A 56,987-nucleotide genomic window follows, 5' to 3' on the forward strand; every position below is an offset into this window, starting at 1 on the left:
GTGGTGCCGGGTCAATGTCGCGCAGAAGGCCAGGCAGTGGGCCCGCAGGTCCCTCGGCCGTACGCCGGGGTCACCCACCCCCTCGCGCAGGCGGGCCAGCTCCTCGCGGAGCCACAGGTGGATCTCGACCAGTTGGTTGCCGAAGGCCCGCAGGCGCTCGAGCGGCGTGAACGGGGGCATGTGTGTCCCATGCTGTCCCGCGCCTCCATGCCCTCGGCGGTCTCCTTGCCGGGTGCACCGCGACGCTGCGCCCAGCCTACGACAGCGAGCCCGGCGACACGTGCCCGGCCGAGGAGTCGATGTTCGCCACGGCCGGTGGGCGTCAGGTCGGCGGCTCGTCCGGGTCGGGCTCGCGCCAGCGGGCGCGCCAGGCGGCCTCGTGCGCCTCGTGGCTGGTCCTCTCCTCGAAGACCAGCTCACGCAGTGCGCGCCGGGAGTCCGCCATGACCACCGCCTCCAGAGCCACCAGCCCGACGCAGATCGCGGTGAGCAGGGTGAGGGCGAGCAACCCCGGCAGCCGTTGGCCGACCGGAATGGTGGCGGCCAGCAGGAGCACGGCGCCGACCCTGGTCCACGAGACGGTGCGCAGGGTACGCAGCTGGAACAGCATGTTCGCGCACAGGTAGCAGATCACCCCGCCGAACAGCAGCAGGACGCCGGGGCCGTGCGCCGGGTCCGCGACGGGCACGTCGGGATCGGCGACCTGGCGCACGATCTCCTCGGCGCCGAGGGCGAACAGGATGATCCCGGCGATCATCGGCAGGTGGAGGTAGGCGTACGCGTCCCGGGCCATCGCGACCCGGGACCGGCCCTCCGCCGCGTGCAGGGCGATCCGGGCGGCCGGCGCGATCACGTCGTAGTGTGCCCACCAGAGCGCGGCCGTGAAGAAGATGCCGAGCACCGCCGCGGCGACCGCCGGCCACGTCGGGGGCTGGCCGAGCAGGTTGCTGCCGACGCCCACGGAGATGACCGACTCGCCCAGGGCGATGATCAGGATGAGGTCGTACCGCTCGGTCCAGTGCTCGGCGGAGGTCACCGTCCAGCCCCAGGCACCGGCGAGCAGGCCCATGCCGTACTGGAGCAGGACGACGCTGACCCAGAGCCCGTCGCGCAGCATCGCCGCCCGATCCGGGTCGTCGATCTGCGGCGGGACCAGCGCGGCGGCCACGAGCAGCAGGGTGCTGACCGCCATCTCCGGGGAGTACTTCAGCAGCAGCCGGCGCTCCCCGGGTCTCTCCCGCGCGACGTGCCAGTACAGCGACAGGTGCACACCCCGGATCACCAGGTAGCTGAGCGCGACCACCATGGGCCCGGCGGCCACGTCGGTCGCGTCGCTGAACGCCTGGGGCAGCGACAGCGCGAAGCAGAACAGCGCGGCCATGCCGATGACCATCAGCACCGGGACGAATCCCTCGCCGAGCCGGACCCGGGTGGCGACCACGCAGTGCACCACCCAGCACCACCAGAGCACGGCGAGCACGAGCAAGGCGTGCGCGAGCTGCCAGCCGGAGATGTGGGCGGCGGTGGCCCGGGTGATGATGAAGAACGAGAAGACGAAGACCAGGTCGAAGAAGATCTCGAACCGGTCGACCCGGGCGCCGGGGGCGATCGAGACGGCCGGTCCCAGCCCGCCGCGCCACCGGTTGCCGCCCACCTCGTCCACTCTTGCAGCGCCCGGTTCCCGCCGGGCCGGAATCAGCAGCGGCAGGCGGGAGCCGGAGAGCAGGGTGATGATTCAGCCCGGTGGCGCGTGGGTCAGGCGGTGGGCCGGTCCCGCGTGAACGAACCGGGCGGCGGGCGGCGGGGCCGGTCGGGCCGCCTGGCGATCGGCCGGCCGCCGGACGACGAGGGGCGTCCCGGTCACCGACCGGGACGCCCCTCGTGCCGTCAAGCGGAAACTACAGGCCGAGTTCGGCCTCGAAGCTGCCGGCCTCCAGCCGCTCCTTGATCGCGACCAGGAAGCGGGCGGCGTCCGCGCCGTCGATGATCCGGTGGTCGTACGACAGGGCCAGGTAGACCATCGACCGCACGGCGACGACCTCGCCCAGCTCCGCGTCGTTGACCACGACCGGACGCTTGACCACGGCACCCGTGCCGAGCATCGCCGACTGCGGCGACGGCACGATCGGGGTGTCGAAGAGGGCGCCCCGGCTGCCGGTGTTGGTCAGCGTGAAGGTCGCCCCGGCCAGCTCGTCCGGGCTGATCTTGTTGGTCCGGGTGCGCTCGGCCAGGTCGGCGATCCGCTTGGCGATGCCGCCCAGGTTGAGGTCACCGGCGCCGTGGATCACCGGCACCATCAGGCCCCGCTCGGTGTCCACGGCGATGCCGAGGTGCTCCGAGTCCGGGTAGGTGATCGTGCCGGCGTCGAGGTCCATGCTGGCGTTGACGATCGGGTACGCCTGGAGCGCCTCGATCGCGGCCAGGGCGAAGAACGGCAGGAACGACAGCTTCACGCCGTGCCGCTGCTGGAACGACTCCTTCGCCTTCGCCCGCAGCTTGGCGACCTTGGTGACGTCCACCTCGACCACGGTGGTCAGCTGCGCCATCTCGTGCAGCGACTCGTGCATCCGCTTGGCGATGACCGCGCGGATCCGGGGGAGCTTCTCGGTGCTGCCGCGCTTCGGGCTCGGCTGCGGCTTGGCGGCCGGCTTGGCCGGTGCCGCCGCCGCGGCGGGCTGCTGCGCCGGGGCCGGGGCGGCCTTGGCGGCCTTGGCCTTCTCCGCCGCCTCCAGCACGTCCTGCTTGCGGATCCGGCCGCCGACGCCGGTGCCATTGACCGAGGAGAGGTCGACGCCGTGCTCGCCGGCCAGCTTGCGTACCAGCGGGGTCACGTAGCCGGCGGCCTCGTCGCCGCCCTGGGCGGGCGCCGACGGGCGCTGCGGGGTCGGGGTCGGCGCCGAGGGCATGGCCTGCTGCTCGGCCTGCGCGGGCTGCGCCGAGGTCTCGGCCTCCGCCGACGGCTCGTTGTACGACAGGCCCGGGGTCGGCTCCTCGACCTTGGGCTCCGGCTTGGCCTCCGGCTTCGGCTCGGGCTTGGGCTCCGGCTTCGGCTCGGGCTTCGGTTCCGGCTTGGCCTCCGCCTTCTCGGCCTTCGGCTCCGGCTTCGCCTCGGTCGGGGCGGCGCCGGCGGCACCGATCACGGCCAGGTCGGCACCGACCGCGGCGGTCTCGTCCTCGGGGACCTTGATCTCCAGGACCGTGCCGGCCACCGGCGACGGGATCTCGGTGTCGACCTTGTCGGTGGAGACCTCCAGCAGCGGCTCGTCCACCTCGACGGTGTCGCCGACCTGCTTGAGCCAGCGGGTGACCGTACCCTCGGTGACGCTCTCGCCGAGGGCCGGCATCTTGACCGGGGTGCCCTCGCCCGACGGCGCCTGCTTCGCCTGCGCCTGCTCCGCCTGCGCCGACGGTTCCTCGACGGCCGGCTGCTCCGCCTCGGCCTGCGGCTCCTCGGCGGCCTCCGCGGCCTCCTCGGCCGGCTCCTCCTGCTGCCCGGCGGCCTCGCCGCCGCCGGTGGACTCGCCCTCGCCCGCGATCACGGCCAGCTCGCTGCCGACCTCGGCGGTCTCGTCCTCGCCGACCACGATCCGGCTCAGCACGCCCGCCGCCGGGGACGGGATCTCGGTGTCGACCTTGTCGGTCGACACCTCGAGCAGGGGCTCGTCGACCTCGACGGTGTCGCCCTCCTGCTTGAGCCAGCGCGTGACGGTGCCCTCGGTGACGCTCTCACCGAGCCGGGGCATGGTGACCGATACCGGCATCTTCAAAGACTCCTTCGTTCCCCTGGTGGGATCATCGCCCGTCGCCGGACGCCGCGGTTGTCGTGATCAGGCGTGTGCGTGCAGCGGCTTGCCGGCGAGCGCCAGGTGCGCCTCGCCCAGGGCCTCGTTCTGCGTCGGGTGGGCGTGCACGAGCTGCGCCACCTCGGCCGGGTACGCCTCCCAGTTGTAGATGAGCTGCGCCTCGCCGACCATCTCGCCGACCCGGGCGCCGACCATGTGCACGCCGACCACGGGGCCGTCCTCCACCCGGACGAGCTTGACGAAGCCGGCCGTCTTGAGGATCTGGCTCTTGCCGTTGCCGCCCAGGTTGTAGTTGTAGGTCTTGACCTTGTCGGCGCCGTACTGCTCCTTGGCCTTCGCCTCGGTCAGGCCGACCGACGCCAGCTCCGGGTCGGAGTAGGTGACCCGCGGGATGCCGACCTCGTCGATGACGGCCGGGTTCTGGCCGGCGATCTCCTCGGCGACGAAGATGCCCTGCTGGAAGCCACGGTGGGCGAGCTGGAGGCCGGGCACGATGTCGCCGACGGCGTAGACGTTCGGCACGCTGGTGCGCAGCCGCTCGTCGGTCAGCACGTAGCCGCGGTCCATCTTGACGCCCTGCTCCTCGTAGCCGAGGTCGGCGGTGTTCGGGCCGCGGCCGACGGCGACCAGCAGCAGCTCCGCCTCGACGGTGTCCCCGCCGGCGATGGTGACCTTGACGCCCTTGTCGGTCTTCTCGACCTTCTCGAACGGCTTGCCGACCTTGAAGTTGATCTTCCGCTTGCGGAACGCCCGCTCCAGCGCCTTCGAGGACTCCTCGTCCTCGGCCGCGACCAGCCGGGGAAGCGCCTCCACGATCGTGACGTCGACGCCGAAGGACTTCCACACGCTGGCGAACTCGACGCCGATCACGCCACCACCGAGCACGATCGCCGAGGCGGGGACCCGGTCGAGGGTGAGCGCGTGGTCGCTGGTGATGACCCGCTCGCCGTCGACCTCCAGGCCGGGCAGGCTCTTCGCGTACGAACCGGAGGCCAGCACGACGTTGCGGCCGGTGTAGCGCTTGCCGTCGACCTCGACGACGTTCTTGCCCACCAGCTTGCCGTGGCCCTCGACGATGGTGATCGCCTTGTTGCCCTTGAGCATGCCCTGCAGGCCCTTGTAGAGCCGGGAGATCACGCCGTCCTTGTACGCGTTGACCCCCGCCATGTCGATGCCGACCAGCTCGGCCTTCACGCCGAACTGCTCCGACTCGCGGGTCTGGTCGGCGATCTCGGCCGCGTGCAGCAGCGCCTTGGTCGGGATGCACCCGTTGTGCAGGCAGGTGCCGCCGAGCTTGCCCTTCTCGACCAGCGCGACCCTCAGGCCCAGTTGGACGGCGCGCAGGGCGGTCGCGTAACCGCCGCTGCCACCTCCGAGGATGACGATGTCGAAGGTTGCGTCGTTCGGCTCGCTCACGCTCAACTCCCAGGTCGCGTCGCTGCTTCGGGGGGTCACGGCGGGGTAACACGGGCACACCCCACCTCGGTCATCTTGTCACCACCGCCCACCGCCCGCGTACTGAGGTGCCCAACGACACGTCCGTGACACGTACCCTTGGCACTGGCTTCGATGACGGACCGAAGGGGGAGACGTCCGGTGGGACTGTTCCGGCGACGTAAGAAGACGCGGGCGGTCAGCCTCGACCGGGCCGCCGACCGCGCCGACCTGGAACACCTCGAGGGCTTCGTGCGCAGCCGGCGCGGCGTCGAGGCCTACATCGAGCCGCGGACCACGGTCACCGAGACCACGGTCATGCTGATCGCCGACGACGGGGAGTGGACCCGCCGCCGCATCGACGGCCCCGACGGCGCCCGCCGCTTCGCGTACCGGATGGGCATTCCGGTCTACGACGTGCGGCTGATGGGCTACCCGCAGCGGATGCGCGACTACAACGAGCGCCGCAAGCGCCGCCCCGAGTTGTTCTGACCCGGACCGCGCCCACCGCCACGTGTAAGGAAGGGCCCCTTGTTAACGCTATGCGTTAACAAGGGGCCCTTCCTTACACGTCAGCCGTTGGCGGCGACGTCCTCCACGAGCTGGACCAGCGTGCGCACCGGCACGCCCGTGCCGCCCTTGGTCCAGTAGCCGGTCGGCTCGCCCGAGTGGTAGCTGGGGCCGGCGATGTCGATGTGCGCCCAGGGGACGTCGGCGGTGACGAACTCCCGCAGGAAGACCCCGCCCTGGAGCATGTGCCCGGCCCGGTCCATGCCGGCGTTGACCTGGGAGATGTCGGCCACGTCGGAGTCCATGCCCTTGCGCACGTCGTCCGGCAGCGGCATCGGCCAGGCCGGCTCGCCGACCGCGTCGCCGGCGGCGCGGACCCGCTCGCACAGCTCGGGGGTGCCCATCACGCCGGCGATCCGCTTGCCCAGCGCGACGACCTGCCCGCCGGTGAGGGTGGACGTCTCGAAGAGGTAGTCGCAGCCGTCCTCGCAGGCCAGCGCCATCGCGTCGGCCAGGATCATCCGGCCCTCTGCGTCGGTGTTGAGCACCTCCACCTTCTTGCCGTTGTACATGCTGATCACGTCACCCGGCCGGTACGAGCGCCCGGACGGCATGTTCTCCGCCATCGGCAGGTACGCCGTCACGGCCACCGACGGCTTGAGCGCGGCGATCGCCAGCATGGTCGCGGCCACCGCGGCGGCGCCACCCATGTCGGACTTCATCTCCCACATGCCCTGCGCGGGCTTGATCGAGATGCCGCCGGTGTCGAAGGTGATGCCCTTGCCGACCAGCGCCACCCGCTTGCCGTTGCCGCCGCCGGCCGGGGCGTAGCTCAGCTTCACCAGCCGCGGCGGGGCCTCCGAGCCCTGCCCGACGGCGATGATGCCGCCGAAGCCGCCGGCGGCCAGGGCCGCCTCGTCGAGCACCTCGACCGTCAGGCCGGCCTCCCGGGCGTCGTCCGCCACCGAGTCGGCGAACGACGGCGGGCGCAGCTCGTTCGGGGCGGTGTTGACCCAGTCCCGGCTGCGCCGGACCGCGCCGCCGACGGCCTGGGCGCGGGCGATCTCGGCCTGGGCACCGGCGTCACCGGCGTCCGGCACCGCGACGAGCACCTCGGCCACCGGCTCACGCCGGGCCGGCTGCGGCCGGGTCTTGTAGCCGGCGAAGCGGTAGCCGCCGAGCAGCGCCCCCTCCGCCACCGCGCGCAGCGCCGCCGGCGCGTCGGCGTCGTCGGGCAGCGGCAGCGCGAGGGCGACCCGCGGCGCGCCCGCGAGCGCCCGTACGGCCGCTCCGGCGGCCCGGCGCAGGGCCTCCGGGGCCGGGGCGGCGCCGGTCGGCTCCGGGCCGAGCCCGACGGCGGCGACCACCGGGGCGGTCACGGTGCCCAGCGTGGCCAGCTTGATCACCTCGCCGGGGCCACCGGTCGCGCCGAGCAGGGCCAGCGTCTCGGTCAGCTTGCCGTCGAAAGCGGCGGCGATGCTCTCCGCGCCGCTGGCCAGCAGCAGGGTCCCGGCCAGGCCGGTGGTGGTGGCCTGCTCTCCGGTCTGGCTGTGCACGCCGATCACGATCGCGTCGACGGCGAGTTCGGCGGGGTCGGTGTCGACCAGGCTCAGGGTGGTGCTGGGCGATGTCACTGAAGCTACTCCGGGCGGGCCGGGCCGGTCGCGTCGTCGCGTACCGGCGATGGAGGTCTCCGGCGGAACGTACCCGTCGGAGGTCGGGGCTGTCCCGCCGAACTGCTCCGACGGGTCCCGCCGATGCTAACCAGCCTGCCAACTCCCGGTAAGTTCCCACCCATGACCGACGTGACCTCCGACGCCGCCGCGACCCGGCTGCGCCGTTCTCCGCTGCACGAGCGGCACACCGCTCGCGGCGCCAAGTTCGCCCCGTTCGGTGGCTGGGAGATGCCGCTGGAGTACGCCGGGGGCGGGGTGCTCAAGGAACACGCCTCGGTGCGCAGCGGGGTGGGCGTCTTCGACGTCTCCCACCTGGGCAAGGCGCGGGTGACCGGGCCGGGCGCCGCGGAGTTCGTCAACGCCTGCCTCAGCAACGACCTGGGCCGGATCGGGCCGGGCCGGGCGCAGTACACCCTCTGCTGCGACGACGCCACCGGCGGCGTGGTGGACGACATCATCGCCTACCTGCACGCCGACGACCACGTCTTCCTCATCCCGAACGCCGCCAACACCGCCGAGGTGGTGCGCCGGCTGCGCGCCGCCGCCCCGACGTCGGTCACGGTCACCGACGAACACGAGGCGTACGCTGTCCTCGCCGTGCAGGGCCCGCGCTCCGCCGAGCTGCTCGGCGCGCTGGGCCTGCCGACCGGACACGACTACATGAGCTTTTCCACCGCGACGCTCGACGGGGTGGAGCTGACGGTGTGCCGCACCGGCTACACCGGGGAGCTGGGCTACGAGCTGGTGGTGCCGGCAGCCGACGCGATCGCGGTCTGGGACGCGCTCTTCGCGGCCGACCCCGAGCTGCGCGCCTGCGGGCTGGCCGCCCGGGACACCCTGCGCACCGAGATGGGGTACCCGCTGCACGGCCAGGACCTGTCGCCGGAGATCACCCCGGTGCAGGCCCGCTCCGGCTGGGCGGTCGGCTGGGACAAGCCGGCCTTCTGGGGCCGCGACGCGCTGCTCGCGGAGAAGGCCGCCGGGCCGGGGCGTACGCTGCGCGGCCTGGAGGCGGTCGACCGGGCCATCCCGCGCCCCGGCATGACGGTGCACGTCGGCGACGCGCTGGTCGGCACGATCACCAGCGGCACGTTCTCGCCCACCCGGAAGCAGGGCGTCGCCCTGGCGCTGCTGGACACCGCCGCGAAGCTCGCCGACGGCGACCTGGTCGAGGTCGACATCCGTGGTCGCCGCGCCCGGATGCGCCTCACCCGCCCCCCGTTCGTGACCCCCTCGGTCAGGTGACGCGCGCGGTCAGACCGGTGGGTGTGGGCGTTCGCCGGCGTCGAGGACGGCCTGCGTCCAGCCACCCTCGATGACGCCGGTGCCGTCGAGCACGGCCCAGTCGACGACGTCGGCGGCCGCCACGACGACCGGTGAGCCGATGCGCACGGTCGGGTCGGTGTTGGCGTCGCTGGCGCTGGCGGCCACGATCCGTTCCGGCGTGTCCCAGGACGTCACCCCGGCCCAGACCAGCTCCGGGCCGTCGTCGCCGGGCAGGCCGTACTTCACCACGAGCTGCGTCTCCGGCGGGAGCTCACCGGCGAGGAACCGGGCCCGGATGTCGCCCAGCCCGGCCCGGGCGGTGGCGACCGCCTTGCTCATCGCGTCGCCGGCCCGGGCGTAGCGCACGTCCGGCTGGATGCCGGCGAAGAGGGTGGCGCAGGCGGCGGCGTAGTAGCGGCCGTCCGGCCCCGGATGGCCGGCGGGCGGGCGCAGGCTGAGGAACGAGTCGGCGTCGGGGTCGGTGGCCGGGTCCAGCTCCAGCCGCAGCAGCACCGGCGCCGTCGCGCCGTGCTGCTCGGGATTGCCGTACGCCACCGCGATGTCGTGCCCGGTCACCGTGGCCAGCACCGGCAGCTGCACGAACGCCGGCACCTCCTCCCCGGAGAGCCCGTCGGTCCAGTCCCGCAGCAGCCGCCGGGCGGCGCCGGTCATCACCGCGCCCCAGGCCCGGGTCAGGTGGTCCGGCACGCCCTGGGTCTGCAACTCCAGCAGCCCGAAGCGGCGCAGCCCCTTCGTGGTGAACCAGAGCCCCTCGGCGTCGGAGGAGTAGGGCACCAGCACCCAGTCGACCAGCCGGATCCGCCCCTGGGCGTCCGGCAGCGAGCGCAGCGCCGTCGCCGGGTCGAGGAACTGCAGGCCGAAGACGTCCACCACGTCGCCGTCGACGGACTCGGCGACGGCGGCGGCCACCGCCCGGGCCGCCCACTCGTGGGCCGGCGGCCAGCCGGGCCGGTATTCGGCCTGCACCACGACCAGGTGACTCGCGGCGGCCAGCCGGGCCAGCTGCTCCTCGGTGGCGCCGAACGCGGTGAGCAGGTCCGGCGGCAGCTCGGGGAACTCGGCGATCGGCCGGGTGTCCACGCTCATCAGCGGGCTGTCGAGCATCTGCCGCGCCAGCCCGTGCACCGGCTCGGCCAGCCGGCCGCTCAGCCGCGCCACGGCGGTCTTCGCGCTCACCTTCGGCAGACCCGTCATCGGCACCAGGTAGGTCGCGCTCAGCGACTCCGGAACCGGTACGGGCAGGAAGTCGTCCGTGATGAGCATGTCGTCCCCCGGTTGGCCGCGCCGGTGCTGTCGTGGGAGAACGCTACCCGGCGCGGTGAGCCCCGTTCAGCCGGACAGCACCACTCCCAGGTAGGCCAGCGTGGTGACCACCTCCACGGTCGCACCGAGCACGTCGCCGGTGACGCCACCGAGCCGGCGTACCACGTGCCGCAGCAGCCCCACCGCGACGGCGAGGGCGACGGCGACGGCGAGCGGCCCCTGCCAGGGGCGGCCCGGCACGGCGGCGAGCGCCGGCAGCGCGACGGCGACCGCCCCGGCGGCCAACGCGACCGGGCCGACGGTGCCGGCCACCAGCGCGCCGAGTCCCTCCGGGCGGGCGGCCGGAATCCCGCGCCGGCAGGCCGCCGCCACCCCGAGCCGGCCGGCGGCGCCCGCCGCGACGACCGCCGCGAGCACCGCCGGCCACGAACGCCCCGCCAGTTCCGCGAGGGCCGCCGTCTGCACCAGGAGTACGACCACCAGCGCGACCACCCCGAACGGGCCCACGTCCGGCTTCTTCATGATCTCCAGCGCGGCCGCTCCGCGCCGGTACGACCCCAGCGCGTCCACGGTGTCGGCCAGCCCGTCCAGGTGCAGCCCCCGGGTGAGCAGCGCCCCGGCGCCGACGGTCACCGCCGCCGCGACCAGCGGGGGCGCGAACTCGCCGAGCAGCAGCAGGATCCCGGCGAGGACGACGCCGAGCAGCGCGCCGACCGCCGGGGCGAGCGCCATCGCCGTCCCCGCCACCGCCCGGTCGATGCGACCGGCGCGTACCGGCAGGGTGGTGAAGGTGGTCAGCGCCAGCCGCGTTCCGTCGGCGAGCCGCGACTCAGCCGGCACGCCGGCCGAACGGGTCCACCGGTCGCGTCTGCGGCCCGGTGCTGGTCGGCCCGGGGCCGGCCGGCTCCGGCTCGCGGAAGTCGGGCTCGCCGGCCTCCGGCCCGCCGTCCTCCCCGCCGCCGAGCGACGGGTGGGCCGGCAGCGCGGCGGCCAGCGCCAGCACCGAGCGCAGCAGCGGCAGCGCGGCCAGCGCGTTCGCGCCCTCGCCCAGGTCGAGCCGCAGGTCGAGCAGGGGCGTCAGGCCGAGCACGTCGGCGCCGAGGCGCACGGCCGGATGCCCGCCGTGGTCGGCCAGCAGGCACCAGTGCCGCGCCTGCCCGGCCAGGTCGCGGGTGACCATGGCGGCGGCCACCCCGACCGGCCCGTCGAGCATGACCGGCAGCCGGCGGGCGGTGGCGCCGAGCAGGACGCCGGTGGCCACCGCGACGTCCCCGCCGCCCAGCTCGGCCAGCACGTCCTTGGCGCTGCGCGGCGAGTGCCGGGTCCGGTGCAGGGCGTCACGCACCGCCGCGCACCGCGTCATCCAGGCCGCGTCGTCGATCTCGCCCGAGTCGGTGACCACCCGTGGGAGCACCGCGGGCGCCTCGGCGCCCGCCGTCGCCACCAGCACCGCCGCCGCGGCGGCCTCGGTGCCGGCGCCGCACGCCCCGAGCACCAGCAGCCGTACGCCCGCGTCGGCGGCCTCCTCGGCGAGCCGCCAGCCGTACCGCAGGGCGACCTCGACCTGCTCACCGGTCAACGTCGGCTCGGCCTCCATCGGCGCGGACGCCGGGGCCTCGACCACCTGGAGTTCGGCGCCGCTCTCGGCGGCCAGCCGGGCCAGCGCCCCCCGGCCGGCGCGGGCCTGCCGGGCGCGGCGCGCCGACTCGCCCTTGACGGTGCCGGCGGCGGCGCCGCCGAGATGGTCGCCGTGCAGCAGCAGCACCCGCACCGAGCCCCACGGGGCCGGCGTGGCGGTGCCCTGGGTGGCGGCGGCGAAGCCGACGGCCCGCTCCAGCACGCCCAGCCCGGACCCCGGCACGTCCAGGGTGGCGAGCCGCTCGATCGCCTGCGGGCCGGTGTACTCGTCGGGCATGGGCAGTTCCATGCCGGGCTGGATGACCAGGCCCGTGGCGACCATCGGCAGCGCCATGGTCGGGGCGGCCCAGGCGGTGCCGCTCGGCTCGCCACCGCCCGCGCCCGGGGCGGCCGGCGGCGTGCCGGGGATGAACACGTCCGGCGAGGGTGTCGGGGCGGCCACCGGCTGGCCCGTGCCGACGGGGCCGGCCTGCGCCGGCACGGTGGCCGGGTGCGGGGCGCCCGGCTTCAGCCAGGCGGCCTGGCCGGCGACCACGAGGACGACCGCGTCGCAGGCGTCGGCGACCGCCCGGTTGGCCGCGCCCAGCGCGTCGGTGAAGGCCCGCCCGAGCGGGGTGGTGGGCACCAGGGAGAGCCCGACCTCGGGGCTGACCACGATCAGCCGGGCCGCGCAGGAGCGGACCGCCGCCGCCAGCTCGGCGATGGTGGCGGTGTCGTCCGCCGGCTGGTGGGCCGGGTCCAGCAGCACGGTCGCCCAGCCGCCGAGGTCGTCGACGAGCAGCGTCTCGTTCGGCCCGGCGGAGGCGATCACGTCCGCGAGACGGCGCGGGTCGCCGGCGGTCTCCTCGGTGGTCCAGGTCTCCGGGCGGCGCTCGCGGTGCGCCGCCAGCCGGGCCGCCCACTCCGCGTCGTCGGCGGGCGCGTCGGCGGCGGTGGCCACGTAGCGGACCGTCGGCGCGTCGGCGACCAGGGACTCGGCGAACTCGGACTTTCCGGACCGGATACCGCCGAGCACCAGGACCGTGTTCCACCCGTCAACGGACATGCCCGTACTTTAGAGCCAGCGTCGGGACGCGGCCCCCCGGAGGTACGGGGTGTGCCGCGACGCCGTACCGGCCGGGTGGGACGGCGTGGGCCCCTACCGGGGTGGCTGATAGCGGAAGTCGTTGGGGTTGACCGCCGCGGGCTTCGGATCCTCCTGCCAGGCGCCCTCGCCGGGCCGGGCGACGAGCGCGTCCAACAGGTCCTCCCGATCCATGTGCGCCGCCCCCACGATGCCGCCGCGTACCGCCATGGTCCGCAGCGCCTCGGTGTCCTTGTCGTGCAGCGGTTCGTCCATCGTCGCCTCCTCCGGGCCGCCGGCGGTCCACGACCGCCCGTCGCGGGTCAGGTGGCCCATACCCGGACAGAAGCCGGAAAACCCTGCGCCACCGGGGCGGCTGCCCGCCCGCCGGACGGATGTCGGGCCGCCCCGTGCACGGCCGACTACGCTGGCGGGGGTTCGTCCCACGGGACATCAGCGGCGAGGGGAGACGCGGCATGGCGTGGAGCTGGCGGTACGAGGGCGCGAACGGCGACGCGGTCGAAGGGCCGGCGGAGTCGTTCAGCAGCCAGGCGGACGCCGAATCCTGGATCGGTCAGGCCTGGCGGGAACTCGCGGCGTCCGGCGTCACCTCGGTCGCGCTCGTCGAGGACGACCGGGTGGACTACCGCATGAGCCTGCTGCCACCGGCGCAGTGATGGCCGGCGACCGCCCGGGGGGCGAGCAGACGGTGCTCGGCGTCCCCCGGGCGGCGCTGCGGCCCAGCCCGGTCTTCCTCGCCCTGGTCGCGCTCTTCGTGGCCAGCGGGGTGCTCACCTGGAACGGGTTCGGCAACGTCCGGCTCGACGTGTTCCTCTTCGTCGTGTCCGGCTGGCTGGTCTCGCTCTGCCTGCACGAGTACGCCCACGCCGTCGTCGCGTTCCGGGCCGGCGACCGCAGCGTCGCCCACCGCGGCTACCTGACGCTCAACCCACTGAAGTACAGCCACCCGCTGCTGTCGATCGCGCTGCCGGTGGTGGTCGTGCTGCTCGGCGGCATCGGCCTGCCCGGCGGGGCGGTCTGGGTCGACCGGCACGCCATTCCGGGGCGGCTGCGGCACACCCTGGTCAGCCTCGCCGGCCCGGCCACCAACGTGCTGTTCACGCTGGTCCTGGTGCTCGTCGTACGCCTCGGGGCGCCCGGCGGCGGGCCGGTCGAGTTCTGGGCGGCCGTGGCGCTGCTGGCGTTCCTCCAGCTCACCGCGAGCGTGCTCAACCTGCTCCCGGTGCCCGGCCTCGACGGCGGCAACATGCTCCAGCCGTGGCTGAACCCGCAGTGGCGCAGGATGTACGACCTGTTCGCCCCGTTCGGCTTCATCCTGCTGTTCGCGCTGCTGTGGAACCCGCGGCTCAGCCGCTGGTTCTTCGACGGGGTCTTCGCCGTCGGCGACCTCCTCGGCCTGCCCCCGTGGCTCTACGCCCTCGGACTGGACCTGATCCGCTTCTGGCAGGGCTGACCGGCGCGCTCCGGACGCGCGCAGGGCTGACCGGCGCGCTCCGGACGCGCGGCGGGCCGGTCCTGCCCGCGCGGCGGCGGCTCGTGGCGACGCTGTCCGGCCCGGCCGGCCACCCAGCGGGGGCGGCCGGGCCGGGCGGGACACGTCACGGACGTTCGGCGGGAGACTCCGTACGGGCCGGGTCGCGCTCCACGATCGGGTCGACGATCTCGTCGATGGCCTTGAGCAGCTCGGCGTCGAGCTTGACGCCGGCCGCCTTGGCGTTGTCGTGCACCTGCTCCGGGCGGGAGGCGCCGACGATCGCCGAGGAGACGTTCGGGTTCTGCAGCACCCAGGCGACGGCGAGCTGCGCCATGCTCAGCCCCGCCTGCTCGGCCAGGGGCTTGAGCCGCTGCACCCGGGTCAGGACGTCGTCGGTCATGAACCGGGAGATGAAGCCCGCGCCCGACTTCTCGTCGGTGGCCCGGGAACCGGCCGGCGGCGGCTGACCCGGCAGGTACTTGCCCGAGAGCACACCCTGCGCGATCGGCGACCAGACGATCTGCCCGACGCCCAGCTCCTCGCTGGTGGGGACGACCTCGGACTCGATGACCCGCCACAGCATCGAGTACTGCGGCTGGTTGGAGACCAGCGGGATGCGCAGCTCCCGGGCGAGCTGGTGGGCCGCGCGGATCTCCGACGCCTTCCACTCCGAGACGCCGATGTAGAGCGCCTTGCCGGAGTGCACGACGTCGGCGAACGCCTCCATCGTCTCCTCCAGCGGCGTGCTGTGGTCGTACCGGTGGGCCTGGTAGAGGTCCACGTAGTCGGTGCGCAGCCGCCGCAGCGAGCCGTTGACCGACTCCATGATGTGCTTGCGGGACAGGCCCCGGTCGTTGCGGCCCGGCCCCGTGGGCCAGTACACCTTCGTGAAGATCTCCAGCCCCTCGCGCCGCTCGCCCTCCAGCGCGCGGCCCAGCACGTCCTCGGCGCGGGTGCCCGCGTACACGTCGGCCGTGTCGAAGGTGGTGATGCCGACGTCCAGGGCGGCCCGGACGCAGGCGAACGCCGCGTCCTGGTCGACCTGCGAGCCGTGGGTGATCCAGTTGCCGTACGAGATCTCGCTGACCATCAGGCCGGAACGGCCCAGGTGACGGAATTCCATCAGCCGACCCTAACCCGTCCGGATCATGTCCACCCCCCGTGGCGGGGCTCCGGGTCGCTCAGAGCACGGGGCTGGCGTCCACCAGCAGGCGTTCGATCTCGGCGACGACCTCGTCGCGGTCGCGGTGCACGGGCTCGATCAGCGGCTCACCCCGGCGGTCGAGCGCGCCCCAGCGGCCCGTGCCGTCGCCGACCAGGAACGCGACCGGGTGGATGACCAGCGCCGGATGGGTGGGCGGAACCAGCATCTTCCCGGCCCGGTTCACCACGCCGCGCCGGCCGGCCACGTCCACCACGGCCAGCCCCTCCTCGGTGAAGCCCTCGACGTAGCGGCCGTCGGCCAGGACGGTGGAGAACCCGTGGTGCCGGGTCGGCACCACGATCCGGCCGTTGCGGTCGACCGCCCCCCAACCGTCCCGACGGACCACGGCCACGCCGCGGCTGAACGGGCGTACGTCCGCGAAGCCGTGCGGGACGACCACCTCGCCGGTGGCGTCGATCGCCACCCAGCCGGCGTCACCGTCGTCGCAGACCCAGGCCAGCCCGTCGGAGAACGGACGCACCACCGGGTACGACGGTTCGAGCACGGTGGCACCGGTGCGGTCGATCAGCGACCACCGCCCGGTCTCGGGGCGCCGCACCCAGGCCAGCCCGTCGCGGAACGGCTGCGCCTCCGCGTACTCGGCCGCGATGACCATGTCGCCGTCCGGGTCGGAGAAACCCCACAGGTCGCCGTCGCGGGCCGGTGCCGGGGGCCGGTCACGCTCCAGCACCTCCTCGCGGCTGCGGGGGTACGGCCCGAAGCCCGTCTCCGCGACCCGCTCCGCCACCGCGTCCAGGCTCAACCGGATCCGGGCCTGCAACTCGGGGTCCTCGGTGCCGCGCAGGTCCAGGGCCCGCTCGAAGTGGTGACAGGCCTCCATCAGCCGGCCCTGGTCGTAGCAGGAGCGCCCGGCGTGCTCGTGCAGCACCGCGCGCAGCCGCTCGGGCAACTCCGTGGAGTTGGCCTCGGCGAAGAGCCGGTCGGCCTCGACGAACTCGCCCCGCCAGCGCAACACGTGCGCCAGCCGGGCCTGCGCCACCGCCGTACGCCGCAGCTCCCCCGTGGCCTCCGCGTACGTCAGCGCGAGCCGACCGTCCGCGAGGGCGTCGTCCAACTCGCCGAGGATCCGGGACACCACCGCCCGCAGGCTCAGCAGCCGGGCGCGCGACTTGTTGTCCACGGCCGCGCCCAGCTTCTCGGTCAGCCGTCGCCGGATCAGGCGGAACTCGTCCGGCTCCGCCACGATCTCCCGCAGGGCCGCCGGATCGAGCTGCCAGCGGTAGCTCGCCAGCACCTGCTCCGGATCACCATGCGCCGCACTCAGGCGCCCGGCGTCCCGCTCCCCGACGTCGTTCGTCCCGGTATCCCGTGCTCCGGTGTCCTGTGCCCCAGTGTCCTGTGCCCCAGTGTCCTGTGCCCCAGTGTCCTGTGCCCCGGTGGCGACCGGCGCGTCGGCAGGTGGTGCGGACACCGGCTGCGGTGACGGTTCGGCGGTGGGCGGCACGGACACCGGCTGCGTCGACAGCTCTGCGGTGGGCGGTACCGGCGAGGTGTCGCCAGCCGGTGTCGAGGCTGCCGGCGGCGCGGAGACGGGCCGGGCCGGGACGGAATCCGGGTCGGGTGCGGGGACAGGCTGCGGTGCCCGTGGCACCCCGACCGGGGCGGTGGGCGGGGTCGTCGCGGTGACCGGGGTGGAGATCGGCTCGCGCGGTTCGGCCGGGACCGGCTCGGCGACGGAACTGGTCCGGACCACGTCCGCCGGTTCCCCCGAAGGGGCTGCGGCGGGGGAGACCAGTGCCAGCGGCGCCGGTGCCCCGGCGCTGACCGGTGGTCCGGCCACCGGAGGCGGATCGGCCGCGACGGGTGGCACATCAGGGGTGGCGGAGCTGTTCGGTGACAACCACGGTGTTTCACCGGCGGGCTCAGCCGGGACGCTCCGCACCCGCTCGGCCGGCTCTGGCGCGGCAGTGGTGGCGGGCCCGTCCGGGCGCCTGGCCGGGACGCCCGCGTCGGCCACGAGCGGGGCGGAGGTCTCCCTCCGGGCCGCGTCGGCGCCGGAGGCCACCGTGTCGACGCCAGGCGGGGTGGGAGCGCCCGCCGCCGGATCCGGAGCGGTGCCGTTCGTCGCAACGAGACCGGGTACGGCCGGCTGCGCGGGAACCGCTTCCGCCGATGACCCCGCCACCGGGCGTACGACCGGGGCCGGGGGGACGGACGGTGGTGCCGACACGGGGCGGGCAGGTGGTGCGGAAACGGGGCGCGGTGCGGGCGACGTGGAGTTCATCTGCGCGGGAGGTGCGGAGACGGGCGTCGCGAGCGTTGCGGCGACCGGTTGCTCCCGCGGTGCGCTGGCCGACTGCGGAGCTGCCGGGGGTGGCTCCTGGCCGGTCGGTGGACCCGCGACGGAAGGCACCGCAGCGGTCGGAGTGGGCGTAGCGGCGGGGGTCGCGGGCGGACCGGACACCGGCGGACCGGACACCGGCGGGACGGCCGGCGTGACCGTGGCAGGTTCCTCCACGACGGCCTGGTTCGGCGGTTCGCGGCGGTCGTGAGCGGGCTCGGTCGACGGGGCACCGTCGTCGGCAGGATTCCGGACCGACGCGTCGAGGCCCAGGGCCGGCACGGCGTCCACGCCCAACGTGCCCGCCGCCGCGGTGCCGCTCACAGCCGCCGTACCGTCCGGAGCCGCCGGGGCGGTCTGGACAGCGTCAGCCTGTTCTGTGGGCCGCGCCTCGTCCGGCGCGGACGGAGGCGTCGCCGGCCGGGACGGCCGGAACCAGGCGTCCGGCCCGCTCGTCGCGGGTGACTTGGGACGCGGCGGGGCGACGGGGGCGGGCGGGTCGCTCGGCGGTGGCGGGACGTACCGCCGGGGCCTGTCGGGGGCGATGGGTGGCTGCGGGGCCGAGCGGTCCTGGCCGGGCGTGCCGGCGGCTCCCGGGGTTCCGGGCGAGCGGTGCGGTACGGCCGGCTCGGCGGTCGACGGCGACCCGGACGCGGTGGAGGGCGAGGGCTGTGCGGACGGGGCGCCGTCGTGCCCGACGGCCGGGCGCGACGACGATGTGTCCGGCCGGACCGGTGCCGGACCGGAAGCCCTGTCGGGCGCGGCCTGCGGTGCCGGACCGGAAGCCCTGCCGGCCGCCTGTCGGGCCGGGCCGTCGGTCGCTTCCGGTGCCGGGCCGGACACCCTGCTGGCAGTCGCTTCCGGTGCCGGTAGGAACTCCAGGCGCAGCCGGCCGGCGGGAGGCGCCGAGACCGGTGCGGCGTCCTTCTCCGCGACCGGGTGGGGTGCCGGACCGGTCGGCGGGAGCGGTTCCCCGGGGGCGGGCCGGCTGCCGGCTGCTGTCCCCTGCGCCGGCGCCGGCGGAGAAGCGGGCGCACCGGAGGCGGGCGCACCGGAGGCGGGCGTACCGGAGACGGGCCCATCGGAGGCGGGTGCGCCGGAGACAGGTGCCGGCAGGGCCGGGCTCGGCGCGGCGGGGCGACCCGCGACAGGGACGAAAGAGCCAGGCCGGTCGGTGCCGGCTGCCGATGTCCCCGGTCGTCCCGCGACCGGGCCGGCGGGGGACACCGGGCGGTCGACGGCCGGGGCGGCGGGGGACACCGGGGCGGGACCTGCCGGCGACGTCAGGCCGGAGAGTGGGGCGGCGGGTGACACCGGACCGGTGACCGGACCCGCAGGCGAGACGGGCGGGAGGGGCGAAACGGGCGGGACGGCAGGCGACACCGGCCGGCCGGTGACCGACGAGGCCGGGCCGGGCCGGTCGGCCCGAGGCAGATCGCGCGACGGCGCGGGGGAGACGGGGCGGCCCGGGACGGGCACCTCTCCAGCCGGCGCCCGCATACCCGTCGGTCCGGAGGCCGTCGGCCCGGTCGGGGCGCCGGAGGCCGGGGCACCGTAGGTCGGGACGCCGGACTTCGGGGCGCCGTAGGTCGGGGATGGCCGCCGTTGGTCGTACCCGGGCGGAGGCGGCGGGGCCGTGGCGTCTTCGGGGCGGGGACGGTCGACCGGCCGCCGATGCCCGGTGCGGGGCTCGGCATGCCGCGAGGCGTCCCGGTCGGGGCCGGGCCGCAGGGGGCCGGGCGGTGGCCAGGGCAGGCCGCCGTCCGGCTGCGGGCGCGCCCGGGACTCCCGGTGCGCCTCGGCCTCCCGATGGGCGTCCGGCCGGGCGGTCCACTGCGCACCCCGTTGGGGGTACGTCTCGGCTCGGGCCGCCTCGTGCGCCGGCCGGCGCACGTCCGGCTCCTGCGGCGGCTGCTGCCCGGCTGGGCGGGGCTGCTGGCCGGCGGGAGCCCGGTCGGGGCGCGGCCACCCGTCGGCGGGTACGCCGGGCCCGTGCTCCCGCCCGCCCGGCCCACCCTCCCGGCGCGGGTCGGACGAACGCTCCCACTGCGGTTCGGCGGGCCCTTCCTGGCGAGGGGCGGGCGAGGCCTCCCACTGCGGTTCGGCGGGCGCTTCCCGGCGAGGGGCGGGCGAGGCGTCCCACTGCGGTTCGGCGGGGCGTTCCCGGCGGGGGTCCGACGAACGGTCCCACTGCGGGGCGGCCGTGCGGTCCCAATGCGTGCCGGGCGGGTGATCCCGCTGAGCTTCGGAGGGGCGGGGCTCCGGAGCGGCTGTTCCCCACTGGTAGCGGGGCCGACGCCCGTCCCCGCCGGCCGGGCGGTCGTCGGCGCTGTCCGGTCGACGGTCGGGTCCGGGTCCCGCCGGGCGATCGTGTCCACGCCCGGCCAGGCGGTCGTGGCCCGGATCCGGCCGGTGGTCGTGGCCGGCGTCGGGGCGTCCGTACGTCGGGGAGCGGCGCGGCGGCGCGTCCTCGCCGGGCTCCGGGAGCCAGCCGGGTTCGGACCTGCCGGCGGGGGATACGGGCCGGTCCCGCCCGGCTGGCTCGTACTGCGGCGTGGGGGTGTCGTAGCGGTCGGGGCCGGCGTGGTCGCGCTGTCGGGGAGAGTCGGCGGGGCGGCCGGGGACGTCGAATCCGCCCCGGTCGTTGCGGTGCGGTTGCTCCTGTCGGGGCGGCCACTGCCGGTCGTCCGGCCGGCGCGGGTCGGCGTACGGACGGTGGTACGGCTCGTCGCCGTGCCGTCGCGCGTCGAGGCCGTGCCGCGCGTCCTGCCGGCCGTGCCGGCCCTCGGGCAGGTCGTCCCACGACCGGCCGACGTAGGTGCCGTCCGGCCGGGTCGGCGCGAGCGGGGGCACCTCGGCCCGGCCCACGGCCGACCGGCCCCGGGGCGCCGGCGGCGCGTGCTCGACGCCGATGTCGCCCGCGTAGCGCTGGCCCGGGAACTGCGGGTGCCACTCGCTGGTCGGCTCGAACATCCACGCCGGTTCGGCGGCGTCGTGCCAGTGGTCGGCGTAGCGGCTCATCCGGTCGGCCCGTCGCCACGGAGGGTAGGCGGAACGCCCGCGGCGTGCCGTCGGCGAGCGGGCGCCCCCGGGTGCCCGGCCGCCGTCCGTGCGCAAACGGCGGCGCCCCGGTGGCCGGCTCGCGTCCGCTCGCTCACGGCGATGTCACCTCGTTGGAAATTGTCGCGCTGGGCGCTCCACGTGCCGGTAGAGTCGCCCCTCCGGTACGGCTTGGCTGCGGAAGGAGGGTAGCGGCGTGGGCTCGGTCACCGCCACTGTGGCACCGCCCACCGTCCCAAACGTTATCCTATGGTTCCGGACATTTAAGGCTATAACCGGATCAGGCTTCCGACGTTACGCCACGTACCGGCAGGCGTCGGTGGCGGGCGTCGTGACCAACGCGGTCTTCGGCTTCCTGCGGTGCTACGTCCTGCTCGCGACGGTCGGCGCGGCCGGCTCGGTGGCCGGGTACGACCGCGGGCAGCTCGCCACCTTCGTCTGGGTGGGTCAGGGTCTGTTGTCGGTCGTCCTGCTCTGGGGAGGGACCGAGCTGGCCGACCGGATCCGTACCGGCGACGTCGCCAGCGACCTGCTCCGGCCCGTGCACCCCGTGACCAGCCACCTCGCCGCCGACCTGGGCCGTGCCGGGCACGCCGCGCTGATCCGCTTCCTCCCGCCGGTGCTGGTCGGGCCGCTCTTCTTCGAGGTCTACGTGCCCCGCCGCTGGTCCACCCTGCCGATCTTCGTGCTCTCCGCCGTCGTCGCCGTGGTCCTCTGCTTCGGCTGCCGGTTCCTGGTCAACGCGACCGCGTACTGGTTGCAGGACGTGCGGGGCCCGATGGTCCTCTGGACCCTCGCCTCGGGCGTGCTCGCCGGGCTCTACTTCCCGCTGCGCTTCCTGCCGGAGTGGCTCCAACTCGTCCTGTGGTGCGGCACGCCCTTCCCGAGCCTGCTCCAGACCCCGCTCGACGTGCTGGTCGAGCGCGACCCGACCGACGTCCAGGTCGGGCTGGTCGGCCTCCAGCTCGCCTGGGCGGCGCTGATCCTGGCCGCCTGCCGGCTGGTGCAGCGCCGGGCCGAACGCCGCCTGGTGATCCAGGGTGGCTGACGCGTCGGGCGGGGTGCTGGCCGCGTACCGGGCGCTGCTCGGCGCGCAGGCACGCGCGCAGACGGCGTACCGGACCTCGTTCGTGATCGACGTGCTCGGCAACGTCGGGTCCACCGTCTTCGACGTGCTCACCGTGCTGGTGATCTTCGGGGTCACGCGGGAGCTGGGCGGCTTCACGCTGCGCGAGACGATGGTGGTCGTCGGCCTCTCGACGTGCGCGTTCGCCGTCGCCGACCTGCTGGTGGGCAACATCGAGCGGCTGCCCCGGTACGTGCGCACCGGGCTCTTCGACGCCGTGCTGGTGCGCCCGCTCGGCGCCCTGCCCCAGCTGCTGCTGATGGACCTGCCGCTGCGCAAGGTGTCCCGGGCGGTCTTCGGGCTCGCCGTGCTGGTGGTCGCCGTCGGCGCCGCCGGCGTCGAGTGGACCCCGGCGCGGGCGGTGCTGGTGGTGCTCGCCCCGCTGGCCGGCGTGGTCTTCTTCGGGTCGGTCTTCGTGGCCACCGCCACCGTCTCGTTCTGGTGGGTCGACTCGGGGGAGCTGGCCAACTCGGTGACCTACGGCGGACGGGACTTCACCTCGTACCCGATCACCGTCTTCGAGGGCTGGTTCCGCGCGGTGTTCGCGTACGGCCTGGGCTTCGCCTTCGTCAGCTACCACCCGGCGCTGGCGCTGCTCGGCCGCGCCGACCCGCTCGGCCTGCCGGCGTGGGTCGGCTGGACCGCGCCGGGCGTCGCGCTGGTCGCGGCCGTCGGCGCGGCGGCGGCCTGGCGCACCGGGGTCCGCCACTACCGGAGTACGGGGTCATGAGCGACGACGTGATCGTGGCCGACGGGCTGCGCAAGGAGTTCACCGTCCGGGTGCGGACCGGCCGGCTGCGGCGGGAGAAGCGGCGGGTCACCGCCGTCGACGGGGTCGACCTGCGGGTGGCCCGGGGCGAGATGCTCGGCTACATCGGGCCCAACGGCGCCGGCAAGTCGACGACGCTCAAGATGTTCACCGGTGTGCTGACGCCCTCCGCGGGCGAGGTACGCGTCTGCGGCCTGCGCCCGGTGGCCCAGCGCACGCGGCTCGCGCTGCGCGTCGGCGTGGTGTTCGGTCAGCGCTCGCAACTCTGGTGGGACCTGCCGCTGGGCGACTCGTTCGCGCTGCTGCGGCACGTCTACCGGGTGCCGGCCGCCGCGCACGCCGCCCGGCTGCGCCGCTGCCGCGGCCTGCTCGACCTGGACGCCTTCCTGGGCACCCCGGTCCGGCAGCTCTCCCTCGGGCAACGGATGCGCGGCGAGCTGACCGCCGCCCTGCTGCACGGCCCGGAGGTGCTCTTCCTCGACGAGCCCACCATCGGCCTCGACGTGGTCAGCAAGCAGGCGGTCCGGGGCTTCCTCGGCGAGCTGGGGCGGGCCGGGGACACGACGCTGGTGCTCACCACGCACGACCTGGCCGACATCGAGCGGCTCTGCGGGCGCCTGGTGGTGGTCGACCACGGGCGGGTGGTGCACGACGGGTCGATCGCCGCGCTGCACGAGCGGTACGGCTCGCGAAGGCTGCTCGTCGCCGACCTGGACGCCCCGCTGCCCGAGCCGCCGGTGCTGCCGGGCGCGCCGCTGCACCGGCAGGAGGCCGACGGGCACCGGCTGGTCTTCGCGCTGGAGTCGGCGGGGGTGGCCGAGGTGGTGGCGGCCCTGGCCGGGCTGGGCGCGTTGCGGGACGTCTCGATCGTCGAGCCGGACGTCGAGGACGTGGTGGCCCGGCTCTACCGCAGCGGCTCGGGCCGGGACGGCGACAGCCGCCGGGACCACGGCGACTGAGGTCCGGACGACGCAGGCCCCTCGCCACGGTGCGGGGAAGGCCCTCCGGGCGGCAGGGTCAGACCGGGTCGCCGATGTTCACCCGGGGCGCCGGGGCGCGCATCCGGCGGAACGTGATCGACCGCATGACGGCGTAGAGGTAGAGCGAGCCCATCCGCTGACCGGTGTTCGGGAAACGCTCCCGGACCAGCTTGCGGATCTTGCGCGAGATCAGGACCGAGTCGACCACCACGCCCAGGGCGAGCGCGCCCCAGAGGATGTTGGAGACCAGGCGGACGATCGGCGGCATCGCGGCGTTCGAGCCGATCAGCACGATCAGCGCCCCACCGAAGAACCAGGTGCCGACCGTACGCCGGGAGTCGACCACGTTGCGGGCCAGCAGCCGCTCCGGGCCGCGGTCGCGGGGGCCGCCCTCGAGGCGGAACTCCGCCGCGGCCTCGGCGCGCAGCCGGCGCTTGCGCTCCCGCTGCTCCTCCTTGGTCAACGGCTTGGTGGCCGCGGTCGGCCGGCGGCCGGCGGTCGGCCGCTTCGGGGTGACCCTGCCCAGCTCCTTCTTGCTCGGGGTGTGGCCCCGGGGCTGGGCGGGCGTGGACTCCTCGTCGGGGGTCACCGGGGTGACGGCCTCGTCGACGAGGTCGGAGGACTTGCGGCGAAACAGCGACGGCACGCGGAAAGGGTAGCCAAACGACGGCGCCCGGTGCACATCGCGGTGCACCGGGCGCGGACGGAAGTGGTCGACGTTACGGACGCTCGACGTGCGCGCCCAGGTCGGCGAGCTTCGCCTCGAAGTCCTCGTAGCCCCGGTTGATCAGGTCGACGCCGTAGACCCGGGAGGTGCCCTCCGCCGCCAGCGCGGCGATCAGGTGGCTGAAACCGGCCCGCAGGTCGGGAATGACCAGGTCGGCGGCGTGCAGCTTGCTCGGCCCCGCGATCACCGCGGAGTGCTTGAAGTTGCGCCGGCCGAAGCGGCACGGGGTGCCGCCGAGACAGTCCCGGTAGACCTGGATGTTGGCGCCCATCGAGTTGAGCGCCTCGGTGTAGCCCAGCCGCTGCTCGTAGACCGTCTCGTGGACGATGGACAGGCCCCGGGCCTGGGTGAGCGCCACCACCAGCGGCTGCTGCCAGTCGGTCATGAAGCCGGGGTGCACGTCGGTCTCCAGGGCCACCGCGTTCAGCTCGCCACCCGGGTGCCAGAACCGGATGCCGCCCTCCTGGCCCGGGTCGCCCAGCTTCGGCGGCCGGGCGTCGGTGACCTCGTACTCGCCGCCGACGGAGCGGAAGATGTTCAGGAAGGTCATCATGTCGGCCTGCTGCGCGCCGAGCACCTCGACGTGCCCGCGGGTGGCCAGCGCCGCCGCCGCCCAGCTCGCCGCCTCGATCCGGTCCGGGATCGGCCGGTGCGTGTAGCCGTGCAGCCGCGGCACACCCTGGATCTCGATGACCCGGTCGGTGTGCACCTTGATGATCGCGCCCATCTTCTGCAGGATGCAGATCAGGTCGATGATCTCCGGCTCCACCGCCGCGTTGCGCAGCTCGGTGACGCCCTCGGCCATCACGGCCGTCAGCAGCACCTGCTCGGTCGCGCCCACGCTCGGGTACGGCAGCGAGAACTTGGTGCCGTGCAGCCCGTTCGGCGCCGAGAGGTGCAGCCCCTCCGGGGTCTTCTCGACCGTCGCGCCGAACTCCCGCAGCGCCTGGAGGTGGAAGTCGATCGGGCGCGGCCCGATGTGGCAGCCGCCCAGGTCGGGGATGAACGCGTGGCCGAGGCGGTGCAGCAGCGGCCCGCAGAAGAGGATCGGGATCCGGCTGGAGCCCGCGTGCACGTTGATCTGGTCCGTGCTGGCGCTCTCCACGTTCGCCGGGTCGAAGACGAGCTCGCCGTCCTCCACACCGTCGGTGACCTTGACCCCGTGCAGGCCGAGCAGGCCCCGGACCACCTCGACGTCGCGGATCTTCGGCACGTCGAACAGTCGGCTCGGGCTGTCACCCAGCAGCGCGGCGACCATCGCCTTCGAGACCAGGTTCTTCGCGCCGCGCACGCGGATCCGCCCTTCGAGCGGAGTCCCTCCGTGTACGACCAGGACGTCGTCGGTCAATGCAACCTCCAGCGCGTCGGTGCTGCCGTGTTGATGGTGGGGCCCGCGATTGTCGTCGCTACCCGGAACGCGGCCATGTCGAAACGGCCCGCGTGAATCGTCGCACCGGCAGCATAGCCCTCGGTGACGAACCTGGACCCGGTCACTTCGCCCCTGGGGGCATTTATCGGTGATCGGACCCTTTTCCGTGCCAGTCTCGCTACCGAAAGTGATCAGCCTGCTGTCGGCGGCGGGGTGTCGGCCCCGGGCAGGGCCAGCATCTGATCCAGCGCCACCCGGGCGTGGTGCGCGGTGTCCGGGTCGACGGTGATCTGGTTGACCACCCGACCGGCCGCCAACTCCTCCAACGCCCAGACCAGGTGGGGCAGGTCGATGCGGTTCATGGTCGAGCAGTAGCAGACCGCCTTGTCCAGGAACATGATCTGCTTGTCGGGGTGGGCCAGGGCGAGCCGGCGGACCAGGTTCAGCTCGGTGCCGACCGCCCACGCCGAGCCGGCCGGGGCCGCCTCGATGGCCTTGATGATGTATTCCGTCGAACCGACGAAGTCGGCGGCGGTGACCACCTCGTGCCGGCACTCCGGGTGGACCAGCACGTTCACCCCCGGCACCCGCTCCCGCACGTCGTTGACGCTGTCCAGCGTGAAGCGCCCGTGCACCGAGCAGTGCCCGCGCCAGAGGATCATCCGCGCGTCGCGCAACTGCTGCGGGGTGAGCCCGCCGCCCGGCTTGTGCGGGTCGTAGAGGACGCAGTCGTCCAGCGCGAAGCCCATCTCCAGCACCGCCGTGTTGCGGCCCAGGTGCTGGTCGGGGAAGAAGAAGACCTTCGAGCCCTGCTGGTACGCCCACTCCAGCGCCCGCTTCGCGTTCGACGAGGTGCAGACCACGCCGCCGTTGCGGCCGACGAAGCCCTTGATGTCCGCCGAGGAGTTCATGTACGTAACCGGGACGGTCTGCGCCGCGATGCCCAGCTCGGTGAGCACGTCCCAGGCGGTCTCGACCTGCGACAGCACCGCCATGTCCGCCATCGAGCAGCCGGCGGCCAGGTCGGGCAGGACGACCTTCTGCGCGTCCGACGTGAGGATGTCGGCGCTCTCGGCCATGAAGTGCACGCCGCAGAAGACGATGTACTCCGCGTCGGGCCGGGCCGCCGCCTCGCGGGCCAGCTTGAACGAGTCGCCGGTGACGTCGGCGAACTGGATCACCTCGTCGCGCTGGTAGTGGTGCCCCAGCACGAAGACCCTGCTGCCCAGCGCCGCCTTCGCCGCCGTCGCCCGGGCCACCAGGTCCGGGTCGCTGGGCGCCGGCAGGTCACCCGGACACTCGACGCCGCGCTCCGTGGCGGGGTCGCTGCCCCGGCCGAGCAGCAGCAGTGCCGTCGCGGTGTTGGAGGGTTCCACCCAGGTCGAAGTCACGTGCCCCATGGTCCCACAGTGCGGCCTCGGCGCAGCCTCCACCGGTGTGTGCTGCCACACTGCTCGGCATGCGCGTGCTGCTCTGCCCGGACAAGTTCGCCGGTACGCTGCCGGCCCCACAGGTCGCCGATGCCGTGGCCGCCGGTTGGCGGGAGGTCGCGCCCGGCGACGACCTGCTCGTCCGGCCCCTGTCGGACGGCGGGCCAGGCTTCCTCGACGTGCTCGCCGACGCCCTCGGCGGGCGCCGGATCCCGGTGCCGACCGTCGATCCGCTGGGCCGCCCGGCGGCCGGTGAGATCCTGCTCACCGACGGCGGCGCGACCGCCTGGCTGGAGAGCGCCCAGGCGTGCGGGCTGCACCTGCTCGACGCGGGCGAGCGCGACCCGAAGACCACCTCCTCGTACGGGCTGGGGGTGCTCGTGTCCGCCGCCGTGGAGGCCGGCGCCCGCACGGTCGTGATCGGGCTGGGCGGCTCCGGCACCAACGACGGCGGCGCGGGCATGCTCACCGCGCTCGGCGTGACCCCGCTGGACGAGGGCGGCCTGGCACTGCCGTACGGCGGGGCCGCGCTCGGCGCGGTGCACACCCTCGACGGCGTGCCCCGGCTGCGCGACGCCCGCCTGGTCGCCGCCACCGACGTGGACAACCCGCTGCTCGGGCTGCACGGGGCGAGCAACGTGTTCGGCCCGCAGAAGGGCGCCGACCGGGCCGACGTGCTGCTGCTCGACGCCGCGCTGGAGCGCTTCGCCGCCGTCCTGGAGCGGGACCTGCCCGGCTGCCCCGAACGGCTGGGCGCGCTGCCCGGCGGCGGCGCGGCCGGCGGGCTGGGCGCGGCCGTGCTGGCGCTGGGCGGGCACTGCGAGTCGGGCATCGGCCTGGTCACCCGGGCGATCGGGCTGGACGTCACGCTCGACGCGGTCGACCTGGTGATCACGGGGGAGGGCTCGTTCGACCACCAGTCGCTGCGCGGCAAGGTGGTGGCCGGGGTGGCCGGCGCCGCCCGGGACCGGGGCGTGCCCTGCGTGGTGGTCGCCGGTCGGGTGAGCACCGGCCGGCGGGAGGCGGGGGCGGCCGGGGTCACCGACGCGTACAGCCTGGTGGAGCACTTCGGGGGCGAGGAGCGGGGCGGGCTGGCCGCCGCGATGCAGCGCCCGGCCGAGGGGTTGCGGGCGCTCGGCACCCGGCTGGCCCGGCAGTGGAGCCGCTGACCACCCCGTACGCCCGCGCCGGGCGACGGCCCAGGTCACGCCGAACGGGTGGGGCCGGCCGAGGCGGCGTACCATCGGATCTGGACCACACCGGGAATGGCTGGGCGACAGGAGATGTTGGCCAGTGCGTCCGGACCCAACCGCGCAGGGAGATTTCACGTGACCACGCCAGCGCAGACCGAGTCGACCGAGGCCAAGGCCCCCACGTCCGTCGTCCTCACCGACGTCGCGGCGCAGAAGGTCAAGGCCCTGATCGAGCAGGAGGGCCGCGACGACCTGCGGCTCCGGGTCGCCGTGCAGCCGGGTGGCTGCTCCGGCCTGCGGTACCAGCTCTTCTTCGACGAGCGGTCGCTCGACGGTGACGTCGTCACCGACTACGACGGTGTCGGGGTCGTCGTCGACCGGATGAGCGCCCCCTACCTGGCCGGCGCCACCATCGACTTCGCCGACCGGATCGACGCCCAGGGCTTCACCATCGACAACCCCAACGCGGGCAACTCCTGCGCCTGTGGCGACTCGTTCAGCTGAGCCGCACCTCCGCTGACCACGGCGGGGCCGCCCTGCGGGGCGGCCCCGCCGTCGTCTTCCGCGCGAGGATGCGCGCTCGGGGAGATGCCCGGGGCCGACCGACAGGTCATCCTGAGGGGGCCGGGCCGGTAGGCTGACCGGCGCCCTGCTCCCCACCCCGAGGTTGACATGAAGATTGCCGTGACCGGCTCGATCGCCACCGATCACCTGATGAGCTTCCCCGGTCGCTTCGCCGACCAGTTCCTGGCCGACCAGCTGCACAAGGTCTCGCTCTCCTTCCTGGTGGACGACCTGGTGCTGCGGCGCGGCGGGGTGGCGGCCAACATCGCCTTCGGCATGGGGCAGCTCGGCCTGCGCCCGGTCCTGGTCGGCGCGGTCGGCGCGGACTTCGCCGACTACCGCTCCTGGCTTGAGCGCCACGGCGTCGACTGCGACTCGGTGCACGTCAGCGAGGTGGCACACACCGCCCGGTTCGTCTGCACCACGGACACCGACATGTGCCAGATCGCCTCGTTCTACGCCGGGGCGATGAGCGAGGCCCGCAACATCGAGCTGGGGCCGGTGGCCCGCCGCCTCGACGGGCTGGACCTGGTCCTGGTGGGTGCGAACGACCCGGAGGCGATGCTGCGGCACTCCACCGAGTGCCGGGAGCGGGGCTACCCGTTCGCCGCCGACCCGTCCCAGCAGCTCGCGCGCATGGACGGCGAGGACGTCGTCGGGCTGATCGACGGCGCCGAGTACCTGATGACCAACGACTACGAGAAGTCGCTGCTGCAGAGCAAGGCCGGGCTGACCGACGCGCAGCTGCTCGACCGGGTCAAGGTCCGGGTCACGACGCTGGGCAAGCACGGGGTGGAGATCGTCGGGCGGGACTTCGAGCAGATCCACGTGCCCATCGCGCGGGAGACCCGGGCGGTCGACCCGACCGGCGTGGGCGACGGCTTCCGGGCGGGCTTCTTCACCGCCCTCTCCTGGGGCCTCGGGCTGGAGCGGGCCGCCCAGGTCGGCTCCCTGCTCGCCACGCTGGTGCTGGAGACCGTCGGCACCCAGGAGTACGAGGTCCGCCGCGACCTGTTCGTCAAGCGCCTGGCCGAGTCGTACGGCGACGTCGCCGCCGAGGAGGTCCGCCCGCATCTCCTGCCGTGATGCTGCTGTCCGGCAGCTACCGGTAGGCGGGTGGCCGGCAGTCGATCACGGGTCAGTGGCGGCGGCGGACGTCGAAGGCGGGGCCGTCGGGGCCCGTGATCGTGCCGAGGAACTCCTGGCCGCGCATCCGGCACCAGGCCGGGAGGTCCACCGCCGCGGCCGGGTCGTCGGCGAGCACCCGCACCACCGTGCCGACGGGCATCTCGGGCAGCCGCCTGGCCACCGCGATCACCGGCAGGGGGCAGCGCTGGCCGCGGCAGTCGAGGATCTCCGCCGGCGCCGTCACAGTCCCACCACCCCGGCCTCGGCGCGCAGCTCGGCCACGATGCCGGGCAGTTCGGTGAGGAATCTCTCGACGTCGGCCGCCGTCGTCTCCCGGTGCAGCGAGACCCGGACGTTGCCGTGCGAGAGCACCCCCATCGCCTCCAGCACGTGCGACGGCCGCAGCGTCGACGACGTGCACGAGGAGCCCGAGGAGACGGCGAACCCACGCCGGTCGAGCGCGTGCAGCAGGGCCTCGCCGTCGACGTAGAGACAGGAGAAGGTCACCAGGTGCGGGAGGCGGTGGTCGGGATCACCCACCACCTCCACGTCGGGCACCTCCGCCGCGACCCGCGCCCGGATCCGGGCCACCAGCGGCTCCAGCCGGGCCGTCTCGGCCGCGGCGTCGGCCGCCGCCGCGCGCAGGCTCGCCGCCGCCGCCACCACCGCCGGCAGGTTGAGCGTTCCGGGCGTACGCCCCGCCTCCCGGTCGTCGGCCGGCCAGGGCGACTCCCAGCGCGTGCCCTTGCGCACGACCAGCAGCCCCACCCCGGGCGGCCCGCCCCACTTGCGCGCGCTGGCGGTGAGCACCGACCAGCCGGCCGGGACCGGGGCCCGGCCCACCAGCTGGGCGGCGTCCACGTACAGCGGCACCCCCGCCTCGGCGCACTCCTGCGCGGCAGCCGCCACCGGTTGGAGCGTGCCGACCTCGTGGCTGGCGGCGATCAGCGCGGCCAGCGCCACCCCCGGCGCCCGGACCGCCGCCGCCCAGCGGCCTAGGTCGAGCCGGCCCAGCCGGTCCACCGGCACGGAGGTGGCCGCGCCGCCCGCCGCGACGTGCTTCTCGGCGGCGTGCAGCACGGCCGAGTGCTCGATCGCGGAGTGCACCAGGACGGGACCGACCCGCCGCCGCCCGGCCAGGCCCCCGAGGACGGCGGCGTGCGCCGCCGTCGTACCGCTGGAGGTGAAGGAGAGCTCGTCGGCGCGCACGCCGAGCGTCTGCGCGCACGCCTCGCGGGCGGCGTCGAGGAGTTGACGGGCCCGGCGTGCCTGCGTGTAGAGCCGGCCGGGGTCGGCCCAGCCGTCGTCGAGGGCCGCCAGCAGCGCCTGCCGGGCGACCGGGTGCAGCGGCGCGGCGGTGGCCGCGTCCAGGTAGACCGGGGATGCGCTCACGGGAGCCAACGTATCGCGCCGGTATGCCCAAGATCCCCCCGATGGGGGCCGACAGCGACCCCAACAGGGTCCAGCCCGCCATGGTCGAGTAATCTGCGACCGTCGGTGACGCCTTTGCCGCTGGTGCTGTCGCTCCGCAGGCGGAGGGCAGGGACGAAGACACCGCGGCGCGCTAGGGAGGCAGGACCAGGTGGTCGCAAGGAGTTCGGAGGTACGGCCGTCGGCCGTACGGCACAGTGCTTCCCCAGGAGCCGGTGGGCGCCGGGGACGTGGTGCCGGTCGGATCGCCGGGCTCGGTCTCGGCGGAGCGGCGCTGCTGGTCCTGCTCACGGGCTGCGACGTCGGCGCGGCGTTCGGCGGCTTCGGCTGGCCGCAGGGCGGCATCACGCCCGAGTCACAGCGGATGTACGACCTGTGGATCGCCTCGTGCATCGCGGCGCTCGCGGTGGGCGTCTTCGTGTGGGGCCTGATCTTCTGGTGCGTCGTGCGCTACCGCAAGCGGGGCAACGAACTGCCGGTGCAGACCCGTTACAACATGCCGATGGAGTTCCTCTACACCATCGCGCCGATCCTGATCGTCTCCGTGCTCTTCTACTACACGGCGGTCGTGCAGACCGACGTGGTGCGGACGACCAGGAACCCCGACGTCACGGTCGAGGTGGTCGCGTTCAAGTGGAACTGGCAGTTCAACTACCGCGACGGCCAGGGTCAGGACGCCAACACCGTCGCCTCCGTGCTCGGCACCAGCGAGGTCATCCCGATCCTGGTGCTGCCGACCGACCGGTCCATCCGGTTCGAGGAGACCAGCCGCGACGTCATCCACTCCTTCTGGGTGCCGGAGCTGCTGTTCAAGCGCGATGTCATGCCGGGCAACATCCGCAACGTGTTCGAGGTCTCGAAGCTGGAGGCCGAGGGCGCCTACGTCGGGCGCTGCGCCGAGCTCTGCGGCAGCTACCACGCCTTCATGAACTTCGAGCTGCGGGTCGTCTCCCCGGAGGAGTACGAGCAGTTCCTGGCGGCCAAGCGGGACGGCAGGTCCACGCAGGAGGCGCTGACGGCCATCGGCGAGGAGCCCTATGCGGTGACCACGAGGCCGTTCGACACCCGCCGCTCCGAGGCCAACTTCAACCCGGACGACGCGCCGGCCGGCGCGGGAAGCTGAGGGATCGGGCATGAAGACCGAGTGGCGCATCTTCCTGGTCATCGCCGGGTTCCTGTTCTTCGCCACCTTCCTCTACGGCGGGTGGACCGCCGCCGACTCCGGCGGTCGGGTCGAGTGGGTGGGCACGATCGCCCTGCTGCTGAGCTTCCTGCTCTGCTCGATGTGCGGCGGCTTCTTCTGGTTCGTCTCCCGCCGTATCGACCTTCGGCCGGAGGACCGGCCGGACGGTGAGATCGCCGACGGCGCCGGCGAGATCGGCTTCTTCAGCCCGGGCAGCTACTGGCCGCTCGGCCTGGCGACGGCCGTCGTGCTCGCCGGCTTCGGCCTCGCGTTCTGGCAGTTCTGGCTGCTCGGTCTCGGCATGGTGGCGGTCACGTTCGCCGTCTGCGGCCTGCTGTTCGAGTACTACAGCGGCACCCGGCGCACCGCGGAGCACTGATCCGTCGGCAACCCCGACCCGCGAACGCCCCGAAGGCCCGCCTCCCCCGGGAGAGGCGGGCCTTCGGCGTGGGCTGGGCCGGCGTGGGCCGGGCCGGGTCCGCAGACGCGCTGCTGGGGGTCGCCGTGCCCGACGCCCCCGGCGGCGGGAGGTGGTCTCAGGCGGCGCGGCGGCGGGCCGCCTGACGGCGTTGGTCGGTCGGGCGCGTCAGGTGGGGCACGACGGCGGCGATGAGCACCGCCGCGCCGCAACCCGTGCAGACCAGTTCGGGGCAGTCGGCGCCGTGTCCGTCGGCGCACGGCGGCGCCTCGAACGGCTCGACGCCCTCACAGGCGTCGCAGTAGAGCTCGCGCTCCGACACGGGCGTCTCCTCTCGCTCCGGTCCCGCGGGGTGTCGCACACGCCCGACGGGGACTGCCGCACTCGACGGCGAAGGACGGATGTGGGAATTACTCGGCTGTAGTTTCCCACGGGAGTCCGACAACCTGCGGCGCCGTCCGGCGAGGCCCGGGCTCAGAGGGAGCGCGCGACCTCGATCCAACGGTCGAGGACGCGCGCGGCGGCCCCGGAGTCGACGGACTCGGCGGCCCGGTCCATCCCGGCCCGCAGCGCCGCGGTGAGGTCGCCGTCGAGCGGGCCCTGCGTGGCCAGCGCCGCCGCCGCGTTGACCAGGACGGCGTCGCGGACCGGCCCGGTCTCGCCGGCCAGCAGCCGACGGACCACGTCGGCGTTGAAGGCGGCGTCACCGCCCCGCAGGTCTGCCAGGGTGGCCCGGGGTACCCCGAGGTCGACCGCGTCCAGCAGCGACTCCCTGACGACGCCGCCCTGTGCCGCCCAGACGCGGGTCGGCGCGGCGGTGGTGAACTCGTCGAGCCCGTCCTCACCCCGCATGACCAGCACCGAGTCGCCGCGGGCGGCGAAGACACCGGCCATGACCGGAGCCATCCGGGCGTCGAAGCAGCCGACCGCTCCGGCGCGGGGCCGGGCCGGGTTGGTCAGCGGGCCGAGGAAGTTGAACACGGTGGGCACGCCCAGCTCCCGGCGTACCGGGCCGGTGTGCCGCATCCCCGGGTGGAACCGGGCCGCGAAGCAGAAGCCCATGCCGGTCTCGGCGACGCACCGGGCCACCCCCTCCGGGCCCAGGTCGAGTGGCACGCCGAGGAACTCCAGCACGTCGGCGGTGCCGCACGAGGAGGAGGCCGCCCGGTTGCCGTGCTTGACCACGCGGACGCCGGCGCCGGCCACCACCAGCGAGGCCATGGTCGAGATGTTGACGGTGTGCGCGAGGTCACCGCCGGTGCCGACCACGTCGAGGGCGGTGGCGCGCAGCTCGTCGGGCAGTTCGACCGCGACCGCCCGGCCGAGCATCGCCTCCACCAGGCCGGCCAGCTCGGCCGAGGTCTCGCCCTTGGCCCGCAGCGCGACGACGAAGCCCGCCATCTGCGCCGGGGCGGCCGAACCGGCCATGATCTCGCCCATCGCCCAGGCGGTGTCGGCGGTGGCGAGTTCCTCACCCCGCAGCAGCGCGTTGAGCAGGTGCGGCCAGGTCCGATCGCCCATGGCGGGCCTCCCGAGCGTGCGAGATGCGGGTGGGATGGAACCGGCGCCGGTCGGCCCGGCGCCGCGGCGGCCGGAGCGGGGGACGTCAGGCGGGTGCGTGCGCCCGCAGCAGTTCGGCCACGGTCGTGCCGGTCGTCACCGGGTCGAGCGGGTGCACCAGGGTGGCGTCGACCTCGGCGTAGGCCGCGAGCCACCGGTCGGCGGCGCGGGCGATCACCACGCAGGTCGGGGGAGCGTCCTCCCGGTCGTCCTTGATCTGCCGGGCGATGCCGATGCCGCCGCCCGGGCTCGCCTCGCCGTCGAGCACCAGCAGGTCGATCTCGTAGTCGTCGACGATCCGGACGCACTCGGCGTAGGTGGACGCGTCGACGAACTCGATCCGCAGGCCGGGCGCGGGACGCGGGCCGACGGCGAGCCGCATCCGGTCGCGGACCTGCGGGTCGTCGCTGTAGAGCAGGACGGTGCAAAGACGATCGCTCATGCCGGCACTCCGCTTCGCTCCGTGCCGTCGTCAGGCACCATCAGACTGAGCTCGATGACTGGTTCGTTGCGCGCACTCATGGGCTGGACTGGCTCCCAACTCGTAGCTGCCCGCTGATCGTACCGGTCGGTGTGAGGTGGGCGACGTCCGGCCGGTGGCGGCGTCGGGCGTACGGCCGGACCGGCTCAGGCGGCGGACTCCGCAGCGCGCTGACGGGCCTCCTGGCGGTCCAGGTCGCGGTCGACGCGGCGTGCCTCCCGTTCGGCGTGGCGCATCCACTGCACGACCAGTACGGCGAGCATGGTCACGCTGACGAACTCGCCGCCGGCCCACAGGATGCCGCCGGCGACCACCTGGTCCTGCCACGGGTCCGACCAGGTCAGCCCGAGCGAGGGGTACCAGTCGCCGCCGAACAGCGTGCTGCTCTGCATGATGGTGAGCCCGAGCACGGTGTGGAACGGCACGGAGAGCAGCATCAGCAGCGCCCGCCCCGGGTACGGCCAGCGGCCCGGCAGCGGGTCGAGGCCGAGCAGCGGCCAGAAGAACACGCAGCCCGTCATGATGAAGTGCGCGTGCACCACCTCGTGCGCCCACACGTGCTCCAGCGTGTAGCGGTACAGGTCGGTGAAGTAGAGCGCGAACGGGTTCACCACGAAGATGGCGAACGCCACCAGCGGGAAGCTGTAGACGCGCGCGATCCGGCTGTGCACGACCGCCAGCAGTCGCTTGCGGGGTCGCGGCGGCAGCGTGCGCAGGGCCAGTGTCACCGGCGCGCCCAGCGCGAGGAAGATCGGCGCGATCATGGAGAGCACCATGTGCTGGACCATGTGCACCGACAGCAGCGCCGTGTCGTACGCGTGCAGGCCGCTGACGGTGACCGCCGCGATGCCGCCCAGGCCGGGGCCGAGGAAGAAGACCGTGCGGGCGACCGGCCACCGGTCGCCCCGCAGCCGCAGCCGGTGCACCCCGTAGAGGTAGACGCCGGCGGCCAGCACCAGGCCGACGGCGAGCCAGCTGTCCAGCTTCGTCTCGGTGAACACCGAGGTCACGGTGAACGGCGGCGGGACGGCCGCGGTCGCCGCCGGCGCGGCGACGGCGGCTGCGGCGGGGATCGGATCGGCGTGCAGCACGCTTTTCAGCCTAGGTCAGGCGAACCGGACTGCCCCGATCGGGCTGTCGATGCCACTGGTTTGGCCCCCCGCTGATCGCCGGCCCCGGTCAAGGGCAATAATGACGGCGTGACTGCGGCCCCAGCCATTGACAAGAGCCGGATCCACTCCCTGACCCGACCCAACATGGTCAGCGTCGGGACGATCGTGTGGCTCTCCAGCGAACTCATGTTCTTCGCGGCGCTGTTCGCGATGTACTTCTCCATCCGCGCGGCGGCGCCGGAGCAGTGGGCAGAGCACACCGTGCACCTCAACATCCCCTACGCGACCACCTTCACGGTGATCCTGGTGTTGTCGTCGGTGACCTGCCAGCTCGGGGTGTTCGCCGCGGAGAAGGGTGACGTCCACGCGCTGCGGCGCTGGTTCACGATCACCTTCGTGATGGGCCTGATCTTCGTCCTCGGCCAGCTCAACGAGTACCGCGAGCTGGTGCACGAGGGCATCAAGATCAACGCAGACGGTTACGGGTCGATGTTCTACCTGACCACCGGCTTCCACGGCCTGCACGTCGCCGGCGGTCTCGTCGCCTTCGTCATCTTCATGATCCGCACGACCATGGGCCGGTTCACGCCGGCGCAGGCCACCTCGGCGATCGTCGTGTCCTACTACTGGCACTTCGTCGACGTCGTGTGGATCGGGCTCTACGCCATGATCTACTGGCTTCAGTGATCTTGGCGCGTCTCGAACCGCGCCGCTGCTCCGTCCCCTCCTGAGACAAGGTCCAACCGGTTAAGGACACAGGTCATGACTTCTGACAACGACCGCCGACGCGGTCTGCTCGCGCGGCTGCGCGAGCGGCCCGCGGCGCGCAGCAGGGGCCGCCGCCGGCTGGGCGCCGCGGTCCGGCTGTTCGCCGCGCTGATGCTGGCCGGCGGCGCCTACACCGTCTTCGCCCCCGGCGCGCAGGCGCAGGACACGCCGCTCACCGGTGCCGCCGCGGAGGGCAAGGCGCTGTTCGACGTGAGCTGTGTGACCTGTCACGGTCGCAACGCCCAGGGCATCGAGGGGCGCGGGCCGAGCCTGATCGGCGTCGGCGCGGCCTCGGTCGAGTTCCAGGTCGGCTCCGGCCGCATGCCGATGGCCCGGCAGGAGGCCCAGGCCCAGCGCAAGCCGGAGCTCTTCACCGACGAGGAGACCCGCCAGCTCGCGCAGTACGTCCAGGAGCTCGGCGGCGGTCCGGTGGTGCCCGACGGCGACAACCTGCACGCCGACGGCAACGTCGCGGCCGGTGGTGAGCTGTTCCGGATCAACTGTGCGCAGTGCCACGCCTTCGGCGGTGGCGGCGGCGCCCTCTCCTCCGGCAAGTACGCGCCGAGCCTGAGCCCGGCCACCGACCGGCAGATCTACGCCGCGATGCTGAGCGGCCCGCAGAACATGCCGGTCTTCGGCGACAACCAGATCACCCCGGACCAGAAGGCGGACCTCATCGCCTACATCCAGGAGACCCTGAAGCACGACCGGGACCCGGGCGGCTTCAACCTCGGTCGGTACGGGCCGTCCACCGAGGGCCTGGCGATCTTCCTGGTGGGCATCGTCGCGCTCGTCTTCGCGAGCCTGTGGATCGCGGGCAAGTCGTGACCAGGTTCATCCGATTCAGTGCCGTGGTGCCGCAGCGCGGCACCGCCCGTAGCGAGGTGACGGCATGACCACCCAGACCGAGCGCCCGGAGATCCCGCGCAGCCGGCAACCGATGGACGTCCAGGCCCCCGGGCTCAGCCAGTTCGACATCGTCCGCGAGGGCGCGCGCCGGGACGACATCGAGATCGTCCACTACGAGCCGCAGGTCGCGCCGGGCAGCAAGGCCGAGCGCCGGCTGACCCGTACGATCGCGTCGTTCTTCCTGCTGACCGGCCTCGCGGCGACCGCCTTCCTGGCCGTCTACATCTGGTGGCCCTGGGAGTACTCCCCGGGCAGCGGCAGCGGCAAGTGGTACACCCCGCTGCTCGGCGTCACCCTCGGCGTGGCCCTGCTCGGCATCGGCTTCGGCATCCTGACCTGGGGCAAGAAGCTGCTGCCGAAGGAGGTCTCGATCCAGGACCGGCACGAGGGCGCGGTCGCCTCCGACGACCGGATCATCACCGGCCAGACCATGCTCTACATGGCCGACGAGCTGGGCGTGAAGCGTCGGCCGCTGCTCGGCATCTCGCTGCTGGCCGGTCTCGCGCCGGTCGGGGCGGTCGCCGCGGCGCCCCTGGTCGGTGGCCTGATCTCTCAGCCGCACAAGAACAACCAGATGTTCAGGACGGGGTTCGCCCCGGCCGAGAACGGCGAGAAGATCCGCCTGGTCCGCGAGGACGGCCGGCCGATCCGTCCCGCGGACGTCAGCGCGGGCGGCCAGGTCACCGTCTTCCCCGGCATCGACCACGGCGTGAGCAACCTGCACGCGGACTCGCCGGCCCTGCTGATCCACCTGCGGGACAGCGACGCGCAGGAGTCGCGCCGGGCCAACGAGCGGGAGAAGCACGGCGGCTACATGTGGGGCAACTTCGCCGCGTTCTCGAAGATCTGCACGCACGCCGGCTGCCCGGCGAGCCTGTACGAGCAGCAGACCAACCGCCTGCTCTGCCCGTGCCACCAGTCGCAGTTCCTGATCACCGACAACGCCCGGCCCATCTTCGGCCCGGCCAGCCGACGGCTGCCGCAGCTGCCGATCGAGGTGGACTCCGAGGGCTACTTCGTGGCCAAGTCCGACTACACCGAGACCGTCGGGCCCGACTTCTGGGAGCGGCCGTGAAGCGGCGCAAGTTTGAGATGGCAGCTGTGCCGGGCAACGCCGCCCGGGGAGTGGACGACCGCTTCCAGGTGGCCACCCCGCTGCGCCGGCTGCTGAACAAGGTCTTCCCGGACCACTGGTCCTTCCTGCTCGGCGAGATCGCGCTGTTCTCGTTCGTCATCCTGCTGCTGACCGGGGTCTTCCTGACCTTCTTCTACGAGCCGGCGATGACCGAGGTGGTCTACAACGGCAGCTACGCCCCGCTGCGGGGCACGCCGATGTCGGCCGCGTACGCCTCCAGCCTGGACATCTCGTTCGACGTCCGGGGCGGCCTGATCATGCGGCAGATGCACCACTGGTCGGCGCTGCTGTTCATGGCCGCCATCGTGGTGCACATGCTCCGGGTCTTCTTCACCGGCGCGTTCCGCAAGCCGCGTGAGACCAACTGGATCATCGGCTCGCTGCTGTTCTGGGTCGGCTTCCTCGCCGGCTTCACCGGCTACTCGCTGCCGGACGACGGCCTCTCCGGCACCGGCCTGCGGATCGCCTCGGCGATCATGCTCTCCATCCCGGTGATCGGCTCCTGGGTCACCTCGTCGGTCTTCGGCGGGGAGTTCCCGGGCACGATCATCATCAGCCGGTTCTACATCGCCCACGTGCTGCTCGTCCCGGGCCTGCTGCTCGCGCTGATCGGCGCCCACCTGGGCCTGGTCTTCAAGCAGAAGCACACCCAGTGGCCCGGCCCCGGCCGGACCAACGGCAACGTGGTCGGCGAGCGGATGTTCCCCCGCTACGCGATCAAGCAGGGCGGCTTCTTCATGGTCGTCTTCGGTGTGGTCGCGCTGATGGGCGGCCTGTTCCAGATCAACCCGATCTGGCTGTTCGGCCCGTACGAGGCGTGGGTGGTCTCGGCCGCCAGCCAGCCCGACTGGTACGTCATGTTCCTCGACGGCTCGACCCGCCTGATGCCCGCCTGGGAGATCAACATCCCGATCGGTGACGGGTACGTGATCCCGCCGCTGTTCTGGCCGACGGTCGTGCTGCCAGGCATCCTGGTCGGCCTGTCGACGCTCTACCCGTTCCTGGAGGCCCGCCGGCTCAAGGACACCAGGAGCCACAACCTGCTCCAGCGTCCCCGGGACGTGCCGGCCCGTACCGGCCTGGGCGCCATGGCGGTCTCGTTCTTCATCGTGCTGACCCTCTCCGGCGCCAACGACGTCATCGCCGACAAGTTCCAGATCAGCCTGAACGCGATGACGTGGGCCGGCCGGATCGGTCTGCTCGTCGTGCCGCCGCTGGCGTACTACGTCACCTACCGGATCTGCCTGGGTCTCCAGCAGCACGACCGGGAGGTGCTCGTCCACGGTGTCGAGACCGGCATCATCCGGCGCCTGCCGGACGGCCGGTTCGAAGAGGTGCACCAGCCGCTCTCGGCGGCGGACGGGCACGCCGACGGCCACGGCGCGCTGCCGTACGCCGGCTGGGTCGTGCCGAAGAAGATGAACCGGCTCGGCGCCCTCGGCCCGGCCATCCGGGGCTTCTTCTACCCGATCGAGAAGCCGGCCGAGGCGCCGGTCTCGCCGGGCCACCCGCCCGTCGAGCCCCGCCCGGAGCGGGAGGAGATCGGCAGCGGCGAGAGCCGCCGCTGACCCCGCGACACCCCGACGTGGCGCCCACCGGAGTCCTCCGGCGGGCGCCACGTCCGTTTCCGCCCGCCGACGGTTCGACACGGACCCGGCGGCCGGTCGCCCCCCTGGGCGGGGGATCGCAGGAATAACCCCGGTCAGCCGGGTATCCGTGTGATCCAACGTCTCAAGGGGGGAAGCATGTTGGGTATCAAACGCCTGGGCCTGCTGGCCGCGCTGGTGCTGGTGGGGATCGCGCCGGCCGCGGCGGCACAGGCCGCCGTGCAGCCGTCGCAGCAGGACACCCAGTACCTGCAGGCCGTGCACCAGGTCAACCTGTTCGAGATCACCGCGGGTGACCTGGCTCAGCAGAAGGGCCAGAACCAGGGGGTCAAGGACCTGGGCCAGCGGTTCAAGACCGACCACACCCAGGTCGACCAGTCGGTGCAGGAGGTGGCCAACCAGCTCGGCGTCGAACTGCCGGCTGAGCCCACCGCCGATCAGCAGGCCGTCATCGACCAGCTGAACAACGCCAGCGGCGAGGAGTTCGACCGGCTCTGGGTGACCAGCGAGCTGGCCGGCCACGTCCAGGCCATCCAGGCCACCCAGACGGAGATCTCGCAGGGCTCCGAGCAGTCGGTGGTCCAGCTGGCCCAGACCGCCCTGCCGATCCTGCAGGCGCACTACGACGCGCTGGTGGAGCTGGCGGAGCAGATGGGCATCCCGGTGCCGCAGACCAGCGCCAGCGGTACCGCGAGCCCGGGCGGCACGACGCCGGCTCCGGGCGGCACCACCGGGACCCCGGCTCCGGGCGGCACCGAGTCGCCGGCTCCGGGTGGCACCGTCGAGACGCCGGCTCCCACGCAGAGCTGACGTCCGCGCACCACGACGGCCGGTCCGCCCCCAGGGTGGGCCGGCCGTTCGGCGTCGGCGTCGGTCGGCGTCGGCGTCGGTCGGCGTCGGCGTCGGCGTCGGTCGGCGTTCGCGTCAGTCGGCGTTCGCCAGGCCGATCGCGAACGCCTCCTCCAGATCGTGCTGGGAGTACGCGCGGAAGGCGATGTGCGACTCGGTGTTGAGCACCCCCGGCACCTTGGAGATGCTGCCGGCGATCACCTGGGCGATCTGCTCGAACTCCCGGACCCGGACCATCGCGATCAGGTCGACGTGGCCGGCCACCGAGTAGACCTCGCTGACGCCGGGCAGGTTGGCCAGGTTCTCGGCCACCTCGGGGATCGAGTCGGTGGCGCAGTCGATCAGCACGATCGCGGTGATCACGGGGCATTTCTCCGTTCGTCGGCGTCGTCGCCCATGCTAGATGTTTCCCCGGGCCGCGGGCGGTGGTGTGCCGGTGACGGTGAGGGCGCTGCCGGCGCGGACCACGTCGTGGAGGCGTTCGCCGGGGCCGACGGTGGCGCCGGGCCAGACGACCGTCCGCTGCACGTCGCCCCGGACGACGGCGCCCGCGCCGATCACCGCCGACCGGCAGCGGCCGGTCACCGTGGCCGTCGGGTGCACCAGGTTGCCGCCCCCGGCGGCGTGCAGGTTGGCCGCCAGGTAGTCGGCCGGGGTGCCGGTGTCGTAGAACGTGCCGGGGTACGGCACGACGGTCAACGCGCCGGCCGCCTCCGCCGGCCGCCAGACGGCCCGGACGAGGTCGCCGAACCCGACCGGCAACTCCCGCACCAGCCGCCACGGCAGCAGCGAGAAGCCGGTGAACACGTGCCCGTCGAAGGTGCCCGGCGCCGCCGGGTCTGCGGCGGGCTGGCCGAGCAGGCGGACGGATCCGCCGTCCCAGCCGCGCAGCAGCGCGGCGATGTCGGGGCCCGGCGGCCACTCCGGGTCGGCGAGGTAGGCGTCGGCGTTGCCGACCAGGACGCCGCGACCGGCGATCCAGTCCCGCAGGTTCGCCACCCCGCCGGCCGTGCCGAGCGGGTCGCCCGGCTCCACGGAGAGGTGGGCGCGGCCCCCGACGTGCTCGACGACCTGGTCGCCGAGGTAGCAGGCGTTGACGGCGACCCGGTCGGGCCCGACCAGGCCCAGCCCGGCCAGCCGGTCCAGCGCCCGGTCGAGCAGCGGCACGTTGCCCACCGGGCAGAGCGCCTTGGGCAGCCGCTCGGTCAGCGGCCGCAGCCGGGTGCCCTCGCCGGCGGCGAGCACCACCGCGCAGACCTCGGTCGGGCCGTAGCCAGCCGTCGCGGCGGTGGCCGGGCGGGGGGCAGCCGTTCCGGCGGGGGCGGAGCCCTGCTCTTCCGGGGCGGCGGTGGCCTGGCCGTTGGCGTCGCGGCCGGCGGTCACGGTTTCGTGTCGGGCACCGGCGGCGGGAACTGCCCGGCCAGCGGCCCGATGTCGTAGTACGCGAGCAGCCGGGCCGTCGGCCAGGTCAGCTTGGGCAGGTCGTCCAGCGGGTGCCAGGCGGCCTCGAAGACCTCGGCGCCGTCGACCTTCAGCTCGGTGCTCGACGCCGGCACCTCGGCGGTGAACACGACGTCCACCCAGCCCTTGGCATGCACGACGGCGTTCGGGACGGCGGGGCTCAACTGCCGGGGCGAGAGCCGGATGCCGGACTCCTCGTGCAGTTCGCGGGCGGCGCCCACCACCGGTGCCTCGCCCTTCTGCAACAGGCCGGCGGGCAGCCCCCAGCCCCGGCCGGGCGGCTGACGCAGCAGCAACAGGCGGCCCGCTCCCTCGGCCTCGCTGTCCCGGACCAGGGTGACCGCACCGACGATGTACTTCGGCACGGCCATCCGGACCAGGCGGCGGCGTACCGGCAACGGCAGCCGGTAGAAGACCTGGTATGCGACGGCCCGACCGGTGGCGCGCGAGCGGGGGATCATGCGTCCAGGCTAGTGGCCGCGAGGAACGTTCGGACCACCCGGGCCGCAGCCGTTACTGTCGGTGGTCCACCAGGTCGATGAGCTGGCGTACGACCGTGTCCGGTTCGATCACCCGGTCGAAGACCGCGACCAGCAGCGTCTCCAGGTCGGGGTAGCCCAGTTCCTCCGACAGCCGCAGCAGCGGCAGGTCGCTGGCGAGGCCCCGGTCGTGCTTGCGCAGGGCCAGCCCGACGGTGGCGCGGCCGAGGCGGACCTTGTCGGCGATGGAGATGCCGGGCTCGGTGTGGTCGGCGAACCACCGGCTGATCTGCATCTGTGCCTGCGGCGACTTGACGAAGCCGAGCCACTCCCGACGGGGGCCACGTGGGGCGACGTCCGCGTCGAAACCGTCCGCCGCGTCGGTCTCGGTGAAGATCTCCACCACGTCGCCCTCGTCCAGTTCGGAGGAGAGCGGCACCAGCCGGCCGTTGACCTGCGCCGCGAGACAGTGGTCGCCCCGCTCGGTGCCCAGCTCGTACGCGAGGTCGACGGGGGTCGCCCCGGCGGGCAGCACGACCTGTCGCCCGTCGGCGAAGACCTGGACCTGCGTCTCGGCGAGGTCGCAGCGCAGCGACTCCAGGAACTGGGCCGGATCGGCCGTGTCCTGTTCCCAGTCGAGTACCCGGCGCAGCCAGTCGGGCTGCTCGGAGCGGGCCGCGGCGGTGCCGCCGCCGGAGCGCGGGAAGCGGAAGTCGGCGGCGACCCCGTACTCCGCCGAGCGGTGCATCTCCTCGGTGCGGATCAGCACCTCCACGGTGCGGTCCTTCGGCCCGCAGACGCTGGTGTGCAGCGAGCGGTAGAGGTTGTTCTTGGGGGAGGCGATGAAATCCTTGAACCGGCCGGGGACCGGCCGCCACACGCCGTGGATCGCGCCGAGCGCCGCGTAACAGTCGGTGGCCGGGCCGTCCACCACGATCGCGATCCGGGGCAGGTCGAAGGGGGCGGCGTGGCCACCGGCCACGGTGTCCTTCCAGATCGAGTAGAGGTGCCGGGGACGGGCGGTCACGACCGCGTCCACCCGGCTGCGGCGCAGGGCCGACTTCGCCCGGGTGACAACCTCGTCGAGGTACGCGTCCCAGCCCGGCCGGTCGTGCACGTGCCGGGCGATCCGGGCGTGCTCGTCCGGCTCCAGGTGCAGCAGCACCACGTCGTCGAGTTCGCGCTTGAGCGTCTGGATGCCCAGCCGGTCGCAGAGCGGGACCAGGACCTCCTGCGTCTTGCGGGCGATCCGCTCCCGGGAGGCCGCGGACCGGACGCCCAGGGTGCGCATGTTGTGCAGCCGGTCGGCCAGTTTGATGATCAGGACCCGGACGTCCTTGCCGGCCGCGACGATCATCTTGCGGATCGTCTCGGCCTCGGCGGCCTTGCCGTAGAACGCCTTGTCGAACTTGGTCACCCCGTCGACCAGGTGCGCCACCTCGCGCCCGAAGTCCTCGGCGAGCGCCTGGAGGGTGTAGCGGGTGTCCTCCACGGTGTCGTGCAGCAGCGCGGCGACCAGGGTGGTGGCGTCCATGCCGATCTCGGCGCAGATCTGGGCCACCGCCAGCGGGTGGGTGATGTAGGGCTCGCCGCTCTTGCGGAACTGCCCGCGGTGCATGTTGTCCGCGATGGTGTAGGCCCGGCGCAGCACGGAGGGCTCGGTGCCGGGGTGGATCGTCCGGTGGGTCCGGACCAGGTGGCTGACCGGATCGGTGTCGGCGGTGGGCCAGCTCAGCAGCGAGCGCAGCCGGCGGGCCAGCGGCAGCTCGCCCGGTCGGGTCGGGAGCGCGCCCCCCATGGCGGCGCCGCGTCCGGCGTCGAGGTCCACGCGGGACACCTCCTCACCCCGGCTCCACGGCCGCCGACACCCGGCAACCGGAAGCAGGCCCACGAAACGGGCAGGACTGCACTTCTCTAACAGAGTAAGGGAGTCGAGGTAGTCCGATCGGTCACTTGGTCATGGGCTTTCGGTCGAGCTTTGCGGGGACGCGGCGTTCTCGGCCTTTCTCAGCAGGTCGCGGAAGCGGGCCGCGCCGGCCACCGGGGACGCCCACCCGGAGGACATCTCCACCAACCGGGTCTCCGGTCGCTCCAACCAGGACAGGATGCGTTCGCTCTCCTCGGCCGAGGCGCGCGGGACCGGGCCGTGGCCCGGCAGGACGGTCTCGGCGGTCGCCCGGATCGCGGCGATCGTCGGTCGGGGGTGGACACCGGGAGGGGAGACGCCGGCCCCGGCCAGCCGGCCGTGCCGCACCAGCGCCAGCTCCCAGCCGCCACCGGCCGCCGGGCGCGCGGCGGCCAGCTCGGCGATGCCGGTCAGCGCCGTCAGCCGCTGCATCCGTACGGTCGCCCGCAGCACCGCCACCAGCCGGGCCCGGGCCACCGCCGCCTCCTCGTAGCGCTGGGCCCCGGAGAGCGCGTCGATCCGGGCGAGCAGGGCGTCCACCACCGGTCGGGGGTCGCTGGCGGTGGCGGTGCGAAACGGCGCGACCGCGCGGACGTCGTACTCCTCCGGGGTGATCCGGTGCTCGCAGGGCGCCGGGCAGCGACCCAGCTCCGCCAGCGCGCAGGCCGGCGTGACCGTGCGCAGCGACAGTCGGTGGGTGCACTGGCGCAGTGGCACGGCGTCGTGGAAGCCCGCGGCGGCCAGTTCCGCCGCCCGCCGGGAGCTGAACGGCCCGAGGTAGGCGGCGTCGCCGGGGGAGATGGCCCGCACCACCGACAGTCGTGGGTACGGCCCGTCGGTCAGCTTCAGCCAGAGCACCCGCTCCGGGAACTTCGACCGCCGGTTGTAGGGCGGGGCGTGCGCCGCGATCAGCCGCAGCTCGCGGACCTCCGCCTCCAGCGAATGGGCGCACTCCACCGCCTCCACCCGCTCCGCCGCGGCGAGCATCTCGGAGATCCGGGCCCGCTTCTCCGCCGCGGTGAAGTAGCTGCGCACCCGGGTGGCGACGTCGCCGGAGGTGCCGACGTAGAGCGGCCGGTCGTCGGCTGCCCGGAAGATGTAGATTCCCGGCGCCCTGGGCAGCCCCTCGGCCAGGTGTCGCTTGCGCCGCTGGGTCGGGGTGACCGCGCGGGCGAACTCGATGGCGTCGCCGACGGTGTCGACCCGGTGCCCGGCCAGCCGCGCGATCAGCCCGTGCAGCACGTCGACGGTGGCCTTGGCGTCGTCGAGCGCCCGGTGGGTCGGCCGGGTGGCGGTGCGGAAGTAGGCCGCGAGGGTGCCGAGCTTGCGGTTGGGCACCTCGTCGCGGGTCAGCACCCGGCGGGCCAGCGCGGCGGTGTCGAGCACCCGCGGGCTGGGCCAGTGGTAGCCGTGCTTGGCGCACGCGGCCTTGAGGAAGCCCACGTCGTAGGGGGCGTTGTGGGCGACCAGCACGGCGTCGGTGATGAACTCCAGGAAGCTCGGCAGCACCTGCTCGATCGGCGGGGCCGGCACCAGCATGGCCTGGGTGATGCCCGTGAGCACGGTGATGAACGGCGGGATGGGCACGCCCGGGTTGACCAGGGTGGCGAGGACGCCCAGCTCCTCGCCGCCGCGCACCTTCACCGCACCGATCTCGGTGATCCCGCCGCCGTCCGGGGCGCCGCCGGTGGTCTCCAGGTCGACCACCACGAACGTCGTCGCGTGCAGCGGCAGCGCCGGGTCGATCCCGCCCGCGCCCGGGGCGAATCCGGCCAGCGGCTCCTGGACGTACTCGGTCTCTGCCATCGGCGGCACGCTAGCGGTCCGGTCCGACACTCCGGTCCCAACGGCATCAGACGTCACCACCGGTCTAGGATGAGAGATCGGCTCACTCACCGGGCGGTGGGCCCGGTCGCGGTGGGAGACTTGCCACATGCCCCTCACCGAGCCGCACGACGACCGCCTCCGGCAGGAGGATCCGGTCGACGCTGCGCGCGATGTCGGTGGGGGTGCCCCCGACGAGGTTGGCCTGCCCGGGACGCCGGCCACCCCGGCGGCAGCCGCCGGTGCCTCGGCCGCCGAGGCACCGGCGTCCGACCGCGAGGCGTCCGAGCCCGGGGTGTCGGCGCCTGCCGTGCCCGAGCCTGAGGCGCCCGAGCCCGAGCCTGAGGCGCCCGGGGCGTCGGTGCCCGAGCCCGAGCCCGTCCTGCCCGAGCCGGTCCGGCAGCGCATCGTGGCGCTCACCGCGGCGGTGCTGCCCGGGCTGCCCGCAGACGAGGTGCCGGTGCCGCTGCGCCGGGTCGCCAAGTTCGCCCCGAACCGCCGGGCGCGGCTCGGCGCTCCGGCGATCGCCGCCCAGCTGACCGCGGACCCGCTGTTCCGGCAGCGGATCACCGCCCGGGTGCTCGCCGACACCGGCGACCTGGGCGCCGCGGTGCTGGAGGGCACCGCGCCGGCCGCCGCCGACCCGGTCGAGGTGGCCGCGCTGGCCTACCTGGCCCGGCCCCGGGGGTGGCGGGAGCTGATCGAGGCCAGCGGCGCGGCGGTCCGCGCCGAGGCCGACAGCGCCGTGGTCGCCGAACTGGTCCGCGAGGCCGAGCAGCGGGCCACCCGCGCCGAGCACGACCGGGCGGTGGCCCGGGTCGAGGCCGAGAAGCTCCGCGACGAGCTGGCCCGGGTCCGCGAGGAGCTGGGCCAGCTGCGCGAGGAGAGCCGGCAGCAGAACCGGGCGCTGCGCGAGACCCAGGCCCGCGAGCGCAAGGCCACGGAGCTGCTCGCCACCGAGCGGGGCCGGGCCGCCCGGGCGGCGGCGGACGCCGACGCGGAGCTGCGCCGGGTGCGGGCGCGGCTGGCCGAGGCCGAGTCGGCGGCGGGGGCGGCCCGGGCCAGCGCCAAGGAGGCCCGCTCCGTCGACGACGCCCGGCTCTGGCTGCTGCTGGAGACCATCGGGCAGGCCGCCGTGGGGCTGCGCCGCGAGTTGGCGCTCGATCCGGTCGACACCCTGCCCGCGGACTTCGTCGCCGACACCTTCGCCGACCGGTCCGGCACCACGGCGGCCGGCACCGCCACCCGTGCCCGGGACACCGACGACCCGGCCCGCCTCGACCAGCTGCTCGCCCTGCCCCGGGCGCACCTCGTCGTCGACGGCTACAACGTGACCAAGCGCGGCTTCGGCGAGATGTCCCTCGAACAGCAGCGCAAGCGGCTGATCACCGGCCTGGGCGGGATCGCCGCGCAGACCGGCGACGAGGTCACGGTGGTCTTCGACGGCGCCGAGCGGATGCACGGGCTGCCGCCCACACCGCGCGGCGTGCGGGTGCTCTTCTCCCGCAAGGGGGAGACCGCCGACGAGCTGATCCGGCGCCTGGTCCGCGCCGAGCCGTCGGGCCGCCCGGTGGTGGTGGTCTCCTCGGACCGCGAGGTCGCCGACGGCGTACGCCGGCACGGCGCGTACCCGCTCGGTGCCGACTCGCTGCTGCGCCGGCTCGCCCGGTCCTGATCGGGGCGCTTGATCGCTTTCGGGCCGTCCGCGACCGGTTGTCCCTTTTCTGTCGTACCTCCGGCCTACCGTCGTGGTGACCGACGGTGCTCGGGTGGCGACGGTGACGCCGCACCCGGTCGCCGCAGCGCACCAGGAGGCGAGATGCTCATCGACTGCGCGGGGTGCGGTATCCGGGGGAGCGGCTGCGCCGACTGCCTGGTGACCGTTCTGCTCGACGATTCGTCCCCGGCCGCCGGGCTGGGCGGCGCGGAGGCCCGGGCGATCGAGGTCTTCGCCCGGGCCGGGTTCGAGGTGGAGGTGCTGCCCACCCCCCGGCCGGCCGGGCGGCCCACCCGACGCCGCCGCGTCGCGTGACGGCCACGGCCGTCGGCCCGACGACGCCCGTTCCCGGGCCGGCGGCTCGGGAACGGGCGTCGGGGATGACGGTCAGCGGGACGGGTCCCGGTTGAACAGCTTCTTCGCCCAGAGATAGCCGACCAGCGCGATGGCGGCGCACCAGGCCGCCGCGAGAGCGGCGTGCGTCGCCACCGGCCCGCCGGTCAACAGGCCACGCAGGGTCTCGATGATGGGGGTGAAGGGCTGATACTCGGCGAACTGCCGCAGCCCGTCGGGCATCGAGTCGGTGGGCACGAACCCGCTGCCGATGAAGGGCAGGTAGGTCAGCGGCATGGGCAGGTTGCTCGCCGTCTCGACGCTCTTGGAGACCAGCCCCAGCGCGACCGAGAGCCAGGTGAACGCGAAGGCGGTCAGGACCAGCACGCCGGCGGCCGCCAGCCAGGCCGACGCGCCCGTGGTGGGCCGGAATCCGATCAGCAGGGCGACCCCGGTGACCACCGCCAGGCTGAGCATGGTCTGCACCATGCTGCCCAGCACGTGACCGGTCAGCACCGACACCCGAGCGATCGCCATGGTCCGGAACCGGGCGATGATGCCCTCGGTCATGTCCATCGCGACCGACACGGCCGTCCCGGTGGCCGCCAGGCCGGCGGCTATCAGCAGGATTCCCGGGGTGACGTAGTTGACGTAGTCGCTCCGGTCGCCCGAACCGCCGCCCAGCCCGGCGCCGAGGGTCGCGCCGAAGACGTAGACGAACAGCAGCAGCAGCAGGATGGGCATGCCGACGAGCAGCACCGTCATCGACGGGTAGCGCACCCAGCGGCGCAGGTTGCGGCGCAGCATCGTGCCGGAGTCGCGGACGGCGTACGTCAGGGTGCTCATCGGGGGGTTCCCACCTTCTCGGGCTGACCGGTGAGGGCCAGGAAGACGTCGTCGAGATCGGGCGTGTGCACCGACAGCGACTCCACGGCGACGGACCGGCTGTCGAGCAGGTCGAGCAGGTCCCGCAGCGACCGGACACCGCCGTCACCGGGCACGTGCAGGGTGAGGTCGGCGGCTTTGCGGGACTGCTCGGGCAGCACCCGGACGGCCGTGTCGAACGCGGCCTGGTCGGCGAAACGCAGGCTGACGTGCCCGCCGGGGACGAGCCGCTTGAGTTCCGCCGCGCTGCCCTGCGCGACCAGGCGACCGTGGTCGAGTACGGCGATCCGGTCGGCTAGCTGGTCCGCCTCCTCCAGGTACTGGGTGGTCAGGAAGATGGTGACGCCGTCCGCCACCAGATCCCGGACGATCTGCCACATGGCCTGCCGGCTGCGCGGGTCGAGACCGGTGGTGGGCTCGTCGAGGAAGACGACGCGGGGGCGACCGACCAGACCCATCGCCAGGTCGAGCCGCCGGCGCATCCCGCCGGAGTAGCTGGCGACCGGCTTGCCGGCCGCCTCGACCAGGTCGAACATCCTGAGCAGGCTCCGGGCACGCTGCCGCCCCTCGGCTCGGGGCAGGTGGTGCAGGTCGGCCATCAGCCGCAGGTTCTCCTCGCCGGTGAGCAGTCCGTCGACGGCGGAGAATTGGCCGGTCACACCGATCGCGGCGCGTACCGCGTCGGGCTCCCGGGCGACGTCGTGCCCGGCGACCCGCGCCTCGCCGGAGTCGGCGCCGATCAGGGTGGACAGGATCTGCACGGTGGTGGTCTTGCCGGCGCCGTTGGGGCCGAGCAGGGCGAAGATCGTGCCTGCGGCGACGGTGAGGTCGATGCCGTCGAGCACCACCTGGCCGCCGTAGGACTTGCGGAGGGCGGCGACCGTGATGGCCGCCGGGGCCGTGCTGGGTGGCATGTCTTCTCCTTCCACGCCGGCCGTCGGGCCGGTCGAGGGCTGGCCGGCCGTCGGGCCGGTCGGGCGAACGGGGGTCAACAGCGGCGGATGACGATGTCGCCGAAGGAGGTCCGGGCGCTCACCCGTACGCCACCCGCGGGCTCGCCGGACGGTTCGTACGCATCGAGGTGGTTCTCCACCCGGCCGAACTGGGTGTGCAGGTCGAGCAGGACGGGGGTGCCGGAGCGGACGCCGACGTCGAGCCGGCCGCTCTGGGTCCGGACCGTCGTCGTGCCCGCCGAGACCTCGCCGATGCGGACGTCGCCGTTGACGGTGGTGGCGGTGACCGTGGCGTGCGCGCGGTCGACGGCGATGTCGCCGTTGGCCGCCTTCACGCGGGCCTCGCCGGTGACGGAGCCCAGCCAGCTGTCGCCGTTGGTGTTCTTGACCTCCGCGTCGCCCTGGACCTCCTGCACCCGGATCCGGCCGGTGCCGGTGCTGATCCGGGCCCGGCCCGCGACGTGCTCCACCCGGACGGCGCCGGCGGAGGTGTCGAGATCGACGTCGGCGGCGCGGTCCAGCTCGATGTCGCCGGCCGCGGTCCGGAGTCGACAGCTGCCGAGGCGGCCGGTGCCGTGGAACGCCGCCACGGAGGCGTCGCCGTGCAGGTGCGAGCCGGTCGGCACCTCGATCGTCACGTCGACCGAACCGGGCTTGCCGAACAGGCCGAAGCCGCGCTGCCTCGGTGCCCTGACCGTGAGCCGGCCGTCGGTGTAGTCGACGCGGGTCTGCTCGGCGGCGCGCACGTCGGCTTCGGTGGAGGCGTTGCTCGGGCGGATCTCGACGACGGTGTCGGTGCGGTCGGTCGCGGTGATCCGGACGTCACCGACGACCAGGTCGACGGTGGCCGAGATCGCGGCGGGAGTGTCGAAAGTGGGCACGACGCGGTCCTTTCTGACGGGTGGACGTTTCGGGCGGGGACAGGTGGTGGAGCCGGCGCGGGCCGGCGCGGGGCCGGTCAGCGGGCCCAGCCGGTGTAGCGTTCCCCGCCCCGGGGGGCGCGGCGCTGGGGTTGGCGGGCCGTGCCGGTGGCCGCCACGGCGGCGCTGGCCGCCCGGACCAGCCAGGCGTTGACCGAGAGGCCGTCGCGGGCGGCGGCCTCCTCGACGCGGCCCTTGAGGTGTTCGGAGAGGCGGAAGCTGATCCGGGAGGTGGCGCCCTCCTCGGCGTCGGCGGTGGGCGGGACGGCCGGCTCGGCGACGTCCGGCTCGCCCGGGAAGTCGGGGCCGGCCGGCGGTGGCGTCACGACGAAGCTCGGCTCGCGTCCGCGCAGGCGCAGCTCGACCGACCCGGGTGCCAGATCGCGGGTGATCTCCGCCGCCGCCGCGGCCAGCGCGTCCAGCAGCGCCAGCCGGAGCGCCGACTCGAGCGGCCCGGCCAGCCGCTCGGCAAGTGCCCGGGCCTCTTCGCCGCCCAGTTCGGCGACGCCGGCCAGCTCCTGCCGGAGGTTCTCGACATACGACGTCAGGTCCATGACGCCACTATGGCACCATCATGACGCCATGGCAAGTAATTCTGACTCCGTCATGGCGTCACCGTGGTGACCGATGGCGCCGCAGTGACGTACGCCGACCGGGGGTCGGGCCGGTGCCGGCGCGGCGCGGCGGGCACCGGGCGGGCAATAGGATGGGCGGTCACGGCGGAGGGAGCGGCGGCATGACGCGGGTACGACGCGACGGCGAGAGCCCCGCCGCGACCGATGGCGTCGCGGGCCGCGTGCGGGATCGGTCACCGGGCCGGCCCGGCCGCGTCGCGGACCACCGGCGGCTGCGCGGGACACGCCGCGACCCGGCGCCGGGAGGACGGCGGTGAGCCCGCGTGGCTGGGCGGTGCTGTCGCTGGTCGCTCTGACCGTGGCCCTGGTGGTGACCGCCGCGCTGCTGATCCCGTGGCACCGGCCGCCCGCTCCCCGTGCCGACCAGCTCGCCGCGCTGGGCGACCTGCCCGCCGAGCAGGTGGCCCGCAGTCGGGAGTTCCGTTCCGCGCTGCGTCCCGCCGGGTGGGCCGCGATCGCGGCCGGCCTGCTGGCGGCCCTGCTGCTCGGCCTGACTCCGCTGGGCAGCCGGCTCGTCGAGCTGGCCGGCCGCCCGTTCGGCGACCACTGGGCCGCCCAGGCCGTCCTCGGCGGGCTCGCCGTGGTGCTCGTCGCCGACCTGGTGACCCTCCCGCTCGCCGCCTGGCGGCAGGCCGTGCTCACCCGCTACGGGCTGAGCACCAACGGCTGGGGCGGCTGGACGGTCGACCTGCTCAAGTCGTACGCGGTCAGCGCGGTGATCGGCGCGGTGGCGCTGCTCGGCTTCTACACCGTCATCCGGCTCTCGCCGCGCTGGTGGTGGGCGTTCGGGGCAGCCGGTGCGGCAACCCTGGTGGTGGTGCTCTCCTTCGTGCTGCCGGTGCTGGTGGAGCCGGTCTTCAACAGGTTCACCCCGCTGGAGCAGGGCCCGCTGCGGACCCAGCTGATGCAGATGGCCGCCCGTGACGGCGTCCCGGTGCGCGACGTGCTGGTCGCCGACGCGTCGCGACGTACCCGGGCCGTCAACGCGTACGTCTCGGGGCTCGGGCCGACCCGGCGCGTGGTCGTCTACGACACGCTGCTGCGCGAGGCGACGCCGGCCGAGGTGACCGCCGTGGTGGCCCACGAGCTGGGGCACGCCAAGGACCGGGACGTCGCGGTCGGCACGCTGACCGGGGCGCTGGGCGCCGCCGCCGCGGTGGTCGCGCTCTACCTGCTCGGCTCCTCCGGCCCGCTGCTGCGGCTGGCCGGCGTCGACTCGGTCGCCCAACCGCGCGCGTTCCCCCTGCTGCTTGCCCTGGTGACGGTGGCCGGGGTGGTCTCCGCGCCGGCACAGGCGCTGATGTCGCGGCGGGTGGAGGCGCGCGCCGACGCGCACGCGCTCGCGCTGACCGGCGACCCGGCCGCCTTCGAGGCGATGCAGCGGCGGCTCGCCGGCATCAACCTCGCCGACCCCGATCCGCCGCGCTGGGAGTACCTCTACTCCGCCACGCACCCGTCCACGGTCGAGCGGATGGCCGCCGCCCGCGCCCATGCCAGGGAGGCCGGCCGATGAGCCGTACGCTGTTGATCACCAACGACTTTCCGCCCCGCCCCGGCGGGATCCAGTCCTTCGTGCACAACCTCGCGGTGCGCCAGCCCGCCGGGTCGGTGGTCGTCTACGCCTCGACGTGGCGGGGCGCGGAGAAGTTCGACGCCGACCAGCCGTTCGAGGTCATCCGGGACCGCACCCGGGTGCTGCTGCCCACCCCGCTCGTGGCCCGGCGGGCGGCCCGCCTGGCGCGCGCGTACGACTGCGACACGGTGTGGTTCGGCGCGGCGGCCCCCCTCGGGCTGCTCGCCGCGGGCCTGCGCCGCCGGACGGGCATCCGCCGGGCGGTGGCGCAGACCCACGGGCACGAGGTCGGCTGGGCCGCGCTGCCGGCCGCCCGGGCCACCCTGCGGCGCATCGGGCGCGGCGTCGACGTGACGACCTACCTGGGGGAGTACACGCGGGTACGGCTGGCGCGGGCGCTGCACGGGGTGACCGAACTGCACCGGCTCGCCCCGGGGGTGGACGTGGACGCCTACCATCCGTCGGTCGACGGCCAGGCGGTCCGGGTCCGGCTCGGGCTGGCCGACCGTCCGGTGGTGGTCTGCGTGTCCCGGCTGGTGCCGCGCAAGGGGCAGGACATGCTGATCCGGGCGATGCCGGAGATCCGTCGCCGGGTGCCCGACGCCGCGCTGCTCGTGGTCGGGGGCGGGCCCTACCGGGCCACGCTGGAGAAGCTGGCCCGCCAGGCGGGCGTCGAGCGGGACGTGGTCTTCACCGGCTCGGTGCCGTCGGCCGCGCTGCCGGCCCACTACGCCGCCGGTGACGTCTACGCGATGCCGTGCCGCACCCGCAACCGGGGTCTGGACGTCGAGGGTCTCGGGATCGTCTACCTGGAGGCCTCCGCGACCGGACTGCCGGTGGTGGCCGGCGACTCCGGCGGCGCGCCGGACGCGGTCCGCGAGGGCGAGACGGGGTTCGTGGTCCGCGGTCGGGACGTCGCCCAGCTCGCCGACCGGGTGGCGACGCTGCTCGCCGACCGGGACCTGGCCCGCCAGTTCGGCGCGGCCGGCCGCGCCTGGGTGGAGCGGGAGTGGCGCTGGGAGGCGCAGGCACAGCGGATGGCCGCTCTGCTCGCCGGCTGACGGCGCCGCGTCGCGCTCCCCGGTGACGACCGGGCGGGCGGCGGTGCCCAGCCGGGCGGCGGGCGACGGTGCCCAGACGGGCGGCGGTGCCGAGGCGGGCGACGGCGCCCAGGCGGGCGGCGACGCGGTGGGCGGCCGTCAGCGCAGGCGGGCCAGGATGCGCTCGGCGGAGTCCGGGCGGCCGAAGTGCCAGCCCTGGCCGGCGTCGCAGCCGATCGCCCGCAGCCGCTCCGCCTGCCCGGCCGTCTCCACGCCCTCGGCGGTGACGGTCAGGTCCAGCGCGTGCGCGAGCGACACGAGCGAGGCGAGGATCCGCTCGTCGGCCCGGGCCTCCGGGGCCCGCAGTCCGGCCACGAACTGCCCGGCCACCTTCAGCTCGGTCACCGGAAGGTCCCGCAGGTACGCCAGGTTGCAGTAGCCGGTGCCGAAGTCGTCGATGGCGATCCGCACGCCGAGGTCGGCGAGCATCCGCAGCGTCCGGACCGACTCCTCGGCGGTGCTCATCATGGTGCTCTCGGTGATCTCCAACTGGAGCCGCTCCGGCGACAGCCCGGTGTGCCGCAGCAGCGCACGTACCTCCTGGACGAGAGCGGCGCGGCGTACCTGCCGCACGGCCAGGTTGACGCTGACGAACGGGGCCGGCCCACCGCCGACGGCCCAGCTCTCGGCCTGCCGGCACGCCTCGGCCAGCACCCACCCGCCGAGCGGGACGATCAGCCCGGTCTCCTCGGCCAGCCCGATGAAGCTGTCGGGCCGCAGGACGCCCAACTCCGGGTGCCGCCAGCGCACCAGGGCCTCCATGCCCAGCACCCGGCCGTCGCGCAGCGAGGTCAGCGGCTGGAAGTCGAGGTAGAACTCGCCCCGCTCCAGCGCCGTGGGAATGGCCGCCGAGAGCGCGTAGCGGGCCAGGTCGCGGCGGTCCCGGTCGGCGTCGTAGAGCGCCCAGCGGGCGCCACCGGCGGCCTTCGCCCAGTGCAGCGTGCTGTCGGCCGCCCGCATCAGGTCACCGGGGGAGGTGCCGGCGACCTCCCGCTCGACGATGCCGATGCTCGCCGACACGCTCAGCTCGTGCCCGTCCACCAGCACCGGCTCGCGTACCGCCGCGAGCGCCGCCTCGGCCACGGCGACCACGTCGTCGGTGCCGGTGGTGTCCTCGACCAGGACGACGAACTCGTCCCCGCCGAGCCGGGCGACCAGGTGCCCGTCGAGGGACCGGCGGAGCCGGTCCGCCATGGCCACCAGCAGCCCGTCGCCGACCTGGTGCCCGTGCGAGTCGTTGACCACCTTGAAGCGGTCGAGGTCGAGGAAGCAGACGCCCAGGCGTGCCGCGCCCCGGGTGGGCGAGTCGATGGCCGCGCTGAGGCGCTCGGTCAACAGCGTGCGGTTGGGCAGGTCGGTCAGCGGGTCGTGGGTGGCCTGGTGACGGAAACGGGCCTCGCTGCTGCGCAGCGCCCGTTCCGCCTCAGCCCGGGCGGTCATCGCGGCCCGGCGGATCGTCTCCTGCTCGTCCAGCGTCCGGTCCCGCAGCGCGCGGGCGTACCCGGTGGTCACGGCGGCCAGCAGCCGGGCCAGCCGGTCCTCGACCTCCTCGTCGACCAGACCGAGGTCGCGGGCCAGTCGGAGCTGGACGACCTCGACCGTACGACCGAGCCCCTCGGCCGAGGCGATGTGGGCGGCCACCAGTTCGGTGCCCACCCGGTGCCCCACCCGCAGGTCGATCGGCTCGGCCAGCAGCGCCGTCGCGAGCTGCTCGGTGAGGCGCTGCA

General features: G+C 74.1%; 51 protein-coding genes (2 of these 51 running past the window's edge). 21 read left to right on the forward strand and 30 right to left on the reverse strand.

Going from position 1 to position 56,987, the window contains the following annotated elements:
* From KBX06_RS06875 to lpdA, 4 genes are all read right to left on the reverse strand, one after another.
* Positions 1–180, reverse strand: partial view of a hemerythrin domain-containing protein gene (locus tag KBX06_RS06875; RefSeq protein WP_210833380.1) — the beginning only. 300 nt of this gene lie to the left of the window's left edge; the window shows 180 of its 480 coding nt (coding positions 1–180); the start codon lies at positions 178–180; the stop codon falls past the left edge of the window.
* A 142-nt stretch (positions 181–322) separates the two neighbouring features.
* On the reverse strand, positions 323–1,654 hold the full coding sequence (locus KBX06_RS06880; RefSeq protein ID WP_210833381.1) for a low temperature requirement protein A: 1,332 nt from the start codon (positions 1,652–1,654) through the stop codon (positions 323–325).
* A 244-nt stretch (positions 1,655–1,898) separates the two neighbouring features.
* Positions 1,899–3,761, reverse strand: a complete 1,863-nt coding sequence (gene sucB / locus KBX06_RS06885; protein WP_210833382.1) for a 2-oxoglutarate dehydrogenase, E2 component, dihydrolipoamide succinyltransferase — start codon at positions 3,759–3,761, stop codon at positions 1,899–1,901.
* A 66-nt stretch (positions 3,762–3,827) separates the two neighbouring features.
* Positions 3,828–5,258 carry a dihydrolipoyl dehydrogenase gene (lpdA, locus tag KBX06_RS06890; RefSeq protein WP_210833383.1) on the reverse strand — a complete coding sequence of 477 codons (1,431 nt, stop codon included), beginning with the start codon at positions 5,256–5,258 and terminating at the stop codon, positions 3,828–3,830.
* Between the two features lie 141 nt (positions 5,259–5,399).
* Between lpdA and KBX06_RS06895 the strand changes: the two genes are divergently transcribed.
* On the forward strand, positions 5,400–5,729 hold the full coding sequence (locus tag KBX06_RS06895) for a hypothetical protein (protein ID WP_121400443.1): 330 nt from the start codon (positions 5,400–5,402) through the stop codon (positions 5,727–5,729).
* 80 nt (positions 5,730–5,809) lie between these two features.
* Here KBX06_RS06895 and KBX06_RS06900 read toward each other — a convergent pair whose 3' ends face one another.
* The gene (locus KBX06_RS06900; RefSeq protein ID WP_210833384.1) at positions 5,810–7,381 is read right to left on the reverse strand and encodes a leucyl aminopeptidase; all 1,572 of its coding nucleotides are present in this window, start codon (positions 7,379–7,381) and stop codon (positions 5,810–5,812) included.
* A gap of 162 nt (positions 7,382–7,543) precedes the next feature.
* On the opposite strand from KBX06_RS06900, the gene gcvT reads away from it, so the two are divergent.
* Complete coding sequence (gene gcvT, locus KBX06_RS06905) at positions 7,544–8,668, forward strand: glycine cleavage system aminomethyltransferase GcvT (RefSeq protein ID WP_210833385.1); 1,125 nt, start codon at positions 7,544–7,546, stop codon at positions 8,666–8,668.
* Positions 8,669–8,677: 9 nt separating this feature from the next.
* On the opposite strand, the gene KBX06_RS06910 is transcribed toward gcvT, so the two are convergent.
* From KBX06_RS06910 to KBX06_RS06925, 4 genes are all read right to left on the reverse strand, one after another.
* Positions 8,678–9,973, reverse strand: coding sequence for a DUF2314 domain-containing protein (locus KBX06_RS06910; protein WP_210833386.1), 1,296 nt, complete (start codon positions 9,971–9,973; stop codon positions 8,678–8,680).
* 66 nt (positions 9,974–10,039) lie between these two features.
* Positions 10,040–10,813, reverse strand: coding sequence for an adenosylcobinamide-GDP ribazoletransferase (gene cobS / locus KBX06_RS06915; RefSeq protein ID WP_210833387.1), 774 nt, complete (start codon positions 10,811–10,813; stop codon positions 10,040–10,042).
* Positions 10,803–12,656, reverse strand: coding sequence for a bifunctional adenosylcobinamide kinase/adenosylcobinamide-phosphate guanylyltransferase (locus KBX06_RS06920; protein ID WP_210833388.1), 1,854 nt, complete (start codon positions 12,654–12,656; stop codon positions 10,803–10,805). Before KBX06_RS06920 ends, cobS begins: the two co-directional genes overlap by 11 nt.
* A gap of 93 nt (positions 12,657–12,749) precedes the next feature.
* Positions 12,750–12,950 (reverse strand): hypothetical protein, encoded by a 201-nt coding sequence (locus KBX06_RS06925; protein ID WP_210833389.1) that lies wholly within the window; start codon positions 12,948–12,950, stop codon positions 12,750–12,752.
* Between the two features lie 200 nt (positions 12,951–13,150).
* Between KBX06_RS06925 and KBX06_RS06930 the strand changes: the two genes are divergently transcribed.
* Positions 13,151–13,351 (forward strand): hypothetical protein, encoded by a 201-nt coding sequence (locus KBX06_RS06930; RefSeq protein WP_210833390.1) that lies wholly within the window; start codon positions 13,151–13,153, stop codon positions 13,349–13,351.
* Complete coding sequence (locus KBX06_RS06935; protein ID WP_210833391.1) at positions 13,351–14,148, forward strand: site-2 protease family protein; 798 nt, start codon at positions 13,351–13,353, stop codon at positions 14,146–14,148. Before KBX06_RS06930 ends, KBX06_RS06935 begins: the two co-directional genes overlap by 1 nt.
* Positions 14,149–14,293: 145 nt before the next feature.
* On the opposite strand, the gene KBX06_RS06940 is transcribed toward KBX06_RS06935, so the two are convergent.
* Together KBX06_RS06940 and KBX06_RS28670 are read right to left on the reverse strand one after the other, a co-directional pair.
* A complete protein-coding gene (locus tag KBX06_RS06940; RefSeq protein ID WP_210833392.1) occupies positions 14,294–15,292 on the reverse strand; it encodes an aldo/keto reductase family protein in 999 nt (332 codons plus the stop codon).
* Positions 15,293–15,350: 58 nt separating this feature from the next.
* Positions 15,351–17,564: a WG repeat-containing protein gene (locus tag KBX06_RS28670; protein WP_210833393.1), complete on the reverse strand. Its 2,214-nt coding sequence runs from the start codon at positions 17,562–17,564 to the stop codon at positions 15,351–15,353.
* A gap of 3,367 nt (positions 17,565–20,931) precedes the next feature.
* Between KBX06_RS28670 and KBX06_RS06950 the strand changes: the two genes are divergently transcribed.
* From KBX06_RS06950 to KBX06_RS06960, 3 genes are read left to right on the forward strand one after another with little or no spacing between them, the layout of a single operon-like run.
* Positions 20,932–21,783 (forward strand): ABC-2 family transporter protein, encoded by an 852-nt coding sequence (locus KBX06_RS06950; protein ID WP_210833394.1) that lies wholly within the window; start codon positions 20,932–20,934, stop codon positions 21,781–21,783.
* Complete coding sequence (locus tag KBX06_RS06955; RefSeq protein ID WP_307854478.1) at positions 21,776–22,591, forward strand: ABC-2 family transporter protein; 816 nt, start codon at positions 21,776–21,778, stop codon at positions 22,589–22,591. Before KBX06_RS06950 ends, KBX06_RS06955 begins: the two co-directional genes overlap by 8 nt.
* Positions 22,588–23,589, forward strand: coding sequence for an ATP-binding cassette domain-containing protein (locus tag KBX06_RS06960; RefSeq protein ID WP_210833395.1), 1,002 nt, complete (start codon positions 22,588–22,590; stop codon positions 23,587–23,589). Before KBX06_RS06955 ends, KBX06_RS06960 begins: the two co-directional genes overlap by 4 nt.
* A 58-nt stretch (positions 23,590–23,647) precedes the next feature.
* On the opposite strand, the gene KBX06_RS06965 is transcribed toward KBX06_RS06960, so the two are convergent.
* The 3 genes from KBX06_RS06965 to nadA all read right to left on the reverse strand — a co-directional run bounded on the left by KBX06_RS06965 (position 23,648) and on the right by nadA (position 27,097).
* Positions 23,648–24,256: a DUF3043 domain-containing protein gene (locus tag KBX06_RS06965; protein WP_210833396.1), complete on the reverse strand. Its 609-nt coding sequence runs from the start codon at positions 24,254–24,256 to the stop codon at positions 23,648–23,650.
* 73 nt (positions 24,257–24,329) lie between these two features.
* Positions 24,330–25,685: a UDP-N-acetylglucosamine 1-carboxyvinyltransferase gene (gene murA / locus KBX06_RS06970; protein ID WP_210833397.1), complete on the reverse strand. Its 1,356-nt coding sequence runs from the start codon at positions 25,683–25,685 to the stop codon at positions 24,330–24,332.
* A gap of 212 nt (positions 25,686–25,897) precedes the next feature.
* The gene (gene nadA / locus KBX06_RS06975; protein WP_210833398.1) at positions 25,898–27,097 is read right to left on the reverse strand and encodes a quinolinate synthase NadA; all 1,200 of its coding nucleotides are present in this window, start codon (positions 27,095–27,097) and stop codon (positions 25,898–25,900) included.
* A gap of 68 nt (positions 27,098–27,165) precedes the next feature.
* Here nadA and KBX06_RS06980 point away from each other — a divergent pair, with 68 nt between their 5' ends.
* From KBX06_RS06980 to KBX06_RS06990, 3 genes are all read left to right on the forward strand, one after another.
* Complete coding sequence (locus KBX06_RS06980) at positions 27,166–28,305, forward strand: glycerate kinase (RefSeq protein ID WP_210833571.1); 1,140 nt, start codon at positions 27,166–27,168, stop codon at positions 28,303–28,305.
* Between the two features lie 159 nt (positions 28,306–28,464).
* Positions 28,465–28,833, forward strand: a complete 369-nt coding sequence (gene erpA / locus KBX06_RS06985; RefSeq protein ID WP_088999157.1) for an iron-sulfur cluster insertion protein ErpA — start codon at positions 28,465–28,467, stop codon at positions 28,831–28,833.
* 168 nt (positions 28,834–29,001) lie between these two features.
* A complete protein-coding gene (locus KBX06_RS06990) occupies positions 29,002–29,979 on the forward strand; it encodes a carbohydrate kinase family protein (RefSeq protein ID WP_210833399.1) in 978 nt (325 codons plus the stop codon).
* A gap of 52 nt (positions 29,980–30,031) precedes the next feature.
* Here KBX06_RS06990 and KBX06_RS06995 read toward each other — a convergent pair whose 3' ends face one another.
* Positions 30,032–30,265 carry a sulfurtransferase TusA family protein gene (locus tag KBX06_RS06995; protein WP_210833400.1) on the reverse strand — a complete coding sequence of 78 codons (234 nt, stop codon included), beginning with the start codon at positions 30,263–30,265 and terminating at the stop codon, positions 30,032–30,034.
* Positions 30,262–31,413, reverse strand: a complete 1,152-nt coding sequence (locus KBX06_RS07000) for an aminotransferase class V-fold PLP-dependent enzyme (protein WP_210833401.1) — start codon at positions 31,411–31,413, stop codon at positions 30,262–30,264. The genes KBX06_RS06995 and KBX06_RS07000 overlap by 4 nt, the downstream gene beginning before the upstream one ends.
* A 190-nt stretch (positions 31,414–31,603) precedes the next feature.
* Here KBX06_RS07000 and coxB point away from each other — a divergent pair, with 190 nt between their 5' ends.
* Complete coding sequence (gene coxB, locus KBX06_RS07005) at positions 31,604–32,575, forward strand: cytochrome c oxidase subunit II (RefSeq protein WP_210833402.1); 972 nt, start codon at positions 31,604–31,606, stop codon at positions 32,573–32,575.
* Between the two features lie 10 nt (positions 32,576–32,585).
* Positions 32,586–33,014 carry a cytochrome c oxidase subunit 4 gene (locus tag KBX06_RS07010; protein WP_210833403.1) on the forward strand — a complete coding sequence of 143 codons (429 nt, stop codon included), beginning with the start codon at positions 32,586–32,588 and terminating at the stop codon, positions 33,012–33,014.
* 157 nt (positions 33,015–33,171) lie between these two features.
* Here the strand turns inward: KBX06_RS07010 and KBX06_RS07015 are convergent, their stop codons facing one another.
* From KBX06_RS07015 to KBX06_RS07030, 4 genes are all read right to left on the reverse strand, one after another.
* Positions 33,172–33,375, reverse strand: a complete 204-nt coding sequence (locus tag KBX06_RS07015; RefSeq protein ID WP_210833404.1) for a hypothetical protein — start codon at positions 33,373–33,375, stop codon at positions 33,172–33,174.
* Between the two features lie 152 nt (positions 33,376–33,527).
* Positions 33,528–34,574, reverse strand: a complete 1,047-nt coding sequence (trpD, locus tag KBX06_RS07020) for an anthranilate phosphoribosyltransferase (RefSeq protein WP_210833405.1) — start codon at positions 34,572–34,574, stop codon at positions 33,528–33,530.
* A gap of 85 nt (positions 34,575–34,659) precedes the next feature.
* Positions 34,660–35,055 (reverse strand): hypothetical protein, encoded by a 396-nt coding sequence (locus tag KBX06_RS07025; RefSeq protein ID WP_210833406.1) that lies wholly within the window; start codon positions 35,053–35,055, stop codon positions 34,660–34,662.
* Positions 35,056–35,240: 185 nt separating this feature from the next.
* Positions 35,241–36,185, reverse strand: coding sequence for a cytochrome c oxidase assembly protein (locus KBX06_RS07030; RefSeq protein ID WP_210833407.1), 945 nt, complete (start codon positions 36,183–36,185; stop codon positions 35,241–35,243).
* A 108-nt stretch (positions 36,186–36,293) separates the two neighbouring features.
* On the opposite strand from KBX06_RS07030, the gene KBX06_RS07035 reads away from it, so the two are divergent.
* From KBX06_RS07035 to KBX06_RS07055, 5 genes are all read left to right on the forward strand, one after another.
* Positions 36,294–36,893: a heme-copper oxidase subunit III gene (locus KBX06_RS07035; protein ID WP_210833408.1), complete on the forward strand. Its 600-nt coding sequence runs from the start codon at positions 36,294–36,296 to the stop codon at positions 36,891–36,893.
* 75 nt (positions 36,894–36,968) lie between these two features.
* On the forward strand, positions 36,969–37,802 hold the full coding sequence (locus KBX06_RS07040) for a cytochrome c (RefSeq protein WP_210833409.1): 834 nt from the start codon (positions 36,969–36,971) through the stop codon (positions 37,800–37,802).
* Positions 37,803–37,866: 64 nt separating this feature from the next.
* Complete coding sequence (locus tag KBX06_RS07045) at positions 37,867–38,958, forward strand: ubiquinol-cytochrome c reductase iron-sulfur subunit (RefSeq protein WP_210833410.1); 1,092 nt, start codon at positions 37,867–37,869, stop codon at positions 38,956–38,958.
* Positions 38,955–40,586, forward strand: coding sequence for a cytochrome bc complex cytochrome b subunit (locus tag KBX06_RS07050; RefSeq protein ID WP_210833411.1), 1,632 nt, complete (start codon positions 38,955–38,957; stop codon positions 40,584–40,586). Before KBX06_RS07045 ends, KBX06_RS07050 begins: the two co-directional genes overlap by 4 nt.
* Before the next feature lie 177 nt (positions 40,587–40,763).
* Positions 40,764–41,435, forward strand: coding sequence for a DUF4142 domain-containing protein (locus KBX06_RS07055; RefSeq protein ID WP_210833412.1), 672 nt, complete (start codon positions 40,764–40,766; stop codon positions 41,433–41,435).
* A gap of 114 nt (positions 41,436–41,549) precedes the next feature.
* Here the strand turns inward: KBX06_RS07055 and KBX06_RS07060 are convergent, their stop codons facing one another.
* From KBX06_RS07060 to KBX06_RS07080, 5 genes are all read right to left on the reverse strand, one after another.
* Complete coding sequence (locus KBX06_RS07060) at positions 41,550–41,837, reverse strand: Lrp/AsnC family transcriptional regulator (RefSeq protein WP_088999172.1); 288 nt, start codon at positions 41,835–41,837, stop codon at positions 41,550–41,552.
* Between the two features lie 36 nt (positions 41,838–41,873).
* Positions 41,874–42,722: a sugar phosphate nucleotidyltransferase gene (locus KBX06_RS07065; RefSeq protein WP_210833572.1), complete on the reverse strand. Its 849-nt coding sequence runs from the start codon at positions 42,720–42,722 to the stop codon at positions 41,874–41,876.
* A gap of 131 nt (positions 42,723–42,853) precedes the next feature.
* Positions 42,854–43,396: an NUDIX domain-containing protein gene (locus KBX06_RS07070; protein ID WP_210833413.1), complete on the reverse strand. Its 543-nt coding sequence runs from the start codon at positions 43,394–43,396 to the stop codon at positions 42,854–42,856.
* Positions 43,397–43,448: 52 nt separating this feature from the next.
* Positions 43,449–45,242 carry a bifunctional (p)ppGpp synthetase/guanosine-3',5'-bis(diphosphate) 3'-pyrophosphohydrolase gene (locus KBX06_RS07075; protein WP_210833414.1) on the reverse strand — a complete coding sequence of 598 codons (1,794 nt, stop codon included), beginning with the start codon at positions 45,240–45,242 and terminating at the stop codon, positions 43,449–43,451.
* A 129-nt stretch (positions 45,243–45,371) separates the two neighbouring features.
* A complete protein-coding gene (locus KBX06_RS07080) occupies positions 45,372–47,126 on the reverse strand; it encodes a DEDD exonuclease domain-containing protein (protein WP_210833415.1) in 1,755 nt (584 codons plus the stop codon).
* 328 nt (positions 47,127–47,454) lie between these two features.
* Here KBX06_RS07080 and KBX06_RS07085 point away from each other — a divergent pair, with 328 nt between their 5' ends.
* On the forward strand, positions 47,455–48,819 hold the full coding sequence (locus tag KBX06_RS07085) for an NYN domain-containing protein (RefSeq protein ID WP_374225592.1): 1,365 nt from the start codon (positions 47,455–47,457) through the stop codon (positions 48,817–48,819).
* Between the two features lie 144 nt (positions 48,820–48,963).
* Positions 48,964–49,176: a hypothetical protein gene (locus KBX06_RS07090; protein ID WP_210833417.1), complete on the forward strand. Its 213-nt coding sequence runs from the start codon at positions 48,964–48,966 to the stop codon at positions 49,174–49,176.
* A gap of 72 nt (positions 49,177–49,248) precedes the next feature.
* Here the strand turns inward: KBX06_RS07090 and KBX06_RS07095 are convergent, their stop codons facing one another.
* From KBX06_RS07095 to KBX06_RS07110, 4 genes are all read right to left on the reverse strand, one after another.
* Positions 49,249–50,040, reverse strand: a complete 792-nt coding sequence (locus KBX06_RS07095; protein ID WP_210833418.1) for an ABC transporter permease — start codon at positions 50,038–50,040, stop codon at positions 49,249–49,251.
* Positions 50,037–50,993: an ATP-binding cassette domain-containing protein gene (locus KBX06_RS07100; protein ID WP_210833419.1), complete on the reverse strand. Its 957-nt coding sequence runs from the start codon at positions 50,991–50,993 to the stop codon at positions 50,037–50,039. The genes KBX06_RS07095 and KBX06_RS07100 overlap by 4 nt, the downstream gene beginning before the upstream one ends.
* Before the next feature lie 74 nt (positions 50,994–51,067).
* Positions 51,068–51,913: a DUF4097 family beta strand repeat-containing protein gene (locus KBX06_RS07105; RefSeq protein WP_210833420.1), complete on the reverse strand. Its 846-nt coding sequence runs from the start codon at positions 51,911–51,913 to the stop codon at positions 51,068–51,070.
* A 77-nt stretch (positions 51,914–51,990) separates the two neighbouring features.
* The gene (locus tag KBX06_RS07110; RefSeq protein ID WP_210833421.1) at positions 51,991–52,506 is read right to left on the reverse strand and encodes a hypothetical protein; all 516 of its coding nucleotides are present in this window, start codon (positions 52,504–52,506) and stop codon (positions 51,991–51,993) included.
* A gap of 334 nt (positions 52,507–52,840) precedes the next feature.
* On the opposite strand from KBX06_RS07110, the gene KBX06_RS07115 reads away from it, so the two are divergent.
* Together KBX06_RS07115 and KBX06_RS07120 are read left to right on the forward strand one after the other, a co-directional pair.
* Complete coding sequence (locus KBX06_RS07115; RefSeq protein ID WP_210833422.1) at positions 52,841–54,100, forward strand: M48 family metallopeptidase; 1,260 nt, start codon at positions 52,841–52,843, stop codon at positions 54,098–54,100.
* On the forward strand, positions 54,097–55,221 hold the full coding sequence (locus KBX06_RS07120) for a glycosyltransferase family 4 protein (RefSeq protein ID WP_210833423.1): 1,125 nt from the start codon (positions 54,097–54,099) through the stop codon (positions 55,219–55,221). Before KBX06_RS07115 ends, KBX06_RS07120 begins: the two co-directional genes overlap by 4 nt.
* A gap of 138 nt (positions 55,222–55,359) precedes the next feature.
* Here the strand turns inward: KBX06_RS07120 and KBX06_RS07125 are convergent, their stop codons facing one another.
* Positions 55,360–56,987, reverse strand: the 3' portion of a protein-coding gene (locus tag KBX06_RS07125) for a bifunctional diguanylate cyclase/phosphodiesterase (protein WP_247685424.1). Its footprint extends 28 nt past the window's final position; the window shows 1,628 of its 1,656 coding nt (coding positions 29–1,656); the start codon falls outside the window, past its right edge; the stop codon is at positions 55,360–55,362.

The organism is Micromonospora sp. C31 (assembly GCF_018070575.1).
In the GTDB taxonomy this organism is placed as follows: domain Bacteria; phylum Actinomycetota; class Actinomycetes; order Mycobacteriales; family Micromonosporaceae; genus Micromonospora.

Bases quoted from the DNA above. Each gene is read 5' to 3' on its own strand.
- sucB (WP_210833382.1), bottom strand. From the start codon at position 3,761: ATGCCGGTATCGGTCACCATGCCCCGGCTCGGTGAGAGCGTCACCGAG.
- gcvT (WP_210833385.1), top strand. From the start codon at position 7,544: ATGACCGACGTGACCTCCGACGCCGCCGCGACCCGGCTGCGCCGTTCT.
- KBX06_RS06910 (WP_210833386.1), bottom strand. From the start codon at position 9,973: ATGCTCATCACGGACGACTTCCTGCCCGTACCGGTTCCGGAGTCGCTG.
- KBX06_RS06920 (WP_210833388.1), bottom strand. From the start codon at position 12,656: ATGTCCGTTGACGGGTGGAACACGGTCCTGGTGCTCGGCGGTATCCGG.
- KBX06_RS06925 (WP_210833389.1), bottom strand. From the start codon at position 12,950: ATGGACGAACCGCTGCACGACAAGGACACCGAGGCGCTGCGGACCATG.
- KBX06_RS06930 (WP_210833390.1), top strand. From the start codon at position 13,151: ATGGCGTGGAGCTGGCGGTACGAGGGCGCGAACGGCGACGCGGTCGAA.
- KBX06_RS06935 (WP_210833391.1), top strand. From the start codon at position 13,351: ATGGCCGGCGACCGCCCGGGGGGCGAGCAGACGGTGCTCGGCGTCCCC.
- KBX06_RS06940 (WP_210833392.1), bottom strand. From the start codon at position 15,292: ATGGAATTCCGTCACCTGGGCCGTTCCGGCCTGATGGTCAGCGAGATC.
- KBX06_RS06960 (WP_210833395.1), top strand. From the start codon at position 22,588: ATGAGCGACGACGTGATCGTGGCCGACGGGCTGCGCAAGGAGTTCACC.
- KBX06_RS06980 (WP_210833571.1), top strand. From the start codon at position 27,166: ATGCGCGTGCTGCTCTGCCCGGACAAGTTCGCCGGTACGCTGCCGGCC.
- KBX06_RS06990 (WP_210833399.1), top strand. From the start codon at position 29,002: ATGAAGATTGCCGTGACCGGCTCGATCGCCACCGATCACCTGATGAGC.
- KBX06_RS07010 (WP_210833403.1), top strand. From the start codon at position 32,586: ATGAAGACCGAGTGGCGCATCTTCCTGGTCATCGCCGGGTTCCTGTTC.
- trpD (WP_210833405.1), bottom strand. From the start codon at position 34,574: ATGGGCGATCGGACCTGGCCGCACCTGCTCAACGCGCTGCTGCGGGGT.
- KBX06_RS07025 (WP_210833406.1), bottom strand. From the start codon at position 35,055: ATGAGCGATCGTCTTTGCACCGTCCTGCTCTACAGCGACGACCCGCAG.
- KBX06_RS07040 (WP_210833409.1), top strand. From the start codon at position 36,969: ATGACTTCTGACAACGACCGCCGACGCGGTCTGCTCGCGCGGCTGCGC.
- KBX06_RS07045 (WP_210833410.1), top strand. From the start codon at position 37,867: ATGACCACCCAGACCGAGCGCCCGGAGATCCCGCGCAGCCGGCAACCG.
- KBX06_RS07055 (WP_210833412.1), top strand. From the start codon at position 40,764: ATGTTGGGTATCAAACGCCTGGGCCTGCTGGCCGCGCTGGTGCTGGTG.
- KBX06_RS07070 (WP_210833413.1), bottom strand. From the start codon at position 43,396: ATGATCCCCCGCTCGCGCGCCACCGGTCGGGCCGTCGCATACCAGGTC.
- KBX06_RS07080 (WP_210833415.1), bottom strand. From the start codon at position 47,126: ATGGCAGAGACCGAGTACGTCCAGGAGCCGCTGGCCGGATTCGCCCCG.
- KBX06_RS07090 (WP_210833417.1), top strand. From the start codon at position 48,964: ATGCTCATCGACTGCGCGGGGTGCGGTATCCGGGGGAGCGGCTGCGCC.
- KBX06_RS07095 (WP_210833418.1), bottom strand. From the start codon at position 50,040: ATGAGCACCCTGACGTACGCCGTCCGCGACTCCGGCACGATGCTGCGC.
- KBX06_RS07100 (WP_210833419.1), bottom strand. From the start codon at position 50,993: ATGCCACCCAGCACGGCCCCGGCGGCCATCACGGTCGCCGCCCTCCGC.
- KBX06_RS07110 (WP_210833421.1), bottom strand. From the start codon at position 52,506: ATGGACCTGACGTCGTATGTCGAGAACCTCCGGCAGGAGCTGGCCGGC.
- KBX06_RS07120 (WP_210833423.1), top strand. From the start codon at position 54,097: ATGAGCCGTACGCTGTTGATCACCAACGACTTTCCGCCCCGCCCCGGC.